Below are 57,671 nucleotides of genomic sequence, written 5' to 3'. Positions count from 1 at the left end.
ACTCAGACGCTCACGCACTTCGGCGTGGTAGGCGTTGAACCACTGCTTCTCTTCCTGCGTCAGCAAGGAAGGCTCCAGGCAGCGCGTATCGATCGGGCACAGAGTCAGCGTTTCAAACTTGAGGAATTCGCCGAATTCATTGCTGCCCGCCTCGCGATTCATCGCCAGGTTCTCGATGCGCACGCCCCAACGGCCTGGACGGTAAGTGCCCGGCTCGATCGAAGTGATCATCCCCGGTTGCATCGCCGTGTGCGGAGCCGCTGCAGCCTGATAGGCAATGACCTGCGGGCCTTCGTGAACATTGAGGAAATAGCCGACCCCATGACCGGTGCCGTGACCGTAATCCACGCTTTCGGCCCAGATCGGCGCACGAGCAATCGCGTCGAGCAGCGGCGACAGAATGCCTTTCGGGAACTGCGCCCGCGACAAGGCAATCACGCCTTTGAGTACGCGAGTGCAGTCACGCTTCTGTTCCGCCGTCGGCGTACCCACCGGCACCATCCGCGTGATGTCGGTGGTGCCGCCCAGGTACTGACCACCCGAGTCGATCAGCAGCAAACCGTCGCCCTCGATTACCGCGTGTTCTTCTCCGGTTGCATGGTAGTGCGGCATCGCGCCATTGGCGTTAAACGCGGCAATGGTGTTGAAGCTCAGCGACACGTAATCCGGACGGCGTTCGCGGGCAGCGGTGAGTTTTTCGTCGATGGTCAGTTCGGTGATGCGTTCGCGGCCCCAGGCCGATTCCAGCCAGGCGAAGAATTCGCACAGCGCCGCGCCATCCTGCTCCATGGCCTTGCGGATATGCTGCGCATCAGCCTCGCTCTTTTGCGATTTGGCGAGGGTGGTCGGGTTCAGACCCTCGACCAGTTTCACCGTGCTGTCCAGGTTATCCAGCAAACCCGTGGTTACCCGCGCCGGATCCACCAGCAGGCTCGCCCCGTTCGGCACGGCACGAAGGGCGTCGGCGACTTCGCGGTAATCGCGCAGAGTCACGCCATCCCGCTCCAGCACCGCACGCAATTGAGCATCGACCTTGCTCAAGGCCACAAACAATGTCGCTTGCTGTTGATTGATCAACGCAAAAGAGACAAACACCGGGTTGAACGACACGTCGCCGCCGCGCAGGTTGAACAGCCAGGCGATGTCATCCAGGGTGGCGATGAAGTGCCAATCGGCGCCACGTTCCTGCAGGGTCTCGCGCAACTTGGCGAGTTTTTCGCCACGGCTGACCGTCGCTTGCGGTGGCAGATGCTGATAAATCGGCGCGTTCGGCAGGCTCGGGCGATCCGTCCAGACTTCATTCAGCAGGTCGATGTCGGTGCGCAGCCGCGCGCCGCGGGCTTCGAGCTTGCTGCTCAGGGTCCGCGCCGCAGCCACGGCCATCACCGCACCGTCGACTGCAACCACACCACCTTCCGGTGTCTGCTCGGCCAGCCAGTCCAGCGGGCTCGGCTGCCCCGGTTGCAGCTTGACCAGTTCAATGCCGCTGCCCTTGAGTTCCTTGGTCGCCTGTTCCCAATAACGACTGTCGGCCCAGACTCCGGCGAAATCAGCGGTAACGATCAATGTGCCGACCGAACCATGGAAGCCCGACAGCCATTGCCGTCCCTGCCAATAACCCGGGAGGTATTCCGACAGATGCGGGTCAGCCGACGGCACCAGCAACGCATGGATGCCTTCGCGGCGCATCAGTTCACGGGTGTGCGCCAGGCGCTGGGGAACCGATCCTTCGGTCAAAGTCTGGGTACTCATCATGTCTCCTGCCAATCACTTCATCGTTATTGTTCGTAGCCGTACAAGCGGCTGGTTATAGCCCTGTCGCCCAGAATGCCGGGGCACTGGTGCAGGCACTCTTGATCAGCGCTACCGCCTGATCGATGTCGTCAGCGGTAGTGAAACGGCCAAGGCTCAGGCGAATGGTGCGACCGGCCAGCCGGGCGTCGTGCCCCAGCGCTAGCAGCACGTGAGAAGGCGTGTTGCTCGCCGAGTTACAGGCCGAGGTCGCGGAAAAGGCGATCGACTGGCTCAAGGCCGCACTGTTGAATTCACCTTCGCTGAAAGTCAGGCTCAAGGTATGCGCAATGCGCTGGCCGGCGCTGCCGTTGAGGCGCACGCCGGGCAGGCTCAGCAACTGTTCAAGCAGCCGCTCGCGCAGCGCCACGATGGACTTTTTCTCGGCATCGAATTCGGCTGCGGCCAGGGCAAATGCCGCGCCCATGCCGGCGATCTGATGGGTCGCCAGGGTCCCGGAGCGCAGCCCGCCTTCGTGGCCGCCGCCATGAATCTGCGCCTGCAACCGCTGCTGCGCGCGCGGGCCGACATACAACGCGCCGATGCCTTTGGGGCCATAGAGTTTGTGCGCCGAAAACGACATTAAGTCCACCGGCCACTGCTGCAGGTCAATCGCCACTTTGCCGGCGCCTTGAGCGGCATCGACATGGAACAACGCGCCACGGCCGCGCACGACTTCACCGATGGCCGGGATATCGTTGAGCGTGCCGAGTTCATTGTTGACCAGCATCAGCGACACCAGAAAGGTGTCGTCGCGCATCGCTTCGCTGACCGCCTGCGGGGTGATCAGGCCATCGGCGTCCGGCACCAGATAGGTCACCGCAACACCGGCGTCCTGCAATTGCCGGGCAGTATCGAGAATGGCTTTGTGTTCGATCTGGCTGGTAATGATGTGCCCACCGGCAACGCCGCGCGCCTGGGCCACGCCCTTGAGGGCGAGGTTGTTGGATTCGGTGGCACCGGAGGTCCAGACGATCTGCCCGGCCTCTGCGCCGACCAGTTCGGCGACTTGCCGACGGGCCTGCTCGACCGTGTGCCGGGCCTGCTGGCCGAAGGCGTGGGAACTGGAAGCAGGATTGCCGAAGTTACCGTGAAAACCCAGACAGTCGATCATCACCTGGATGACCCGCTCGTCCACCGGGGTGGTGGCGGCGTAATCGAAATACAACGGACGTTTATTCATAAAAGACTCGCAGAGCGTGTTCCGGGATCAGGAGGCTCGTGTCTGCAAACGGCACAGCGCAGCCTTGTGAGCTGCGCCCGGGTTCGAGAGCGTCATCAATACCTGATCGGATGCCGTTAAAGAAGAACAACTTCATTTAAAAGTGCGTAGGAACGCTCCTGAAGTCGAGCTTAACAGGCATCGGGCTGGCGGTTGAAGCAATGCGTCAGTGAAAGCTTTCGAGAAGCAGCGGGTACAGCGAAATCACCAACAGCGCCGCCATGCCCCAGTTGAATACACGCAACCAGCGCGGGTCCTTGAGCACGTTACGCAACAGCGTGCCGCACGCCGCCCAGACGCCGACGCTGGGCAGGTTGATGATGGCGAACACGGCGGCGATGACCACCACGTTGGTGAAATAACCCTGCATCGGCGTGTAGGTGCTGATGGCACCGATGGCCATGATCCAGGCCTTGGGGTTGACCCACTGAAACGCCGCGGCACCGAGATAGCTGATCGGCTTGGCCTCACCTTCGACGCCCTCGCCTACCGGGCCCGAATGCGCAATTTTCCACGCCAGGTACAACAGATACGCGGCGCCGAGATAGCGCAGCACCGTGTAGAGAATCGGGTAAGTCTGGAACACCGCGCCCAGGCCAAAGCCCACTGCGACCACCAATACGAAGAAGCCGCAGGTGATGCCGAGCATGTGAGGAATGGTGCGGTTGAAGCCGAAGTTCACCCCCGATGCCAGCAACATGGTGTTGTTCGGCCCCGGTGTGATCGAGGTGACAAGGGCAAACAGGGCAAAGCCCAACAGCAGGTCAAGCGAGAGGGTCATGGGAGCAATCCGTCGGGGGTCATTCAGGTATTGACCCTATCGCACGGCAGCGCGCAAACCCACGGACAGTTGCGCAAAAAAACGAGCAGTACAGTTTTCGATTAACTTGGACGACCGTGCAGCTGTATCGCACGCCCGGCGCTCATTTCAGCTTTCTTGTCGAATTGCGATTCGCCCAGCAGTGCCGCTTTCTTCGCGTGATATTCGTCGAACGACAAGCCGCTGCGGTTCAGCGCTTCCATCGCCAGTTCGCGGGTTTCTTCGGCGGTGTACGGCCGTTGTTCAGGGGAAACGTGGGTCGCGCAACCGGCGAGTACGGAGACGGCGAGCAGCAGCGAAACAGTCAGTAAACGATTCATGGGGAGCGTCCTGGCGAGCGGTGGTAGTCGATGGACAAAGGCTACGCCCACGCCCTTGCGGGCAAAAATCAACACGCTCAATAGTGGCTATCAGGATTTGAGCTTTAACCCCCTTATATCTCCTAACGATCTATAAATATCAATTATCGTTCTTTTACGGAATAACAGGCAGCCGCTATAAATCCCTGCACACGGCGAACAACTGTTGCTCCAGCAACTGTTGCCCAGGCAACAGCAGATCAACAAAGCCGCCTGATATCTGCACAAACGACTCACGCCAGAACACTCAGCACCAGGTAAACCGGGCCTCTCAGGAATTGGTACAGCGCTTGCTCAAGCCTTGGCACTTACTCACTGCTCGCTGAGCAACTGTTGATAAAAAGGAACTCATCATGTCGCGTCCCCTGAAAGTCGTCGCCCTCTCCGGCGGCACCTGGCGTCCGTCCCGTACGCTGGTGCTGACCCAGGCGCTGCTGGCCGAACTGGCCGGGCACTTGCCGGTCGAGAGTCACCTGATCGAGCTCGGTGATATCGCCCGTCCGCTGGGCAGCGCCCTGTCGCGTCAGGAACTCAGCGCCGAGGTCGAGGCCGAACTGCAAGCCATCGAACAAGCCGATCTGCTGATCGTCGCTGCGCCGGTGTATCGCGGTTCCTACCCGGGCCTGCTCAAGCACCTGTTCGACCTGATCGACCTCAACGCACTGATCGACACCCCGGTGCTGCTGGCCGCCACCGGTGGCAGCGAGCGCCATGCGCTGGTCCTCGATCACCAGTTGCGGCCGCTGTTCAGTTTCTTCCAGGCCGTGACCCTGCCGATCGGGGTGTACGCCACCGAGGCCGACTTCGCCGACTACCAGATCACCAGCGAGCCGCTGAAAGCGCGCATTCGCCTGGCCGCCGAACGCGCTGCGCCGCTGTTCGGCACGCAAATCAAACCGTTGCTGAAAATCGCTTGAGGAGCTGTTCATGGATGTTTTCTGGTTCCTGCCGACCCACGGCGACGGCCATTACCTGGGCACCACCCAAGGCGCGCGCCCGGTCACCCTCAATTATCTGAAACAAGTGGCGCAAGCCGCCGACAGCCTCGGCTACCACGGCGTGCTGATTCCCACCGGGCGCTCCTGCGAAGACTCGTGGGTGATCGCTTCGGCGCTGGTACCGTTGACCGAACGCCTGCGGTATCTGGTGGCGATCCGTCCGGGAATCATTTCGCCCACCGTTTCGGCGCGCATGGCAGCGACGCTCGATCGACTGTCCAACGGCCGCCTGCTGATCAACGTGGTGACCGGCGGCGATCCTGACGAAAACCGTGGCGACGGCAGCTTCCTCAGCCACAGCGAGCGCTACGAAGTCACCGACGAATTCCTCAAGATCTGGCGGCGGGTGTTGCAGGGCGAATCGGTGGACTTCGAAGGCAAACACCTGAAGGTGCAAAACGCCAAAGCCTTGTATCCGCCGGTGCAGAAACCCTATCCGCCGCTGTATTTCGGTGGCTCGTCCGACGCGGCGCATGACCTGGCCGCCGAGCAAGTCGACGTGTACCTGACCTGGGGCGAACCACCCGCCGCCGTCGCCGAAAAACTCGCCGATGTGCGTGAACGCGCCGCTCGGCATGGGCGCAAGGTGAAGTTTGGTATTCGCCTGCACGTGATCGTCCGCGAGACCGCCGAAGAAGCGTGGAAAGCCGCGGACAAACTGATCGAGCACATCAGCGACGAGACCATCGAGGCCGCGCAGAAATCCTTCTCGCGCTTCGATTCCGAAGGTCAGCGGCGCATGGCGGCGTTGCACGACGGGCGTCGCGACAACCTGGAAATCGCCCCCAACCTGTGGGCCGGCGTCGGTCTGGTGCGCGGCGGTGCCGGTACGGCGCTGGTGGGCGATCCGCAGCAAGTGGCGGCGCGGATCAAAGAGTACGCCGACCTCGGTATCGAGAGTTTTATCTTCTCCGGCTATCCGCATCTGGAAGAGGCGTACCGCTTTGCCGAACTGGTGTTCCCGCTGCTGCCCGAGCCGTACGCGAGCCTGGCCGGACGCGGCGTGACCAACCTCACCGGGCCGTTTGGCGAAATGATTGCCAACGATGTGTTGCCCACCCAGGCAAAGGCCTGAAAACGCCCTTTGTAGGAGTGAGCCTGCTCGCGAAAGCGGTGTATCTGCGACGGTGATGTCGACTGTGCTGACCACATCGCGAGCAGGCTCACTCCTACAAAGGATTGCATCGATTTTGAGGAACACCGTGTGACCGCCAAACCACAAAGCACCCTGCTCTCCCCGCTGCAGACCGCGCGCCAACTGGCCGCCGAATTTGCCCTGACCGCCGTCGAACGTGACGAACGCGGCGGCACGCCGAAGGCCGAGCGCGATGCCCTGCGCGACAGCGGCCTGCTGGCCCTGAGCATTCCCACCCGTTACGGCGGGCTCGGCGCGACATGGAGCGAAACCCTGCAGGTCGTGCGCGAGTTCGCCAAGGTCGACAGTTCCATCGCCCACGTCTTCGGCTTTCATCACCTGATGCTCGCCACCGTGCGCCTGTTCTCGCGGCCGGAACAATGGCAACCGTGGTTCGAACAGACCGCGCGGCAGAACTGGTTCTGGGGCAACGCCCTCAACCCGCTCGACACCCGTACGGTGGTCAAGGATTTCGGTGGCTGGCGCGAATTTTCCGGGAAGAAAAGTTTCTGCTCCGGCGCCAGTGATTCACAGATGCTGATCGCCTCGGCCGTCGATGAAAGTGCCGGCGGCAAATTACTGATCGCGGCGATCCCCAGCGGTCGCAGCGGCATCACCCTGCACGACGACTGGAACAACATCGGCCAGCGTCAGACCGACAGCGGCAGCGCCACGTTCGAGCGGGTGCGGGTCGAAGAGTCCGAGCTGCTGCTTGATCCCGGCCCGTTGAGCACACCGTTCGCCTGCCTGCGTCCACTGATCGCGCAGCTGACCTTCACCCATATGTTTCTCGGCATCGCCGAAGGTGCGTTTGAGGAAGCGCGGCAGTACACGCTGAGCGAAACCCGCCTCTGGCACAAATCCACAGCCCGCAATGTGCGTGAAGACCCCTACGTGCTCGCGCATTACGGCGAGTTCTGGGTCGCCCTGGAAGGCATCCGCCTGCTGGTCGAGCGGGCCGCCACGCTGCTCGACGAGGCCTGGGCCAAAGGCCCGAACCTGACCGCAGAGGAACGCGGACATCTGGCCACGGCGATTGCCACCGCCAAGGTCGCCGCCAGTCGTCAGGGGCTGGAGATTTGCAGCCGCTTGTTCGAAGTCACTGGTGCGCGTTCGACCCACGCCTCGCTACGCCTCGACCGGCACTGGCGCAACCTGCGCACGCAGACCCTGCACGACCCGCTCGATTACAAACTCCACGAGCTGGGCGACTGGGCGCTGAATCAGGCGCTGCCGGTACCGACGTTCTATTCCTGACCTTGCCTTTAATGGAGCGAGTCCATGCAACTGCTGACCCTTCCGCCCTCACCCGCCCTGGCGACGTCGATCCGCGCCACCGCGCAGGTCTTCGAAGACCCCAAGTCCCAGGCCCTGCTCGCGCATCTGCAACAGGTCGCGCCGAGCGAAGCCAGCGTGCTGATCATTGGCGAGACCGGCACCGGCAAAGAGCTGGTGGCGCGGCATATCCACAACCTGAGCCACCGCCGGCATCGGCCGTTTGTCGCGGTCAACTGCGGTGCGTTCTCCGAATCGCTGGTGGAGGCCGAGCTGTTCGGCCATGAAAAAGGCGCCTTCACTGGCGCCTTGAGTGCCAAGGCCGGCTGGTTCGAAGAGGCGGATGGCGGCACCTTGTTCCTCGACGAAATCGGCGATTTGCCGATGGCGATTCAGGTCAAGTTGCTGCGGGTGTTGCAGGAGCGCGAAGTGGTGCGCCTCGGCTCGCGCAAGAGCATCCCGATTGACGTGCGCGTGCTGGCCGCGACCAACGTGCAACTGGAGAAAGCGATCAATGCCGGCAACTTCCGCGAGGACCTGTTCTACCGATTGAACGTGGTCAATCTGGAACTCAGCCCGTTGCGCGAGCGGCCCGGTGACATCCTGCCGCTGACCCGGCATTTCATCGAGGCCTACAGCCAGCGCCTGGGTTACGGGCGGGTCAGCATCAGCCCCGGCGCCGAACAGAAACTGCGCAGTTACAGTTGGCCGGGCAACATCCGCGAACTGGAAAACGTCATCCATCACACCCTGTTGATCTGCCGCAACGGCGTGATCGAGCGCGACGATCTGCGCCTGTCGAACCTGCGCATCGAGCGCCCGGACGATCAGCAGTCGAACGCCGATGATTCACCGGAAGCGTTGCTGGAGCGGGCCTTTCAAAAGCTCTTCGAACAACAGGCCGGCGCCCTCCACGAAAAAGTCGAAGACGCCCTGCTGCGCGCCGCCTATCGCTTCTGCCATTACAACCAGGTGCATACCGCCGCGCTGCTCGGTCTGAGCCGCAACGTCACCCGCACGCGGCTGATCAAGATCGGCGAACTGGCGGTGAACAAGCGGCGACTCACGGAGAATCTGCACGGTGAACGCCTGATCCAGTTGTCGATCTAGCCGACCAGATTGCAGTGCAGCGCATCGTCATGACTGCGGGCGATGCTGCTCAACACCTGGAAGGAATTAAAGGTCACGGTTTTCGCCTGGTGGGCGCGGATCAGCTGCCAGAAATCCTGCTCGCCGCTTTCAAAACGGCTGAACGCCGCCTCCCCGGCCTCGCGGCTCTGCCATTCCAACAGGCTCAGCACCCGCCGACCGTCGTCGCTGACCTGGACGCTGGCGCTGACAAAGCCTGCATAGCGCTGCGCCAGATGTTCGCTCTGCTGCGCCAGCGCCGAAACCAACGCCGGTTGCTGGCGCGGCTCGATCTCGAATTCGATCAATTGGGTAAAGCTGCGATTTTTCGCTGAGGTTTGCATGAGAAGTCCCCACTCATCGTAAGCCGAGTCTTGCGACTCGAAGGCCTGCAGGGTAAAACCTCTAGTTAAGTCAAGGTCAAGAGTCATTTAGCCAAATGATCACCCCGGAAAACCTGCACAAGCAACTCACCGTGGGCGAAGTCGCAGCGCGCAGCGGTGTCGCGGTCACTGCCCTGCACTTTTATGAAGCCAAAGGCCTGATCAAGAGCCAGCGCAATGCCGGTAATCAGCGGCGCTATCCACGGGAAGTCTTGCGTCGGGTGGCGTTGATCAAGGTCGCGCAGCGCCTGGGCATTCCGCTGGCGGAAATCGGCGAGGCGCTGAAAATCCTCCCGGACGACCGCGCGCCGAACGCGGCGGACTGGAAAGTCCTGTCCGAACAATGGCGGCGCGAGCTGGACGAGCGGATCAATCAACTGACCTTGTTGCGCGACCGGCTCACCGGCTGCATCGGTTGCGGTTGCCTGTCGATGGAGGCCTGCCCGTTGCGTAACCAGGGCGATGTGCTCGGTGAGCAGGGGCCAGGCGCGCATTTTCCGGACTGACGGCTCGTCGGGGAAAAATGCTGGCCGCGCAGACAGTTCTATAGTGAATCTTCCACAAATCCGGTGGAGTCACACCCCGAAAACAAAGAACAGGGAGAACGTCATGAGCGTCAAACCCATTCCCGAGGGGTATCACAGCATTACCCCGTACCTCGGCATCCTCAAGGCTGCCGAAGCCATCGAGTTCTACAAGAAAGCCTTTGGCGCGACCCAGGTCATGCGCCTGGACATGCCCGACGGGCGCATCGGCCACGCCGAACTGCGCATTGGCGACAGCGCGATCATGCTCGGTACACCGTGCGATCAAGGACCGTTGAGCGGCCCGGACAATGCGGTGTCGGTCGGTCTGCATCTATATGTCACCGATGTCGACAAATCCTTTCAGCGGGCGCTGGATGCCGGGGCGAGTGCGGTGTCGGAGGTCAAGGATCAGTTTTATGGCGATCGCAGCGGCACGCTGAAGGATCCCTATGGACACCTGTGGTTTCTCGCCACGCGCAAGGAGGATCTGACGGAAGAGCAGATCAAGCAGCGGGCGATGGAGATGTTTCAGCAGGGTTGAGATTTTCAGGGTTTGGGCTGGCCTCTTCGCGGGCAAGCCCGCTCCCACAGGGATCTCTGGTGTTTATACGATTGGTGTCACACAGAAAAACACTGTGGGAGCGGGCTTGCCCGCGAAGGGGCCAGCCCTGCCGACACACATCACACTTCATGAACCACTACACCACGCTTCAACCCTTGCCCCGAATGCCGAACACTTTCAGGATGCCTGCAACCCGCACCTGAACAAGGATCAGCCCGATGTTTGCCGGATTCGTCAAAGACCAGCGCCACGTCAACGGCGTCGATATCGCCTACCGCCTCGGCGGCAGCGGCCCGGGGCTGTTGCTGTTGCACGGGCACCCGCAGACCCACGTGATCTGGCACAAGATTGCCGAGCAGCTGGCCGAGCATTTCACCGTGGTTGCCGCCGACCTGCGCGGTTATGGCGACAGCGCCCGACCGCCTGCCGATGAACTGCACCGCAACTATTCAAAACGCGAAATGGCCAGGGACAACCTCGAGTTGATGCAGGCCCTGGGCTTCGAACAGTTCGCCGTTCTGGCTCACGACCGTGGCGCGCGGGTCGCCCATCGTCTGGCCCTCGATCACCGCGCTGCGGTGCAGCGAATGATGCTGCTGGACATCGCCCCGACTCTGGCGATGTACACGCAGACCAACGAAGCGTTCGCCCGCGCCTATTGGCACTGGTTCTTCCTGATCCGCCCGGCGCCGTTGCCGGAAACCCTGCTCGAGGCCGATCCCGAGGCCTATCTGCGCAGCGTGATGGGCAGCCGCAGCGCCGGACTGGCGCCGTTCACCGAGCACGCGTTCGGCGAATACCTGCGCTGCCTGCAACGTCCCGGCAGCGCCCGGGGCATCTGCGAGGACTACCGCGCCAGCGCCAGCATCGACCTGGAACATGATCGTGCCGACCTCGCTGCCGGCAATCAGCTTGACCTGCCACTGCGGATACTCTGGGGCGCGGAAGGCACGGTCGGGCGCTGCTTCGATCCGCTCAAGGAATGGCAGCAAGTGGCGACCGACGTCACTGGCAAACCCCTGCCCGCCGGGCATTATCTGGCCGAAGAAGTGCCGGAACTGTTGCTCGCCGAAGCCCTGGATTTCCTGCGCTGAACCGAGCCCTGCGCGCCCGATGCTATGCTGGCGGCCTGTGCCGCCAGTGCTCATTCCAACATGTCCCAGAACAAACACCCCTTGCCCCTGCCCGAAGACCTGCGCGTGCTGCTGACCGTGATCCGCAAGAACGGTTTCGCCGCCGCCGCCGATGAACTGGGCCTGTCCCCGGCCTACGTCAGCAAACGCATCCAGATTCTCGAATCGACCCTCGGCACCCGCCTGCTGCACCGCACCAGTCGCCGCGTGTCGCTGACCGAGGACGGCGAGCGCGTGCAGCGCTGGGCCTTGCGCATTCTCGATGATTTCCAGCAACTGCACGACGATCTGGCCGACGCCCACGACAGCCCGCGCGGGCGTTTGCACATCTGCAGCAGTTTCGGTTTTGGCCGCAACCACGTAGCGCCTGCGATCTCGCTGCTGGCGGAACGGCACCCGCAATTGCAGATTCGCCTGGACCTGTTCGACCGCGCGGTGGATATCGTCAACGAGGGCTTCGATCTGGAAATCCGCGTCGGCGACGACCTGCCCGGCCAGCACATCGGCCGGCAACTGGTGAGCAATCGCCGGGTACTGTGTGCTGCGCCTGAGTACCTTGAACGCCGAGGCACACCGCAAACCCTGGAGGATCTGCAGCAACACGACTGCCTAGTGATCAAGGAGCGCGACAACGCCTTCGGCGTCTGGCATCTGGATTGTGACGGTACGCAGGCAAGCGTGCGGGTCAGTGGGCCGCTGTCTTCCAACAACGGCGAGATCGTCCTGCAATGGGCGCTCGACGGACGCGGCGTGTTACTGCGTTCATTGTGGGATGTGAAACCGTTGCTGGAACAGGGCCGACTGGTGCCGGTGCTGGCCGATTACAGCCAGAGCGCCAACGTCTGGGCGGTGTACCCGACGCGGCTGGCCAACTCCGGCAAGCTGCGGGCGTGTGTGGAGTTTTTGCAGGGGCATTTCAAGGATCTTTCTCTCTAGCCCAAACACTACAAAACCCTGTGGGAGCTGGCTTGCCAGCGAAGGCGTCAGCTCAGCCAATAGAAATGTCGGATGTGCTGGCCTCATCGCTGGCAAGCCAGCTCCCACAGGGTCAAAGGGGTGTCAGGTCAGCCATGGGTTGGCGGCCAGGTGTTCGCGCTCGAACGCCTCAATCTGCTCACGCCGCTGCAAGGTACTGCCAATCGCATCCAGTCCCAGCAACAGTGCAGTCTTGCGCAGGCCATCAATCTGGAAATCCAGCACCTCACCATCCGCCAGTCGGATCTGCTGCGCCTTAAGATCAACACTGATCTGCGCCGTGTCAGGCTGGCTGACCAACCGGCCAATGCGCTGCACCTGCGCCTCATCCAGAGTAATCAGCAACACCCCGTTGCGCTGGCAGTTGTCGTAGAAAATTCCGGCAAAGCTGCTGCCGATCAGCGCGCGAATGCCCATTTGTTGCAGCCCCCACACCGCGTGTTCGCGACTGGAACCGCAACCGAAATTCGCCCCGACCACCAGGAAACTCGCGCCCTGCCAGGCCGGTTGGTTCAACACGAATTCAGGGTTGGGCGTGCCGTCGGCGAGAAAGCGCAGATCGAAAAACAGCCCACGGTCCAGGCCCAGACGGTCGATGCCCTTGAGAAACTGCTTGGGCATGATCACGTCGGTATCGACGTTGGCCGCGAGCAGCGGTGCGGCCTGGCCGCTGACTTGAGTGAAGGGTTGCAGACTCATGGGCGCTTTCCAAAGTGGCGGATGTCAGTCAAATGGCCGCTGATCGCCGCGGCGGCAACCATCGCCGGGCTCATCAGGTGCGTGCGCGCGCCGGCGCCCTGCCGGCCTTCGAAATTGCGGTTGGTGCTGGAGGCGCAACGGTCGCCGGGCGCGAGCACGTCATCGTTCATCGCCAGGCACATCGAGCAGCCGGACTGGCGCCATTCAAACCCGGCGTCGATGAAAATCTGCGCCAGCCCTTCGGCTTCGGCCTGCGCACGGACCTCGCTGGAGCCAGGCACAATCATCGCCCGCACATGCCCGGCCACCCGCCGCCCGCGCACGACGCTGGCGGCGTCGCGCAAATCTTCGATCCGCGCGTTGGTGCAGGAACCGATAAAAGCGTGGCTGATGACGATATCGCGCAGCGCCATTCCCGCTTCCAGGCCCATGTATTGAAGGGCGCGGCGCATGTCCTGGCGCAGGATCGGATCGTCGATACTTTGCGGATCCGGCACCTGCGCGCCGATTGGCGCCACCTGATCCGGGCTGGTGCCCCAGGTCACCATCGGTTCCAGCAGGCTGGCGTCGAGGTGCACTTCGCGGTCGAACACGGCGCCGGGATCGCTGCGCAATTCACGCCATTTTTCCACGCCGTGCGCCCACCGTTCGCCTTGCGGTGCGCGGGGCTTGCCGTTGAGGTAGGCAAAGACTTTTTCGTCCGGCGCCATGAAGGCGCCCCGTGCGCCCGCCTCTACGGCCATGTTGCAAATGGTCATCCGCGCTTCGACGCTCAGCGCATCAATGGTCGAGCCGCAGAACTCGATCGCGTAGCCAGTGGCACCCGACGCACCGATGCGGCCGATCAGCGCCATGATCACGTCCTTGGACGTCAGCCCCGGTGCCAACTCGCCATCCACCGTCACGCGCATACTTTTCAGGCGCTTGTAGACCAGCGTCTGCGAGGCCAGCAGATGCTCGATTTCCGAGGTGCCAATGCCGAAGCCGAACGCCCCCAACGCCCCGTAAGTGGTGGTGTGGCTGTCGCCGGCGGCGATGACCATGCCCGGCAGGATGAAGCCCTGTTCCGGGGCGATCACATGTTCGATGCCCTGGCGCTTGTCGAGAATATCCAGCAGTTCGATGCCGAAGTCCCGGCAGTTTTCCGCCAGATACGACACCTGCCGCGCACCGCCCGCATCAGGCATCGCCGCCACCCGTTGCGGCGTGGTCGGATTGACGTGATCGACCACCGCCAGCGCCGTACCCGGCCGCCAGACCTTGCGCCCGGCGGCGCGCAGACCGCTGAACGCCTGAGGGCTGGTGTATTCGTTGATCACCTGGCGATCGATATACAACAGCACATGGCCCTGGTCGTCGAGGCGACACACGGTGTGCGAGTCGATATGTTTGTCATAGAGGGTTCTGGGGCTCATCAAGGCGCTCACTCAGGGAAATCCGGTGGTTTCCATCATAGGGAGCGCCGACCGGCCATCAATTGCCTGACAGTGAGAGCGGCATTCATGAATCGTGTTTGATCGGCTGATCCCCCCCTGTGGGAGCGGGCTTGCTCGCGAATGCGGTGGTTCAGTCAAAAAGGATGTCGACTGAGAGGACGCTTTCGCGAGCAAGCCCGCTCCCACAAGGGGTTGGTGGTGATTGGGGGAAGTGCGAAACATTTACTTTCATATAAGCCATCGGGATTTGCCCTGCTCATCCGTCCTATAGAGATGCAGGCCGTTCGCACAGGCAACAGCCACGACCGCGCCTTTCAGGCACACCCGCGCTGCGAAGCCCGTAGCCGCGTGCCCATTCATCGAATCAAGACGCGCAATCATGTCGAAGAAATCCCGTTCCAAACTGTGGTTCCTGGTGCATAGCTGGCTCGCGCTGCCGATCTGGTTTTTTGTCCTGATCGTCTGCGTCACCGGGACGCTGGCGGTGGTCAGCCAGGAAATCGTCTGGCTGGCCAACCCGCAGATGCGCGCCAGTCCGCCGGCGGACGATGCGCCGTTGCTCAGTTACGATCAGGTGCTGGCCGCGATCAAACAGGCCGAACCGCAGACGCTGGTGGAAAGCATCAGCCGCCCCGACGAGTCGCACTTCGCGCTGGATGTAGAGGTCAGCTACCCCGATGGCCGCTCGCAAACCGTCTACGTCAACCCCTACACCGGCGTGATTCAAGGCCCGGCGCCGGACTTCAACTTCAAGGCGTTCACCCGCGCACTTCACGGCTGGTGGCTGGTGCCGTTCACCAACGGCTACAGTTGGGGCTGGTATTTGGTGTCGTTCCTCGGCCTGCCAATGCTCGCTTCGCTGGTGACCGGGCTGGTGGTCTACAAGCGCTTCTGGAAAGGCTTCTTCAACCCCACCCTGCGCTTGCGCCACGGTGCGCGGATTTTCTGGGGCGACTTCCATCGACTGAGCGGCATCTGGTCGATCTGGTTCATCGCGGTGATTTCCATCACCGCCACCTGGTTTCTGATCCAGGCCTTTCTGTTCGATAACCAGGTGTCCATCACCACCGAGCCGATCATTCCGGCGATGGCCCGCGAGGACGTGCCGATGTCGGCCGACGCCGGCCCGCCGCCACGGATCAGCCTGGATCGCGCAGTGCAGATCGCCGAGCAGCAAATCCCCGGGCTGGAAGTCAGCTTCATCAGCCTGCCGGGCAATGCCTACAGCCACATGAGCGTCGGCGGGCGCGGCTGGTATCCGCTGATGTTCCAGACCGCCACGCTCAACCCGTACAACGGCGACATGGCGGCCTCGCGGCTGATTTCCGACCGCTCCTCACTGGAGTTCGTCACCGAGTCGATGCGCCCGTTGCACACCGGTGATTTCGGCGGGCTGTGGATCAAGCTGATCTGGTTCTTCTTCGGCCTGTTGCTGAGCATGATGGTCCTCAGCGGTCTGTTGATCTGGACCAAGCGCACCGCGCTGGCCACCGCCAACGCACTCAAGCGCGAAACCAAGAAGGCCCGCAGCAGCAACGTCAGCCGTGAACCGGCGGAGGTCAGCCTGTGAGCGCGTCGACCCGCACTTCCCAACCCTCGGCGCTCCAGCGGTTCTGGCTTAAGTGGCGCTTTCATCTGAATGTTTTGCTGCTGCTGATTCCGCTGGGCTTCATGCCCAAGTATTTCGCCGATGCCGCGCTGTTTCGCGGTGACGTCGGCCTTGGCGAGCACGAGATAGGCGAAATCCAGGTCGGCCCCTGGAGCTTGCGCCTGGCCGAGTTGCGCAACGAAGCGCCGCATCCCGATGGCCCCGCCGGTTACATGAAGGACTTCAACGCCGCCCTGTGCGACGCCTGCGTCGGCCAGGTCAAGGCCACGTACCTGCGCATCGGCAAGCCGCGCAGCCTGCGCGCCGCCGGAGTGATTTTCTTCGGTACCCCGTACCGCATGGGCGCGCAGTTGCCGGTGGCGGAGAAGACCAAGGCCGACGCCGAACTGTGGATCACCATGGAAGGCTGGGACGGCAGCCTGCACCAGGCCTCGATTCCCCTGAGCCAGGCCTCCCCCGCCACCATCGCCTGGCTGAACCAACAAGGAGCCAAACCATGAACCGCGCTCAACACCCTTCCCGCCTGCGGTTGCGCGCCGCATTGCTGCTGCTGTGCAGCGGCTTCAGCGCCGGCGCCCTGGCCCACAACCCGATGTGCGAATGCAAGGCTGTCGATGCCGAGCAGATCAAGTGCACCGGCGGCTTCTCCGACGGCAGTGGCGCGCCGGGGGTGACCCTGGATGTGATCGGTTACGACGAAACCATTCTGGTGCCGGGCAAGCTCGGCGCTGATTCGAGCCTGACGTTCAAGAAACCCGCGGCCGAGTTCTATGTGCTGTTCGACGCCGGCCCCGGCCACGTCGTGGAAATCGACCAAGCCGACATCGAGGCCCCATGAGCACGCCCACCACCCAAGTCGTACGTCCGGCCGGCGCCGGGCATGAAACCCTCAATGTGCTGCTGTTGTGTTTGCTGATCCTCGCGGTCGCCGGCTCTGTGGTGGCGTGGCGCGGGGTGTCCCATGAACCGGAGCCGGTCGCCAGCCATCAGCTCGATGCACGGCGCGACCTGAGTGCCGCCGAGCAAGGCATCTATGCCGACCTGCGGGTGACCCTCGACGAAATCCGCCTGCTGCGTGAAGAACAGCAAAGCCTGCCGACCCCGCAAACCCTGGCGGAAGAGGGTTTCGCCCCATTCGCGCAGGACGCCAGTTCGGTCAGCCGTGGCGGTCATGCCTGGCAACTGCTGGCGGACACAGCCTATTTCGGCCACAGCCAGTCGCCCGCCGTCGCCGGTTCGTTCGTGATGTTGCTGAGCGCCGACGCCACTGCCGCGCCGGACATCTGGCTCAACCGCAGCGCCGATCTGCAGACGCCCGCCGAGCTGAGCGACGCCGCGCTGTCCGCCGCTGGTTGGAAACAGATCGTCGCGCAGTTCGATGCCGGCGTGACCCGCGAGCATCGCCACTGAACCTTCGCCTTCACCCGAGAGAAGACCGCTTGCCCATGCTTATTTTCCTGACTCGCCGTCCCCTCCTGCGCACCCTGCTGTTAGGCCTGTGCGCGTGCCTGCTGAGCCCGCTGGCCAGCGCCGATCCGGGCAAACGCCTGCGCATCGGCATCACCCTGCATCCGTATTACAGCTATGTGGCGAACATCGTCGGCGACAAGGCCGATGTGGTGCCGCTGATTCCCGCCGGTTTCAACCCGCACGCCTACGAGCCGCGTGCCGAAGACATCAAGCGCATCAGCGGGCTGGACGTGATCGTGCTCAATGGCGTCGGCCATGACGACTTCGCCGACCGGATGATCGCCGCCAGCGAAACGCCGAACATCAAGACCATCGAAGCCAACGAAAACGTGCCGCTGCTGGCGGCCACCGGTACCGCGGCGCGCGGCGCCGGCAAAGTGGTCAACCCGCACACGTTCCTGTCGATCAGCGCCTCGATCGCTCAGGTCAACAACATTGCCCGCGAGCTGGGCAAACTCGACCCGGACAACGCCAAGACCTACACCCAGAACGCCCGCGCCTACGGCAAACGCCTGCGGCAGATGCGCGCCGATGCGCTGGCCAAACTGACTCAGGCACCGAACGCCGAACTGCGCGTGGCCACGGTGCATGCGGCCTACGACTATCTGTTGCGCGAATTCGGCCTGGAAGTGACCGCCGTGGTCGAGCCGGCCCACGGCATCGAACCGAGCCCGAGCCAGTTGAAAAAGACCATCGACCAACTGCGCGAACTTGACGTGAAGGTGATCTTCTCCGAGATGGACTTTCCTTCCACCTACGTCGAGACCATCCAGCGCGAGTCAGGGGTGAAGCTGTACCCGCTGTCGCACATTTCCTATGGCGAATACACCGCCGACAAGTATGAAAAGGAAATGACCGGCAACCTCAACACCGTGGTGCGGGCGATTCAGGAGTCCGGGGCATGACAGCAAAAGAAACCCTTTCTGACACCCATCAATCCCCTGTGGGAGCGGGCTTGCTCGCGAAGGCGTCCTGTCCGTCAGCATCATTATTGAATGAACCATCGCATTCGCGAGCAAGCCCGCTCCCACAAGTGACCGGCAACCTCAACACCGTGGTGCGGGCGATTCAGGAGTCCGGGGCATGACAGCAAAAGAAACCCTCTCTGACACTCATCAATCCCCTGTGGGAGCGGGCTTGCTCGCGAAGGCGTCCTGTCCGTCAGCATCATTATTGAATGAACCACCGCATTCGCGAGCAAGCCCGCTCCCACAAGGGGTAAATGGGCCGACTGTGGATTTTGCGCAAGTCTCTCTGACCCTCGGGCGCACCACGATCCTCGACAAGGTCACCTTCCAGGTCCAGCCCGGCCACGTGCACGCACTGGTCGGCCCCAACGGCGGCGGCAAGAGTTCGCTGATCAAGACCCTGCTCGGGCAGATGCCGCATCAGGGTCAACTGAGCCTGCACTGGCCCGGCCAACCCGGCGTCATCGGCTACGTGCCGCAGGCGCTGGAGTTCGATCGCGGCCTGCCGATGACCGTCGACGATTTCATGGCCGCCATGTGCCAGCGCCGCCCGGCGTTTCTCGGCTTGAGCAAGCATTACGCCAAGGCCATCGGCGAGGCGCTGGAACGGGTCGGCATGCAGGACAAACGCAAACGGCGCATGGGCGCGTTGTCCGGTGGCGAGCGTCAGCGTGTACTACTCGCCCAAGGCCTGATCCCGGCCCCGCAATTGCTGGTGCTGGATGAGCCGATGTCGGCCCTCGACGACGCCGGGATCCAGGTGTTCGAACGCCTGCTCGGCGACTGGCGCGCCGCCGGTATCACCGTACTGTGGATCGAGCACGATCTGGAAGCGGTCAAGCGCCTGGCCGACCGGGTCACCGGTCTCAACCGCCGCGTGCTGTTCGACGCCACGCCACAACAGGCGCTGACTCCGGAACGCCTGTTGAGTCTGTTTTCCACCCATCCACGGAGCGCGGTCTGATGAGTTACGAAGCCTTTCGTTTGATGGTTCAGGGCTGGGCGTCGTCGGGTTACCTGCCCGAGGCGCTGGCCTACGGATTTGTGGTCAACGCGCTGCTTGCCGGCCTGTTGATCGGCCCGGTGCTCGGCGGCCTCGGTACGCTGGTGGTGGTCAAGCGCTTTGCGTTTTTCTCCGAAGCGGTCGGGCACGCGGCGCTGACCGGCGTGGCCATCGGCATTCTGCTCGGCGAACCCTACACCGGGCCGTACGGCAGCCTGTTCGGCTACTGCCTGTTGTTCGGCATCCTGCTCAACTATCTGCGTAACCGCACCGGCCTGGCGCCGGACACCCTGATCGGCGTGTTCCTCTCGGTGTCGCTGGCCCTCGGCGCGAGCCTGCTGCTGATTCTGGCCGGCAAGATCAACGTGCACATTCTGGAGAACGTGCTGTTCGGTTCGGTGCTGACGGTCAACGGCAACGACTTGCTGGTGCTGGCCATCGTCGGTTCGCTGGTCATGGCGCTGGCGCTGCCGTTGTACAACCGGATCATGCTGGCCAGTTTCAACCCGCAACTGGCGGCGGTGCGCGGCGTCGCGGTGAAGACCCTGGATTACCTGTTCGTGATTCTGGTGACGCTGATCACCGTCGCGGCGGTGAAGGTCATCGGCGCGATCCTGGTCGGTGCACTGCTGGTGATTCCGGCGGCGGCCGCGCGTTTGCTCAGCCAGTCGCTCAAGGGCTTCTTCTGGTGCTCGGTGCTGATTGCCACTGTCAGCACCCTGTGCGGAATTCTCGCGCCGATCGTGTTCGATCTGCCGATCCCGTCCGGCGCCGCGATCATCCTGGTCGCCGGCATTGCCTTCGCCCTCGCCGCCATTGCGCGCGGGGTTGTCCCGAGTCTGAAAGGGAACCTTGGATAAATGACTTTCTCACTGCGAACACTGACCTTGGCCATGGCCCTGTGCGGCGTGGTCGGCAGCCCGTTGCTGGCGGCTGAAAACCCTCAACCGTTGCGCGTGCTGGCCTCGTTGCCCATCACTTACGGCCTCGGCGAAGTGCTGCTCAAAGGCACCGACGTCAGCCTCGAGCGCGCGGCCCCGGCAAATCTGCCAGGCAGTCGTCAGACTGCGTACTTCACTGGTCGCGGCGCTCCGGCGCTGGGCAAACTGGCGAGCAATGCCGACGCGGTGATCGGCGTGCGTTCGCTGTGGGCGGATGATCCGCTGTACCCGATCGCGCGGCGCAGCAACATTCGCATCGTTGAAGTCGATGCGGCGCGCCCGGTCGATGGCGCCCTGCCGGGGATTGCCGTGCAGCCGGGGCTGAAGGTCGATGGCTTGAACAGTCAGCCATGGCTGGCGAGCAATAACATGGGTCGGATGGCCGACGTGATGGCGGCGGATCTGGTGCGTCTGGCGCCGTCGGCCAAACCGAAAATCGAGGCCAATCTGGCGGCGCTGAAACAGCGCCTGCTCAAGCTCAGCGCCGACAGCGAAGCGCGCCTGGCCGAGGCTGACAACCTGAGCGTGATGAGCCTGAGCGATCACTTCGGTTACCTGATCGGCAGTCTGAACCTGGAGCTGATCGGCCAGGACCCACGGCCTGATGCCGAATGGACAGCCGAGGATCTGAAGAAACTCACGGCGACGCTCAAGGACAACGACGTGGCGCTGGTGCTGCATCATCGCCAGCCGTCGGAAGCGGTGAAGGCGGCGATTGCCGAATCAGGAAGTCGCCTGCTGGTGTTGAGCACCGATGCGGCAGATCCGGTGGCGGAGCTGGAGGGGAATGTGGATTTGCTGCTCAAGGGGTTGAGCGGCGGGCCTTCGGCCTAAGGTCAAAAGATCGCAGCCTTCGGCAGCTCCTACACGGGAATATCTACACCCTGTAGGAGCTGCCGCAGGCTGCGATCTGTTGAAGACCATGAAAAAACCCGCTGCCTGTCACCAGTCCAGCGGGTTTGTTTTTGGCCGATAACTTACTGAGCCGCCGCCTGCCCTTCCATCTTCTGGCGCAGGCTGAGCGGGCGCATGTCGGTCCAGACTTCTTCGATGTAGGCCAGACATTCCTTCTTCAGGCCGCTCTTGCCCACGGTGCGCCAGCCTTCCGGCACGGCTTTGTAATCCGGCCAGATCGAATATTGCTCTTCGTGGTTGACCACGACCTGAAAGAGGATGTCCTCGCGGTCGAATACTGACGTCATGCTGTTTCTCCATCGTTGTAAGGGTGGGCTGCACCCGGAATGCAGCCGGGTATGTAGAAAGAACGTTCGGCGCGGCGAAAAATTTACTCGGCGGCGGTGGCAGCGGCCAAGGCCCGGCCAAAGATCTCGGCAACGCGGTCGATTTCGGCGGCGCTGATCACCAGCGGCGGCAGGAAGCGCACGACCGCGCCATGCCGACCACCCAGTTCCAGAATCAGCCCACGCTTGAGGCATTCACGCTGCACCAGAGGGGCCAGACGGGCAAAGGCCGGCGGATGACCGAGCGCATCCGGCGTACCGTTCGGGTCAACCAGCTCAACACCGAGCATCAGGCCACGCCCGCGAATGTCGCCCAGTTGCGGGAAGTCGCGTTGCAGGATGCGCAGGTGTTCGCTCAGGCGTTCGCCCATGGCCGCAGCGTGTTCGCAGACCTTGTGTTCAAGCAGATAACGCATCACCGCGGAACCGGCGGCCATCGCCATCTGATTACCGCGGAACGTACCGGCGTGGGCGCCAGGTTGCCAGGTGTCGAGCCAGTCGCGATAGACCACCACCGCCAGCGGCAGGCTGCCGCCGATGGCTTTGGACAACACCACCACGTCCGGGACGATGCCGGCGTGTTCGAAGGCAAACATCTTGCCGGTACGGGCGAAACCGCTCTGGATCTCGTCGACGATCAGTGCCACGCCTGCCTTCTCGGTGATTCGGCGCAAGCCGCGCAGCCACTCGATGTCGGCCGGGATCACCCCGCCCTCGCCCTGCACCGCTTCGACAATCACCGCTGCCGGCAACTGCACGCCGGCTTCGGGATCGTTGAGCAGGTTTTCCAGATAACTCAGGTTGGCTTTCACCCCGGCCGCGCCGCCGAGGCCGAACGGGCAACGGTAGTCATAAGGGAACGGCATGAATTGCACACCGTTGCTGAGCAAGGCACCCAACGGCTTTTTCGGCCCCAGGCTACCCATCAGGCTCAACGCGCCCTGGCTCATGCCGTGATAACCGCCGGAGAACGACAGCACGGTGCTGCGCCCGGTGACGGTGCGCACCAGCTTCAACGCGGCCTCCACCGCATCGGTGCCGGTCGGGCCGCAGAACTGGATTTTCGCCTCGGCCGCCAATGCCGGCGGCAGCAAACCGAACAGGTCCTGGACGAACTGATCCTTGACTGGCGTGGTCAGGTCGAGGGTGTGCAGCGGCAGCTCATCGGCGAGCACTTGCTGGATCGCCTCGATCACCACCGGGTGGTTATGCCCCAGCGCCAGGGTGCCGGCACCGGCCAGGCAGTCGATGAAGGTCCGGCCTTCGACATCCTCGACGTACAGGCCCTTGGCGCGCTTGAGGGCCAGCGGAATGCGCCGCGGATAACTGCGGGCGTTGGATTCCTGCTGGCTCTGCCGGGCCAGCAGTGGCGATTCGTTGAACTGATACAGGGTTTCGGCCGGCGCGGAGGCGATCCGGGCCGACGACTCTTCGATAAGGCTGGTGGCGACTGACATCTCTCGACCCCTCAATACGCTATGGATAGTGACCAAAACAGCACACCGCACAGGTGCGCGTTCCGGTCGCGGGGCGCACATGCAGGTTTTCCTGTTCTGGAAACGCTTAAGCGCGGCGAGGATTTAGACCCTTGATCGAGTTGTCAGTCGGGCACCGCCAATGGCTTGTGCAGCGCAACCCGTCGCAGGCCTTGATTGGTGCAGGCTGGCGCCAACTCGCGGTAGCCCAGATGCCGGTAAAAAGCCGCGCCGATACCGGTGCTGGCGACGCTCGCCTGCGCCACACCACGAATTCGCAACCAGCCTTCGAGGTCCGCCATCAGGGCGCGCCCTGCACCCCGGCGAAACCATTCCGGCTGCACGTGGCAAAACCAGACGTCACCGCTGTCCGCCGCCATACCGACGCCCACCGGCTTGCCCTGTAACAAGGCGGTGTTCAGATAGAAATGCGGGTCGGCAAGCTGTGCGCTGATGACGTCGACGGATTGCCGGTCAAGCCAGCGCCTGACCCGTTGCGGATCGTTGCGGTGTTCGAGCGCACAACCGACGCGTATCGAGCGCTCGATGATGCGGCTGATAAGGCCGGCGTCGGCCGGTCTGGCCGGGCAAATACAGATCGGTGCTTCCATGGCGCGTTCCCTCAATCCATTGAGTCAGAGCAGTCCCGACCTTAACGCCGGGGCTGGCGAATCACCAATGCAGAGAAGTTACATTTGATGTGCCACATCCCAAACCCCTGTAGGAGCTGCCGCAGGCTGCGATCTTTTGATTTTTTTTTCAAGATCAAGATCAAAAGATCGCAGCCTGCGGCAGCTCCTACAGGGGAGGGTCAGACGGGTTGCAGCGGCATGGTCAGTTCGACGCGCAGCCCATCCGCGCGGCTGTCGAAATGCAGGCTGCAGGCGCAGCGTTGGACGATGGCTTGCACGATGGCCAGGCCGAGGCCGCAGCCGGTGCTCTGGCCGTTGCGCCAGAAGCGTTGGGTCAGGTGCTGCAGATCTTCTGCCGCAATTCCGGGCCCATGGTCGCGCACCACAAAACGCGCGCGCTGGCCGACGGTTTCCAGGCTCAATTCCACGCTGGCGTCGGCCGGGGTATGGCGCAGGGCGTTGTCGAGCAGATTGCGCAACGCGGCAATCGACAGCACCGCCGGCATTTGCACCGGCGCATTGGAGAGCTGCCTGGGCAATTGCAGCTTGATGCGCTGACGCTCGCCGCCGGCCGCATCCTGCATCGCCAGTTTCGCCACCTGCTCGGCGCTGCACTGCACGCCGTCATCGAACGACAGACTGCCCTCGACCCGCGCCAGCAACAGCAATTGCTCCAGGGTGCGGTGCATGCGGTCGGCGCCCTCCTCGGCCCGCGCCAACGACTGATCGCGGGCACTGCCTTCGGTCATGCGCGCCACTTGCAGGTGGGTCTTGATCGCCGTCAGCGGGCTGCGCAGTTCGTGGGCGGCGTCACCGGTCAGGCGGCGTTCACGCTCGATGGTCTTGCCGATGCGCTGGAACAGCTGGTTTTGGGTATCGAGCAGGGGTTTGAGTTCGCTGGGAAACGACTGCAACTGCAACGGCTCAAGCGAGTCGGCATTGCGCCGCATCAAGGCTTCGCGCAGTCGATTGAGCGGCGCCAGGCCCTGACCGATGCCCAGCCACAACAGGCACAGGCAGCCGAGCAGTGCCACGCCGACCGGCACCGAGGCCGCCAGCAGGATCGACATGTTCAGGGCTTCGCGCTCGATCTGCCGATCCGCCGTGGTGATCCGCACATCGCCTCGGGCCAGGGTAAAACTGCGCCACGGCGCGCCGTCGATCATCTGGTCATGGAAGCCCATCTTTTCCGCTTCCAGGGTCTGCTCGGGGCTGCTGTGGCTACGGGCCAGAATCTCCCCACGCAGCGAACTGACCTGACAGGCCATGCCACCGGGAATGTTCAGTTGTTCGGCACTGAAATGAGTGCCCTCGCCCTTGCTCGGCAGCGCCGGCAGTTGCTCCAGCAGCCCGGCGACCATGCGCGCCGACGCCACCAGTCGCTGGTCGAGGGAAAACATCATCTGATTGCGCAAGTCGCTGAGCATCCACGCCGCGGCCAGCGCCCAGATCAGGGCGAACGCGGCGCCGAGGGTCAGACTCAGGCGCAGACGCAGACTCATCACTTCTGTTGTTCTCCACCATCGGCCGGCCCGAGGCGATAACCCAGACCACGTACGGTTTCGACGATGCCCTTGCCCAGCTTGCTGCGCAGGTGATGGATATGCACGTTCAGCGCGTTGCTCTCCAACTCGTCATTGAAACCGTAGACGCTGTCCTTCAACTGCTCGGTGGACAACACCCGGCCACGGTTGTGCAGCAGGGCCTGCAACAACGATTGCTCGCGGCGCGACAGGTCCACCGGTTGCCCGGCCAGGGTGGTTTCGCGGCTGCTTGGATCGTAGGTCAGCGCGCCATGTTCGATCAGGTTGACGCTGCGTCCGGCAACCCGGCGTAGCAGGGTTTGCAGACGGGCGAACAATTCACGCAGATCGAACGGTTTGAGCAGGTAATCGTCAGCCCCGGCTTGCAAGCCATCGACCCGGTCGGTCACCGAGTCGCGCGCGGTCAGGATCAGCACCGGAATCTCCAGGCCCTGCTGACGCAGTTGTTGCAGCAACTTGAGGCCATCTTCGTCGGGCAGGCCGAGATCGAGCACCATCACGTCGAATTCGGCAACCTTGAGCATCGCCCGCGCTTTCGAGGCGGTGTTGACGTGCTCGACCGTCAGGCCCTGCGCCGTGAGACCGGCAACGATACCGCTGGCGATCAGTTCATCGTCTTCGCAAACCAGTACGTGCATGATCAGTCCCGTAGAAAAAAGCCGATTAGGCCGTTGGCCGATTAAGCTGACATTATGGCGCCCAACGCCACAGCGACAAGGGCGTGACGGTTAATCATCGGTTAATCGCCATCCACCATTGTGCCCACACTTGCACAGGGACAAGGCTCCTCCATGCGTCATTTTTTTCTTTTGTTTGCACTGCTGATCTCCGGCCTGGCCCAGGCGGGGAATAATCCATTCGAGACCAAGCCGGATTTCCTGCCGGTCGACAAAGCCTTCGTGCTCACCTCCGAACGCCTTGAGTCCGGGGAAACCCAGCTGTTCTGGCAGATCACCGACGGCTATTACCTGTACCAGAAACGTCTGAAATTCGACGGTTTGACGGCCGAGCAACAGCCGACGTTGCCCGAGGGCGAGTCGCACAGTGACGAGTTCTTCGGTGAACAACCGGTGTATCGCCAGGGGCTGGAAGTGAAAGTCCCGGCCTCGGCCAGCGGTCAGATCAAGGTCAGTTACCAAGGCTGCGCCGATGCCGGTCTGTGTTATCCGCCGCAAACCCGGGTGATCGACCTGGGCGGCAAAGCAACGCCAACGGCCAGTACTGAAGCACCGGACCAGGCCCTGGCCAGCAGCCTGCAACAACGGGCGCTGGGCTGGAGCCTGCTGGTGTTCTTCGGCCTCGGCCTGTTGCTGGCGTTTACCCCGTGTTCGTTGCCGATGCTGCCGATTCTGGCGGGCATGATTGTCGGTAGCGGCGCCACCCCACGCCGTGGTTTCGCCCTGGCCAGCAGCTATGTGATCTGCATGGCGCTGGTGTATGCGGCCATGGGGGTAATCGCCGCGCTGGTCGGCGCCAACCTGCAAGCGTGGCTGCAAAATCCATGGCTGCTCGGCGCGTTTGCGGCGGTGTTCGTGGTGCTGGCGTTGCCGATGTTCGGCTTCTTTGAATTGCAGTTGCCGGTGGCCTTGCGAGATCGCCTTGAGCACGCCTCGCGCAGTCGCAGCGGTGGCAGCCTGATCGGTGCCGGGGTGCTCGGTGCGTTGTCCGGTCTGCTCGTCGGTCCGTGCATGACCGCGCCGCTGGCCGGCGCCTTGTTGTACATCGCCCAAAGCGGCAATGCGCTGCACGGTGGCTTGATTCTGTTCGCACTGGGCATCGGTATCGGTGTGCCACTGTTGCTGCTGGTGACCGTGGGCAATCGCTTCCTGCCCAAACCCGGCGCGTGGATGAATCTGCTCAAGGGCATCTTCGGTTTCCTGTTCCTCGCCACCGCACTGCTGATGTTGCGCCCGGTGCTGGACGCCTCGTTGTGGCTGGGCCTGTGCGGCGCGCTGCTGCTGATCGCCGCGTTCTGTGCCTGGAAGCAATCTGAGGGTTTCGGCCGGGTCGCCCAGGTGTTCGGCGCCAGTTCGTTGCTGCTCGGTCTGTGGGGCAGCCTGCTGCTGATCGGTGCTGCCGGTGGCAGTGACGATCCGTATCAGCCATTGCAGGTCTACAGCGCCGGCCGGGTCGCCAGCGCCACGCCGAGCGGGCATGAGGCGTTCACCACGATCAAGGATCCCGCAGCCCTGCAGCGCGAACTGGATAGCGCCAAGGCTCAGGGCCAGTGGGTGCTGCTCGATTACTACGCCGACTGGTGCGTGTCATGCAAAGTCATGGAGAAACAGGTGTTCGGCAAGGACAAGGTCATGCAGGCGCTGAGCGATGTGCGCCTGCTGCGCCTCGACGTCACTGCCGACAATGCCGCCAGCCGCGAGTTGCTTGGCCGCTACAAAGTCCCGGGGCCACCGAGTTTTGTCTGGATCGGCACTGATGGCGAAGAGCGGCGCAGCCAGCGCATCACCGGTGAGGTCGATGCCGAGACGTTCCTGCAACGCTGGACCACCACTCGAGACGCCAACTAATGCTGACGTTCACCCTCGGCACCTTCGCCATCGCGCTTAACCACCTGCTGCTGATCAGTGCCTTGGCGCTGGCGACCTTTGTCGGCTGGCGGGTGGCCAAGCGTGGCGGTGATAACCCCGAGTCAGCGCTGTTCAGCCTGTTCCTGTTGGGCATGCTTGCGGCGCGCGTGGCGTTTGTCGCCCTGTATTGGGGGCACTATCGCAACGACCCGTGGCAGATCATCGACCTGCGCGACGGCGGTTTCCTCGCCTGGCCGGGGGTGATCGTGCTGCTGCTCGCTGCGCTCTATCGCGGCTGGCGTCGCCCCGGCCTGCGTCGGCCACTGGGTTTTGGTGTGGCCAGCGGTGTGCTGTTCTGGTTGTTGGCGACCCTGTCACTGAACATCTACGAACAAGGTACGCGCCTGCCGGAGATCACCCTGCGCAACGCCGCCGGGGAGACCATCCAGCTCAGCGACTATCAGGGCGGTCCGTTGGTGATCAACCTGTGGGCAACCTGGTGCCCGCCGTGCCGACGCGAAATGCCGGTGCTGGAAAACGCTCAACAACAACGCCCGGACCTGACCTTTCTGTTCGTCAATCAGGCCGAAAGCATGCAAAGCGTGGCGACCTTTCTCGAAACCCAAGGCCTGAGCCTGAACAACGTGCTGTTCGACCGCAGCGGGCGACTGGGTCAGGCCGTGGGTTCCATGGCGTTGCCGACTACGCTGTTCTATAGCCCTGACGGTCGCTTGCTGAGCAGCCACCTGGGCGAACTGTCGAACGCCAGCCTGGCCCGCGCCCTGGAAAACTTCGACATCCCGAATCCAACCGCCGCACCGGCCACCTCTGCAAGGAAACTGCCATGCCCCGCCTCCGCCACCTGCTGACGCTGACTCTGGGCACTGCCCTGCTGCACCTGCCGTCGGTTCAGGCCGCCGAAGAATTGCCCGCCGCGATCAAGCAGATCGAAGCCAAGGGCGCGAAAATCGTCGGCCAGTTCGACGCGCCGGACGGCTTGCGCGGTTATGCAGCGCAGTACCAGAACCGTGGCATGGCGCTGTACCTGACGCCGGACGGTCAGCACGTGCTGCTGGGCAATCTGTACGACGCCGACGGCAAGGACCTGAGCAGCGAGCCGCTGCAGAAACTGGTTTACGCGCCGATGTCCAAGGAAATCTGGGGCAAGTTCGAAGCCAGCAACTGGATTCAGGACGGCAACAAGGATGCACCGCGCACCGTGTACCTGTTCAGCGATCCGAACTGCCCCTACTGCAACATGTTCTGGGAACAGGCGCGGCCATGGGTCAAGGCCGGCAAGGTGCAGTTGCGGCACATCATGGTCGGGATCATTCGCGAAGACAGCCCGGCAAAATCCGCGGCGCTGCTGGCGGCGAAAGATCCGGCCAAGGCCCTGGAAGATCACGAGAAAGCCGGCAAGGCCAGCACGCTCAAGCCATTGAAAGACATTCCGGCGGCGGTCCAGGCCAAACTGGCGGCGAACACGCAGTTGATGGAAGACCTGGAATTGCAGGCGACACCGGCGATTTTCTACATGGATGACAAGGGTGAACTGCAACAGCAGCAAGGGGCGCCTTCACCGGAGAAACTGGCGAAGATTCTCGGGCCAAAGTGAGTCCGGCTTCTTTATTGCCTGATCGGGCCTCTTCGCGAGCAAGCCCGCTCCCACAGGGATCACCGCGGTCACTGTGGGAGCGGGCTTGCTCGCGAAAAGAACGATGACACGGTTTAACGGTTGCGCTCAGCCAAAAAGGTAAACAACACCTCGCTCACAAACTGCGGGTTCTCCAGACTGGAGATATGCCCCGCCTCCGGCACCAGCACCCACGGGCAGCCGATCAGCTCGGCCATTTCCTTGGCTTCCGACGGCGGTCGCGGTTTGTCCTGATCGCCGCACAGCACCAGGGTGGTTGCGGCATTCAATTCGCCCAGACGTGGTAACAGATCATCCCGGCTGAAGGTGATACGCCCCATCGGCACAATGCTTTCGCGCAGGCGATCCGCGGTGTACGCCGCCAGTTTGGCGCGGAAGTCCTGATACAGCGCCGACTGTGGATCAATGCCCGGGCGGAAGAAGATCGGCACCACGATGTCGAGCAACTGTGGCGCAATCTCGCCGCTTTCCTCGATTTGCTTGAACAGCGAGAAATAGTATTGACGGGTAGGCTCAGGCTCGACGCCGAGGTAGGTGTCGAGCAGCACCAGACCGTTGATCCGCTGCGGTGCCGACAAGGCCAGCCGCGCGCCCCACATGCCGCCGACCGACAGCGCCGCCAGCGTGATCCGTTCGATCTGCAGATGATCGAGCAAGGCCTCGACCTGTCGCGCAATGTCATCCAGCGACGTGGTGCCTGCCGGCAAACGCCCGGACTCGCCGTGGCCCCACAGGTCCAGGGCGATCACCCGGTAGTGCGGCGACAGCGCAGCGATCTGCGGCGCCCACATCGCCGTGTCCCACAGATAACTGCCGGCCAGCAACACGGCCGGGCCGGTGCCTTGATCAATGTAGTGCAGCGCTTGTCCGTCAACTGTGAAGAAAGGCATCGACCACCCTCGCGACAAAAAAGAGAACCGGCAGACTGAGCTGCCGGTTGTTGATCGTCAACCCTGGATATGTACGTGAATATGCCGGTTTATTTGTGTTGAATTCACTGACGCTTTCGCGAGCAAGCCCGCTCCCACAGGTTCTACGGTGAACACAAAACATGTGGACACATTGATCACTGTGGGAGCTGGCTTGCCAGCGAAGGGGCCGTAACAGACGCTGAAGATTACAAACCTTCCAGCTCCGCCATCAGATCATTCAAGCGATCCACCTTCTCCTCGGTCATGTCACTCGCCGCCAGGCCTTCGATGTACTCGGCCAGTTCCTGCACCGTGCTGCACTCGAACATCGCCCGCAGCGGCACATCGCGTTGCAGGGTTTTCTGCACCCGCGAGGCGATCTGCGTGGCCAGCAACGAATGCCCGCCCAGTTCGAAGAAGTTGTCACGCACGCCGACCTTGTCGACCTTGAGCACTTCTGCCCAGATATCGGCCAGGGTCTGCTCCAGTTCGTTGCGCGGGGCCAGGTAGTCCTGGCTCTGCAACTGACCGATCTCCAGCGCCGGCAAGGCCTTGCGGTCGAGTTTGCCGTTGGCGTTGTGCGGCAACTGATCCAGCCACAACCAGTGCAGCGGCACCATGTATTCCGGCAGTTCGCTGCGCAGGCGTTGCTTGATCCGCTCCAGACGTTCGCTCGGGTTGAGCGCCGAATCCGCCGCCACCAGATAGCCGACCAAGTGCTTGCCATTCACACCTTCCTGCACGCCGACCGCCGCATCGCGGACTTCCGGTTGTTCGTGCAGACGCGCTTCGATTTCACCCAGTTCAATGCGGTAACCGCGAATCTTCACCTGATGATCGACCCGGCCGACGTACTCCAGCACCCCGTCACTGCGCCGCCGCGCGAGGTCACCGGTGCGATACAGACGCTCGCCCGGCGCGCCGAACGGGTTCGGCACAAATACCGGCGCGGTGCGCAGCGGATCGCTGACGTAACCGCGACCGACACCGGTCCCGGCAACGCACAACTCACCCACCGCGCCCAACGGCACCAGTTCCAGCGCGCCATCGACCAGGTACAGCAAGTTGTTGTCGGTCGGCGTACCGATCGGCAAGTAACTGCCGCGAGTCGAGGCCAGATCGACGCGGAAGAACGCCACGTCATCGGAGCATTCCGCCGGGCCGTAAGCGTTGACCAGTCCGATGTCCGGGTAACGCAGCAGCCACTGGTGCGCCAGTTCCGGTGGCATCGCTTCACCGGTCGGCAGCATCCAGCGCAGGCCGTCGAGGCTCAGGCGATCAGAAGCGAGCATGCCCTGAATCAGCGACGGCACGCTCTCGAGCACGGTGATGCCCTGCGCCTGTACATGCACCAGCAAGCCTTGCGGATCATGGGCGATGGTATTCGGCACGATGTCTACCCGCGCACCGAACAAAGGCGCGGCGAGGAACTGCCAGACCGAAATGTCGAAGCTTTGCGAGGCGGTCTGCGCGATCACGTCGGCATCCGTCAGTTTCAGGTACGGCACCTTGCTCAACTGGTTGTTGAGCATGCCGCGCTGCTCGACCATCACGCCTTTCGGCAACCCGGTCGAACCCGAGGTGTAGATCACGTACGCCAGGTTGTCCGGACCGCTGTGGATACCGAGGTTTTCCGCGCTAGTCGCAGCAGCCTGAATCTCCTCCCAGACCAACAGCCGTGGACGGTTGGCGCAGCTGAATTCATCGAGCAAGGTCTGTGCCTGTTCGCGGCAGGCTTCGCTGCACACCAGCACCGGCGTGCGGCTCAGCTCGATGATGCGTTGCAGGCGCTGGCTCGGCAGGCCCGGATCCAGCGGCAGGTAGCCGGCACCGGCCTTGAAGCTGCCGATGATCATGCCCAGCAGGTCGAGATTACGCTCGGCCAGCAATGCCACCGGTTGATCCATCTGCACCCCGGCCGCAACCAGTGCATGACCGAGGCGGTTGGCGTTGTGGTTGAGCGCGGCATAGCTCAGTCGCTGATCGAGGCACGTGGCGGCGATGCGCTGCGGATGCGCCGCGACCTGCGCTTCGAACAGCGCCACGTAGCTCTGCTCCAGCGGATAATCGTGGGCGCTCTGATTGCAGCCGTGCAGCAGGAAGTCCTGTTCTTCGGCACCCAAAAGCGGCAGGTCAGCCATGTCGCCGTGGAAACCCTCGACCAGCGCCAGCAGCAAGCGCTTGAACTCGCCGAGCATACGTTCGATGGTCGACTCGTCGAAGTAACGCTGGTCATACGACAGGTGCAGACCGAGGTCATCGCCCGGGTAGCACACCGCCGTCAGCGGGAAGTTGGTATGGGTTCGACCCGAATCCGAAGTCGCATTGAGGCTCTGCGCACGGTCCAGCACCGAGACTTCCACCGGGGCGTTTTCGAACACGAACAGGCTGTCGAACAGCGGCTGGCCTTTCGGCAGTTCGCTCTGCTCCTGGATGTTCACCAGCGGCAGGTATTCGTATTCGCGCAGTTGCATGTTGCTGTCGAGCAGAGCGCTCAGCCACTGCCGCACAGTGGCGCGCTGATCGTCCTCAGGCATTTTCACCCGCAGCGCGATGCTGTTGATGAACAGGCCGACGGTGCGTTGCATCTCCGGCATTTCCACCGGACGCCCGGCCACGGTCACGCCGAACAGCACGTCGCGATCACCGCTCAGGCGGCGCAACACCAAGGCCCACGCGGCTTGCGCAAAGGTGTTGATGGTCAGTTGATGGGCCTGGGCCAGCTCACGCAGACGGGCGCCATCTTCAACATTGAGCCGGGTGTAGCGGTCACCGACGATCATGCCGCCGCTTTCGCCAGCGTGTTCGCGCAGGAACGGTCGGTCGCTCGGGATCGGCGTGGTGCGCTCGAAACCTTGCAGGTTCTGCTGCCACCACTGCCGCGCCTCGGCCAGGCTCTGGCGTTGCAGCCAGCCGATGTAGTCGCGGTAACGCGGCGGCACCGACAACTGTGCTTCGCGACCTTCACCGAGGGCGGTGTAGATCTCGAAGAAATCGTTCATCAGCAGCGAACGGCACCAGGCATCGATGAGGATGTGGTGGTTGCTCATCATGAACCAGTAGCGCGCCGCGCCGACCTTGATCAGGCGCAGGTGGAACGGTGCCTGATTGAGCAGATCGAACCCGGCCTCACGCTCGCTTTTCAGCAGCGCTTGCAGCTTCGGTTCTTGTTCGGCATCGCTGATGGCGCTCCAGTCCAGGTACTCGATCGGCGTGCGCCCCGGGGTGTGGATCACTTGCAGCATGTCTTCGCCGACGTTCCAGCAGAACGACGCACGCAGCGCTTCATGACGGGCGACCACCGCTTGCCAGGCCTGGGCGAAACGCTCGGGATCGAGTTCGCTGTTGATGCGGTAGCGATCCTGCATGTAGTACAGACCGGTGCCCGGTTCGAGCAAGGTATGCAGGAGCATGCCTTCTTGCATCGGCGTCAGCGGGTAGACGTCTTCGATGTGCGCCGCCGGCACCGGCAATGCATCGAGCTGCACCTGAGTCAGATTCGCCAGCGGGAAGTCCGACGGCGTCAGTCCGCCAGCGTCGTCCTGCAGACAATGTGCGATCAGGCTTTGCAGTTCGCCGAGGTAGGCGTCGGCCAGATCGTTGATGGTTTGCGCCTCGTAACGCTCGGCGCTGAAGGTCCAGCGCAGCAGCAGTTCGCCGCCGTACACCTGACTGTCGATGCTCAACTCGTTGGGCAACGGCGCCTGCGGATCGTGGGCCGCACCGACTGGCTCGTCCAACGGACGGAACAGCGCATCGCTGGCGAAACTCTGGTCGAACTGGCCGAGGTAGTTGAAGGTCACCGGGGCATTCGGCAACGCCGCCATGCTGCGCTGGCTGAGGTCATCGGCCAGATAACGCAGCACGCCATAACCGAGGCCTTTGTGCGGTACCGCGCGCAGTTGCTCCTTGATCGCCTTGATCGAAGCGCCCTGCCCGGCGGCCTCTTCGATGTGGTGCGGGGTCAGGCGCAGCGGATAAGCGCTGGTGAACCAGCCGACAGTGCGGGTCAGGTCGATCTCGTCGAACAGGGTTTCGCGGCCGTGGCCTTCCAGTTGAATCAATGCCGACGGCTGCCCGCTCCAACGGCACAGCACACGGGCCAGCGCGGTCAGCAGCAGGTCGTTGACCTGCGTGCGGTAGGCGCGTGGCGTTTGTTGCAGCAGTTGTTGGGTACGCTCGGCATCCAGGCGCACGCTGACGGTTTGCGCGTGACGATTCTGCTGTCCGCCCTGTGGGTTTTCGCACGGCAGCTCAGCGTTCGGCCCGGCCAGTTGCGTTTGCCACCAGTTCAATTCTTCACGCAGCGATTCGCTGCCGGCATAGGCCTGCAAACGTGCGGCCCAGTCTTTGAAGGCGCTGGTTTTCGCCGGCAGTTTCACCGACTGCCCGGCATCGAGTTGGCGGTACACGGTTTGCAGATCGTCGAGCAAGACGCGCCACGACACACCGTCGACTACCAGGTGATGAATCGCAATGAACAGCCGTTGCTGACCCTGCGGACCATCCACCAGCAAGGCACGCAGCAACGGGCCGTTTTCCAGATCAAGACTGCGCTGGGCATCGGCGAACAGCGCGGCGCACTTGTCCATCGCTGCCACCCGCACTTGCCACAAAACGGCGGCGTCGGACACCGGTTGATGCGTTGCCTGCCACTGACCGTCAGCCTGGGTGAAGCGCAGACGCAGGGCGTCATGCTGCTCGATCACCGCCAGCAGCGCTTGCTCCAGACGATGCGGCTCCAGCGCCACGCTCGGCTCCAGCAGCAGTGCCTGGTTCCAGTGCTGACGCTCAGGGATTTCAGTGTCGAAGAACCAGTGCTGGATCGGCGTCATGGCCGACGCACCGACCACCAGCCCCTGCTCGGCGGTGACTTGCTCGCTGCGGCTGGCGACAGCCGCAAGGGTCTGCACCGTCTGATGCTGGAACAGATCCCGCGGGCTGAAATGAATGCCCTGCTGCCGCGCCCGGCTGACCACTTGAATCGACAGGATCGAGTCGCCACCGAGTTCGAAGAAGTTGTCGTTGAGGCCGACCTGTTCGACGTTAAGCACCTCACACCAGATCTGCGCCAGGGTCTGCTCCAGCTCATTGCTCGGGGCAACGTAGTCCTGACGGTTCAACTCCGGATCCGGTGCCGGCAAGGCGCGGCGGTCGAGTTTGCCGTTGGCGGTCAACGGCATGCTCGCCAGCAGGATCAGGTGCGTCGGCACCATGTAATCCGGCAGTTGTGTCTTGAGGTGCGACTTCAGAGCTTCACGCAGTTCGGCCCGTTGCGCTTCGCCTTGCTCGGCGACCTCGCTGACCAGGTAGCCCACCAGTTGCTTGCCGCTCGGCGCGTCCAGCGCCAGCACCACCGCCTCGCGGATCGATTCGTGATCGAGCAGACGGGTTTCGATTTCGCCGAGTTCGATGCGGAAACCGCGAATTTTCACCTGATGGTCGATCCGTCCCAGATACTCCACCAGCCCATCGGCACGCTGGCGCACCAGATCGCCGGTGCGGTACATGCGTCCGCCATCGGCGGCAAACGGGTCGGCCACGAAACGCTCGGCGCTGATCCCCGGACGGTCGTGATAGCCCTGCGCAAGACCGGCACCGCCGACGAACAATTCACCGGTCGCGCCTTGCGGCACCAACGCCAGATCGGCGTCGAGAATGTACGCCACGCGGTCACCGATCACGCTGCCGATCGGCACGCTGCCGGCACCCTCTTCCAGCACCTCTGGCGCCAGACTGGCCAGTGGCATGACCACGGTTTCGGTCGGGCCGTAGGCGTTGAAGAACAGGCTCGGTTTGAACGCGGCGCGAATCCGTTGCAGGTGCTCGCCGGTCAGCGCTTCGCCGCCGGTGATGATCATCCGCACCGGCAGAACCTGATTTTGCGTGGCGAGGAACTGCGCCAACTGGCTGCCATAACTTGGGGTGAAGCCGAGCACATTGATCCGATGGATGCGGATCAACCCGCAGATTTCTTCCGCGTCCCACTGCCCTTGTGCACGCAGCACCACTTGCGCGCCGCTGAGCAGCGGCACCAGCAGACGCTCGGTAGCAGCGTCGAAGTTGATTGAATAGAAGTGCAGTTCGCAGTCGTCCGGGCGCATGCCAAAGCGCTCGATCACCGCCTGGCAATGCATGGCGATTTCACCGTGGGACACCACCACGCCTTTCGGCTTGCCGGTCGAGCCCGAGGTGTAGATCAGGTACGCCTGATGCTGCGGCAGGCTGATGAAGGGCAGCTCAGTGGCCGGGTAATCCGCCAGCGCCGCACTGTCGTCTTCCAGGCACCAGCGGGCCACGCTCGACGGCAAATCGCCCAGCGCGTTGAACATCGCGCGGTCGCTCAGCAGCAGACCGATGCGGCTGTCTTCGATCATGTAATGCAGGCGGTCGAGCGGGTATTCCGGGTCCAGCGGCACGTAAGCGCCGCCCGCCTTGAGGATTGCCAGCAGGCCGACGACCATGTCCAGCGAACGCTCCAGCGCCAGACCGACCCGCACCTGCGGACCGACCCCACGCTCACGCAGGGCCCAGGCCAGACGATTGGCGCGGGCGTCAAGTTCGGCGTAGCTCAGGGTCTGGCCGGCGAAGGTCAGGGCCGGGGCATCTTTGCGCGCCAGCGCCTGTTCGGCGAACAGGTGATGGATGCATTGATCGAGACGACGTTCCCCCGCTTCAACGCCGAGGCTGTCGAGCAACTGCTGTTGCTCAGTCGGGTCGAGCAGCGGCAAATGGCTCAGACGCTGTTGCGGATCGGTGATCAGCGCTTCCAGCAGGTTGCGCCAATGCTTGGCCATGCGCGCAATGGTCGGCTCGTCGAACAGATCGGTGCTATAGGTCAGGCAGCAACCGAGGCGATGGTCGAGGTCGGTGACTTCCAGGTTGAGGTCGAACTTGGTCGCTCGCGCATCGTTGGCCAGGTACTCGACGGTCATCCCGGCGAGCATGCGGCTCTGCTGGAACTCCCAGCGCTGCACGTTGCACATCACCTGGAACAGCGGGTTGTACGCCGCACTGCGCGGTGGTTGCAGCGCTTCAACCAGATGATCGAACGGCAGATCCTGATGCGACTGGCCTTCGATCACGGTGTGGCGTACCTGCTCGAACAATTCGCCGACCGACATCTGCCCGTCGAGCTGGCAACGCAGCACTTGGGTGTTGAGGAACGCGCCGATCAGCCCTTCGCTTTCCGGGCGGATCCGGTTGGCCACCGGCGCGCCGATGCGCAGGTCGGTCTGGCCGCTGTAGCGGTAGAGCAAGGTGGCGAGCGCGGCGGTCATGGTCATGAACAGGGTCAGACCGTTTTGCGCATTGAACGCTCGGACGCGGGCGGCGAGATCGGCGCTCAGGTCGAAACGGAACAGCTCGCCCTGGTGGCTTTGCACCGGCGGACGCGGACGGTCGCCGGGCAATTCCAGCAACGGATGTTCGCGACCGAGTTGCGCGGTCCAGTAGTCGAGTTGGCGCTGACGTTCACCGGACTCCAGCCACTGCCGTTGCCAGACGCTGTAGTCGAGGTACTGCACCGGCAACGCTTCGAGCGGCGAATCGCGCTCATCGACGAACGCTTCGTACAGCGCGCTGAGTTCGCGGGCAAAAATGTCCATCGCCCAGCCTTCGGTGACGATGTGGTGCAGGGTCAGCACAAAGTAGTGTTCGTGCTCGGCGGTCTTCACCAGACAGGCGCGCAGCAGCGGGCCGCTTTCCAGGTCGAACGGCAGATGCGCTTCTGCGTCGGCCAGTTGCTGGACCTGCTGCTCACGCTGCTCGGCCGGCAGTGTCGAGAAGTCCTTCCAACCCATGCGCACGCCAGTCTCGGCATGCACCTGTTGGCGGGCCACGCCATCGACGCTCGGGAACGTGGTGCGCAAGGTTTCGTGGCGCAGGATCAACGCCTGCAGAGCGGCTTCGAAATGTTCGACGTGCAACACGCCGCGCAGGCGCGCCATGCCGCCGACGTTGTACGCCGGGCTGTCCGGCTCCATCTGCCAGAGGAACCACATGCGTTGCTGCGAATAGGACAGCGGCACGGCCTGGCGGCGGTCGACTTTGGCAATCGGCGGCTGTTTGTTGGTCTGGCCGCTGGCCTGGATCAGGCGGATCTGTTCGGCGAAATCACCGAGTTCGCTGTGCTCGAACAAGGCGCGCAACGGCAGCTCGACGTCACAGGCCTGGCGGCTGCGCGAGATGATTTGCGTGGCCAGCAACGAGTGTCCGCCGAGGGCGAAGAAGTCGTCACGCAGACCGACTTGAGGCAGACCCAACACTTCACGCCAGATCGCGGCGATCCGCTGCTCCAGCTCGGTGACCGGTTCAACGTGTTCGCGCACTTGCCACTGCGGCTCAGGCAAGGCACGGCGGTCGAGTTTGCCGCTCGGGCTCAAGGGCATTGCGTCCAGACGCATCAGTTGCGCCGGGACCATGTATTCCGGCAACTCGGCGGCCAGCGCAGTTTTCAGGCGGTCGATCTGCACGTGCTGATCTTCGCTGGCATCGACAGCGGTGAAGTAGCCGATCAGTTGCGCGCCGGCCGCAGTTTCGCGCACCAGCACCACGGCCTGGGCGACGCCGTTTTGCGCCAGCAACCGCGCTTCAATTTCTTCCGGTTCAACGCGGAAGCCGCGCAGTTTGACCTGCTGATCGAGACGCCCGAGGTATTCGATCACGCCGTCAGCGCTCCAGCGCGCCCGGTCACCGGTGCGATACAGGCGTGCGCCCTGCTCGCCCAGTGGATCGACCACAAAGCGCTCGGCCGTCAGCGCCGGGCGACCGAGGTAACCCCGGGCCAGACCGATGCCGCTGATGCACAGTTCACCCGGCACACCGGCCGGCACCGGATTGAGATCGACGTCGAGCACGCGGCAGATCACGTTGCCCAGCGGCCGGCCAATCGGCGAGCGCTCACCATCGGCGCGGGTGCAGTGCCAGTGGGTGACGTTGATCGCGGTTTCGGTCGGGCCGTAACGGTTGTGCAGTTGCACCGCCGGCAGTTGCGCCAGCACGCGGTTGCGCAGCTCCGCCGGCAGCGCTTCACCGCCGGAGAACACTCGGCGCAGGCTGGTGCATTCGGCGCTCAGTGGCTCGTCGATGAACAGCGAAAGCAATGGCGGCACAAAGTGCAGCGTGGTCACGCCATATTCCTGAACCAGTTGGGCGATGCGATGCGGATCGCGGTGTTCACCGGGGCCGGCGATCAGCAGACGCGCGCCAGTGATCAGCGGCCAGAAGCACTCCCACACCGACACGTCGAAACTGATCGGCGCCTTTTGCATCAGCACGTCGGTTTCGTTCAGGCGGTAGCTGTGCTGCATCCACTGCAACCGTTCGGCCAATGCAGCATGGGTGTTGCCGACGCCTTTCGGTTGGCCGGTGGAGCCGGAGGTGTAAATCACGTAGGCGAGGTTGTCACCGTGCAAGTGCAGACCCGGTGCCTGGCTCGGCCAGTTTTCCAGGTGCAGCGCGTCCATGGCGATCACGCTGACGCCGGCGCTGGCCGGCAGCCGGTCGAGCAAGGCGGTCTGAGTCAGCAGCAATTCGACGCCGCTGTCGCTGAGCATGTAGGCCAGACGTTCGGCCGGGTAATCCGGGTCCAGCGGCACGTACGCGCCACCCGCCTTGATGATCGCCAGCAGGCCGATCAGCAGTTGCGGCGAACGCTCGGCAGCAATTGCCACGCACACATCCGGGCCGACGCCCTTGTCGCGCAGATAGTGCGCGAGGCGGTTGGCCTGGGCGTGCAATTCGGCGAAGTCGAGACTGCCGCCGTCCCACACCAGCGCGGTGCGTTCCGGGGTCTGCCGCGCCTGTTCGTTGAGCAGTTCCGGCAGCCATTGTTGAGCCGGGGTGCACGGGGCGATGCTCCATGCCTGCTGCTGTTCGTGCTCGCACGGAGTCAACATTGGCAGGTCGCCGATCGCCTGTTGCGGCTGTTCGCACACGGCGCGCAGCAGATTACTGAAGTGTTCGGCCAGACGCTCGATGGTCGCTGCGTCGAACAGCTCATCGGTGTAGTCGAAGGACAAGGTCAGGCGTCCGTTGCGATCTTCTTCGCTGTGCAGTTGCAGGTCGAACTTGGCTTCGCGGCTGTGCCACGGCAACTCTTCGGCGAGCAGACCCGGCAGGCGCTTGAGCGCACTCAAGTCGCGCTGCTGATGGTTGAACATGACTTGGAACAGACCCTGCTCGCGGGCCTGCGGGAAGGCTTCGAGCATCTGTTCGAACGGCAGATCCTGATGGCCCTGCGCACCCAGTGCAGCCTCGCGGGTCTGCGCCAGCAAGTCGACAAATGACAGCCGCGAATCAACCTCGGCACGCAGCACCTGAGTGTTGATGAAGAAGCCGATCAGGCCCTGGGTTTCCAGGCGCGGACGGTTGGCGTTGGGGATGCCGATGCGGATATCGCGCTGACCACTGTAGCGGTGCAGCAGGCTCTGGAAGGCCGAGAGCAACAGCATGAACGGCGTCGATTGATGCGCCTGCGCAGTCTGCTTGATCGCCTCGCTGAGGCTGACGCCGAGGCGTACGCTGTGGCGCGCGGCGCTGTGCAATTGCTTGGCCGAGCGCGGATGATCAGTGGCCAGTTCCAGCACCGGATGCTCGTCGCCCAGTCGGGCTTTCCAGTACGCCAGTTGCCGCTCGCCCTCACCCTGCGCCAGCCATTGGCGCTGCCAGCTGCCGTAGTCGGCGTATTGAGTCGGCAGTGGCGCGAGTTCGGCGCGCTGGCCTTGAGAGGCGGCGGCGTACAGGCGCGAGAACTCGTCGATCAGCACGTTCAGCGACCAGCCGTCGGCAATGATGTGGTGCAGCGTCACCAGAAGCTGATGATCTTCGTCGTCGAGACGCACCAGCGTCACCCACAGCAGCGGGCCTTTTTCCAGGTCGAACTGGGTGCGCGCTTCGTCCTCGCGGATCTGTTGCGCGCGGGCTTCACGTTCGTGCGCCGGCAGGTCGCTGATGTCGATCAGTTGCAGGTTGAACTCGGGCGCGACGTCGACTTGTTGCAGCGCGACGCCGTCGCGTTCGAAGAAGCGCGTGCGCAGCGATTCGTGGCGTTCGATCAGTTGCTGGAAGCTCGCACGCAATGCGTCTTCGTCCAGCTCGCCGCGCAGACGCAAGGCGCCGGGAATGTTGTAGGCGCTGCTTTGCGGGTCGAGTTGCCAGGTGATCCACAGACGGTTCTGTGCCAGCGATTGCGGCAGTGCTTCGCTGCGCGACAAGGTGTTGATTTCGCCTTGAGCGCTACCGCCGTCCTGTTGCTGCTGCGCCACGGCGGCGGCGAAGGCGGACAGGGTCGGCGCTTCGAACAACAGGCGCAGGTTCAGCTCCAGCGCCAGTTCTTCACGCACTCGAGCGATCACTTGGGTGGCGGCAATCGAGTTGCCACCGAGTAGGAAGAAGTGGTCGTCGGCACCGACCTGTTTGACGTTGAGCTGTTCGGCCCAGATCTTGCCGATCAGCGCTTCCAGTTCGGAAGCTGCCAGGGTCGATGCGGTACTTTGCACCTCGGCAGACGGGAATACCGCGTAGCTGTCGAGGCTGCCATCGGCCAGACGATTGCGGCACGCCGAGCGTTGCAGCTTGCCGCTGGACGTCTTCGGCAACGCGCCGGGGTTGAGCAGCACCACCACGCTTGGCGCTTCCTGACAGGCCTCGGCCACCGCTTGGCGAATGGCTTTGATCAGCGCTTGCGGCGGCAGGATTTTTTGCACGCTGCGGCTGATTTCCGCCGCAATGCCAATGCCTTCTTCACCGTCCTGAGTGACCGCAAATGCCGCGACGCGACCTTTGCGCACCACTTCCACTTCACGCTCGACGGTTTGCTCGATGTCCTGCGGATACAGGTTGTGGCCACGCACGATCAGCATGTCTTTCAGGCGCCCGGTGATGAACAGTTCACCGTCGCGGATGAAGCCCAAGTCGCCAGTGCGCAACCAGGTGCGGCCGGCGTGCTGGACAAAAGTCTTGGCACTGGCCTCGGGATTGCGCCAGTAGCCGTGGGCGATGCTCGGGCCAGCGGCCCAGACTTCACCGACGAGGTTGTCAGCCAGTTCGTTTAGCGTTACCGGATCGACGATCAGCACCGCATGTTCCGGCTGGCTGATGCCGCAACTCATGATCGGACTGCCGGCGCCCGGCTCGGCGCGATTTTGCGCCAGCGCCTGATCATCGACGCGCAGCGCAGGAATGCCGGTGCCACGCGGTGTGCCGGCAACAAACAGGGTCGCCTCGGCCAGACCATAGGAGGCCATGAAGCTGTCTTCACTGAAACCGCACGGGGTGAACTTCTCGGCGAAGCGTTCAAGGGTGTCGAGACGGATCGGTTCGGAGCCCGAATAGGCCACGCGCCAGCGGCTCAGGTCGAGGCGTTCCAGTGCCGATTCGCTGACCCGTTCACTGCACAGGCGGTAGGCGAAATCCGGCCCGCCACTGATGGTGCCGCCGTATTGGCTGATCGCCTCGAGCCAGCGCAACGGGCGACCGAGGAAGTACGCCGGTGACATCAGGATGCACGGCACGCCGCTGAAAATCGGCTGCAGTAATCCGCCGATCAGACCCATATCGTGGTACAGCGGCAGCCAGCTGACGATCACGTCGTCGGGGTTCACGTCGATGCCGAAACCGTGGCGGATCAGCAGCTCGTTGGCCACCAGATTGCCGTGGCTGACCTGCACGCCTTTGGGCAGTGCGGTAGAGCCGGAGGTGTATTGCAGGAAGGCGATGTGGTCTTGCGGCAGGGCCGGTTCAATCCAGTTCTCGGCCATTGCGCTGTCGAGCGTATCGACGCACAGCAACGGCGGCGCGCCTTCGATTTGCTGCAACGCGTCGCGCAGATCGGCACTGGTCAGCAGCAGACGCGGTTCGGCGTCGGCAATGATCGACAGCAGGCGTTCCTGGTGATGACGGCGGGCGGACTCCGGCGGATAGGCCGGCACCGCGATCACCCCGGCATACAGGCAGCCGAAGAATGCCGCGACGTAATCCGCACCGCTGGGAAACAGCAGCACCGCGCGGTCGCCGAATTCAGCCTGGGCCTGCAACGCGGCAGCAATGGTGCGCGCGCGCTGATCGAGTTCGCGATAACTGAGCACCACGCCCTGCTCCTCGGTTTCTGCGAGAAAACGCAGGGCCAACTGATCCGGCGTCAGGGCCGCGCGGCGCTGGAGGGCTTGGACCAGGGTGCTGGGGAGTTCGAACGCGTCGGTCATGAGGTTTCCTGCCTGAATTCGGCTTGCTAGTGGAATCGGGTTGCTGCGTTACGCCGGTCGAGGGCGTACAGGGCGTGGTCTGTGCCGACCGCGCAAGGCTTGGGAATGCTGTCTGGCCGGGGTCATGCACCCGGAACCATTCACCAATGAGAACGGATGACCTCTGGAAATAATTAGTCGGCAGGCCGGAACGCCAACAGGAGCAAGGGTGTGGCGGTGTGTCGCAGTTCTCGCTACGCACCTTTACGGAGCATTACTTCTCTTTCTCAATTGACAATCATTATCATTCAACATAATTTGTCGCTCGATGTGTAGGACGGCCCCGTCCCCCAGGCGTCCCACTAACCTATTGGCAGCAAGGTGATTTCCATGACGGAACAAGTATCCACAAGCAGGTGCGATTCACCGCTACTTCAGGCCTTTGTCGACAATCGACTGATTCTGGTGAAGATTGCAGCCCGCATTACCGGCTGCCGTTCGCGCGCCGAAGACGTGGTCCAGGATGCATTCTTCCGCCTGCAGTCGGCCCCACCGATCACGTCGTCGATCAAGGCGCAATTGAGCTACCTGTTTCAGATCGTGCGTAACCTGGCCATCGACCACTACCGCAAACAGGCGCTGGAGCAGAAATACTCAGGCCCCGAAGAGGAAGGGTTGAATGTGGTCATTCAGGGCGCTTCGCCGGAAACTTCGCACATCAATTTCTCGACGCTGGAACATATCGCCGACGCGCTGACCGAACTGCCCAGCCGCACCCGCTATGCCTTCGAGATGTACCGTCTGCACGGCGTGCCGCAAAAGGACATCGCCAAGGAACTCGGCGTCTCGCCGACCCTGGTCAACTTCATGATTCGTGATGCGCTGGTGCACTGCCGCAAGGTGTCGGGCAGTCGTGGGGATGCGGCGTCGATGGGTCGTCGCTAAGCCCTGAATTCGGCGTCAAGCCATTCGCGAGCAAGCCCGCTCCCACATTTGACCGGCGTACACAGGTCGATGTGGGAGCGGGCTTGCTCGCGAAGGCAGACTTGAGACCGCAATAGATCCCAGGCCTTGTCACCTCAGGCCAACTTGCACCGATCAAAAAACCGCTCACGCCCCAGAATCATCAACGCCGCACGCTTATGCGGGAAGTCGAATTCCTTCTCGCAGTGGAAGCACTGATTCTGCATGTGGCCAATCATCTTCGCGTTATCGGCACGCGGTTCGGCAACCACGCGCTGAGTGCGTGGATCATCCAGAAACAGGTAGTGCACCAGGGCCGACAACCAGCTCGCGACCTTGTGCGGGCCACGGTGATTTTCCTCTCCCACCAGCATGTGAATGCCACGGTCGTAATTGTCGGCATCGTAGAACGGCGCGATACGATCTTCCTTGGCCCAGTAGGCTTCGAAGTAGGCGAACGGCTGATCGTCGAAACACCCGATCAGCGTCAGGGTATGCGGATCGGCGTCGAGCTTGCTCAGGTATTCGCGATGCTGCTCAAGGCTGCCCTCCTCCTGCCAGAAACTGGCGACTCGCGGGCTGTTCTGCCAGCGATTGAAGCGCGCCAGATCCTCCTCGATTTCCACCGTGCGCAAGGAAATCCACGCCCCCAGACGCGCATCGAAACGCCGATAGACTTCACCGCGCGGTTTCACCGGGCGCAGCGGGTGGCGCTTGCCGTTGCTGATCACCATCTGCTGCGGGTAGCTGCCGCTCAGCGATGTACCGAGCCATGGCTGCGGCAGTTGCCAGAACAGGGTGCGCTCGCAACGGTATTCGCCGGCCACTTCGGTGCTGACCAGCAGACCGCTGAGCAAGGCTGCGGTGGGTGGCTGATCCAGTTGCCAGCGCAATTGCTGGCGCGCCGGGTCACGGGCGAACAGCCAATAACAGGCGGCCCACAGCGCCGGGCCGGGCGGTAAAGCGAAACGTTCGTCGAGCTGGATCGGACCGTTGCCGTCACGATCCAGACGCAGGCGAATCAGCGGTTGCCCGTCCAGGCTCAGGCTCAGACGGCTTTCAGTTGCATCGGCTACCAGTTGGCTGCCCGAAGGCAAGGCCAGGGCAGTCAGGTCATTCAGATTGGACATGGGTCGGGCTCACGATAATCGTCGACAGTTCAACGATGGGACGTGAGCCGAAAGAGGAAATTTAGCCACCGGGGTGAAATCAGTGTTGCGGTACCGGTACCAGAGCGATCTTGTACGGTTCGAAAATCTTCAGCATCTGCCCGTTGTCCCGCAGCCCCTGCAACAATTTGCCAAACGCCTCGCCGGTGATCGGCGCGGCCGGGCGCAGAATGGAGTAGTGGTGATAAACCTGATCGATGCGCTGCGACACCAGCAACTTGTCGGCCACCTTTTCGTTGCGTTTCAGGTAGTCGAACAGGTAGGAGCGCGTGACCAAGGCAATGTCGGCGCGCCCACGCAGGACCATCAGCAGGTTGCTGTCATGGGAATAGGTCAACGTGGCGTTGAACGTATCCGCAAGGAACTTGGGGTCGGCGTTGAAATTGGCGAACTCGTAGTGGTAACCGCTGTACAGCGCCAGTCGCTTGCCCTTGAGGTCCGAGAAGTAATCCTGCTGGCGACCCTCTTCGCGTTGCGCGACGAAAATCTCGGCATCCTCCAGGCCCATATCGACCGTGGTGTGTGGAATGTCCTTCCAGCCCCAGTCCGGGTTCTCGAAAATCGCCATGTCGGTGCGCCCTTCCTTCAGGTCACCGAATCGCCGAGGAATGGAGGTCGGAACAAGTTCAAACTGATAGTCGCTCTGCAGGCTGTTCAACGCAGCGACCAGTTCCGGCAACAGCCCGGTGTCAGCACCGTTTTCCGGACGTATGGTGTAAGGCGGAAAATGCGCCGCGCCCACCCGAACCAGTTGCGCTGCCTGCGCGGGCAACACCGAAAATACCGCCAGCGCTACGAGCAAAAGCCCCGCGGTCGTCCGAATTGGCGAAGACTTCAAAACACCCCACTCCCCGAAAAAATACCGATCAATGCATTCAAGCTAGGCGGTTTCGCCCAGTTAGCCAGTTTCCCGGCCGGTTAGACAGTGGGTTACCGCTCTTCGAGCACCAGAATCAGCGCTTCATCGGCCAACTGATCGAGGCTCAGACTGCCGCCGGCACGGAACCAGGTGGTGGTCCAGGACAGCGCGCCGGTGAGAAAACGTCGGGTAACGAATACATCGCCACGAATGAACCCGGCGTCCTTGGCTTCGCCCAGGACCTGCAGCCAGATTTCTTCGTAGACATCGCGCAGGGCCAGCACCTGGGCCTGCCCCTCTTCGGACAACGAGCGCCATTCGTAGACCAGCACCGCCATGGCTTCGCCGCTGCCGCCCATGATCGACTGCAACTCGCAGCGGATCAGCGCCAGCACCCGCTCGCGCACATTGGTGGCTTCGGCCAGCGCGGCGCGCATCAGCGCGGTGTTGTAGCGGATGGTCTCTTCCATCACCGCCCGGAGGATTTCATCCTTGCTTTTGAAGTGATGAAAAATGCTCCCGGACTGAATCCCCACCGCCCCGGCCAGATCGCGCACGGTGGTGCGCTCATAACCTTTGTTGCGGAACAGGTGAGCCGCCACTTGCAGCAGTTTGCCGCGGGCGCTGTCAGGGTCGGTCAACTGGCCCTGGTCGACCAGTTCGCGCATGACCCTCAGGGCTTTTTGCTCGTCCACCCGTTCTCTCCTACAGTCGATCAGTCTGTTGCCCCCTGAACACGCAGGGTTGCGCGCAATTTAAGCCGCGGACCGCGACCAAGCAAGCGCTTGGGCAGAAGATATTTCAGCTGTTTACAAACCAAGCGCTTGCTTGGTAGCCTCCAGACACTTCTGTCGCAGGTTCCTGAGTCGGAGATAAAAATGCCAACCACCGTCCGTATTGGATGCGCCAGCGCATTCTGGGGAGACACCTCGACCGCCGCCGCACAACTTGTGGCCGGCGGGCAGCTGGATTATCTGGTGTTCGATTACCTCGCCGAGATCACCCTGTCGATCATGGCCGGCGCCCGCATGAAGGACCCGCAGGCCGGGTTCGCCGGGGACTTCGTCGAAGTGCTCGCCCCGCTGCTGCCGCAACTGGCTGAGCAGAAGATCCGCGTGATCAGCAATGCCGGCGGGATCAATCCGAAAGCCTGTGCCGCCGCCCTGCAAGCCGCCTGCGACAAGGCCGGGATCAGTCTGAAAATCGCCGTGCTGCTCGGCGATGACCTGCAACCGCAATTCAAACAACTCGCCACCCAGGGCATCCACGAAATGTTCAACGGCGCGCCGCTGCCGCCGATGTGCGTGTCGACCAACGCCTACCTCGGCGCCCCGGGCATCGTCGAGGCTCTGCGTCTGGGCGCCGACATCGTCATCACCGGGCGCGTGGTCGACAGCGCGGTGGTCAGCGCGGCGCTGGTGCATGAATTCGGTTGGGCGTGGCACGACTACGACAAACTGGCCCAGGCCGCGCTGGCCGGGCACATCATCGAATGCGGCGCGCAATGCACCGGCGGCAATTTCACCGACTGGCGCGACGTGCCGGACTACGAACACATCGGCTTCCCCATCGTTGAAGTCAGCGCAGACGGCCAGTTCATCGTCAGCAAACCCGAAGGCTCCGGCGGGCTGGTGACACCGCTGACCGTTGGCGAGCAGATGCTCTATGAAATCGGTGATCCGCAGGCCTATCTGTTGCCGGATGTGGTCTGCGATTTCACTCAAGTCAAACTGCAGCAACAGGGCAAAAACGCTGTGCATGTCCACGGTGCCAAAGGCCTGCCGCCCAGCGATAAATACAAGGTCAGTGCGACCTGGCCAGACGGCTTCCGCTGCACCGCCAGTTGCCTGATCGCCGGCATCGATGCAGTGGACAAGGCGCGACGTGTCAGTCAGGCGATCATCGCCAAGACCTCGGAAATGTTCAGCCAACGCGGCTGGCCAGCGTACAGCGAAGTCGACATCGAACTGCTCGGCAGCGAAGCCACCTACGGCCCGCACGGCCAGCGTCGTGACAGCCGCGAGGTGGTGATCAAACTCGCGGTGCGCCATCCGCTGAAACCGGCGCTGATCCTGTTCTCCCGGGAAATCGCCCAGGCCGCCACCGGCATGGCGCCGGGGCTGACCGGCATCGTCGGCGGACGGCCGACGGTGTACCCGCTGATCCGTCTGTTCTCGTTTCTGATTGAAAAAACTGCCTGCAACCTGCAAGTCGACATGGCCGGTGAACAGCACCCGTGCGCCCTGCCCGCACAGACGCCACTCGACAGCCACGACCTGCCAACCCCCGACCAGCCACCGAAACCCCAGGGCCGCGCCGACGCCAGCGTACCGTTGGTAAAACTGGCGGTGGCGCGCTCCGGTGACAAGGGCAACCACAGCAACATCGGCGTGCTGCCGCGTCGACCGGAATACCTGCCGTGGATCGCCGAAGCGCTGACCCCGGCGGTGATTGTCGACTGGATGAGTCACGTGCTCGACCCGATCCATGGCCGGGTCGAACGCTGGTACCTGCCCGGCACCCACAGCCTGAACTTCCTGCTGGAAAACGCCCTCGGTGGTGGCGGTGTCGCCAGCCTGCGCATCGACCCACAGGGCAAGGCGTTCGCCCAGCAGTTGCTGGAAATCCAGATCCCGGTGCCGCAGAGCATCGCCGAACAGCTCGACTAGAGGATTCGCGTCATGGCTTATGAGTCAATTTTTCGTGCCGACCTGTTCAGCGGCCAGACCATCATCGTCACCGGTGGCGGTAGCGGCATCGGCCGTTGCACCGCGCATGAACTGGCGGCGCTCGGGGCCAATGTGCTGCTGGTCGGGCGCAAGCCGGAAAAACTGCAAAAGGTCGCCGCTGAAATCACCGAAGACGGTGGCCGCGCGCATTGGAAAGCCTGCGACATCCGTGACGAGGACGCGGTGAAACAACTGATCACCGAGTTGATCGCCGAACACGGGCCGATTCACGGTCTGGTCAACAATGCCGGCGGCCAGTACCCGTCGCCACTGGCCTCGATCAATCAGAAAGGCTTCGAAACCGTACTGCGGACCAATCTGGTCGGCGGCTTTCTGATGGCCCGGGAAGTGTTCAACCAGTCGATGAGCAAGCACGGCGGCAACATCGTCAACATGCTCGCCGACATGTGGGGCGGCATGCCCGGCATGGGCCACTCCGGCGCCGCACGTTCGGGGATGGACAACTTCACCAAGACCGCCGCGTTCGAATGGGGTTACGCCGGGGTGCGGGTCAATGCGGTGGCGCCGGGCTGGATCGCGTCCAGCGGCATGGACACTTATGAAGGCGCGTTCAAAGCGGTGATCCCGACCCTGCGCGAACACGTACCGCTCAAGCGTATCGGCACCGAATCGGAGGTCAGCGCGGCGATCGTTTTTCTGCTCAGCCCGGCGGCGGCGTTCATCAGCGGCAGCACCTTGAAAATCGACGGTGCGGCCAGCCTCGGCAACCGCGCGTGGCCGCTGCACAAGGCGAGTCACAGTGAATCGTTCAACGGTTTCCATCGGGCGTACCTGCCCGACGTCCTCAAGGACAAGGAGTAAGCCATGCCGCAGATCCAGTCCCAGCTCGACCCGCGCAGTGAGACCTTCGCCCGCAATCAGACGGCGATGCTCACGGCCATCGAGCACGTCCAGCAACTGGAACAGAACCTGTTGAACAAGGCTGACGAAGCCAAGACCAAATTCGACAAGCGTGGACAACTGCTTCCCCGTGAACGCCTGAACCTGTTGCTCGACCCCGGCGCGCCGTTCCTCGAACTGGCGAGTCTGGCCGGCTACAAATTGCACGACGACAAGGATGGCAGCGCCGCCGGCGGTGGGCTGATCGCCGGCATCGGTTACGTGTCCGGCATACGGGCGATGGTGGTGGCCAACAACAGCGCGATCAAGGGCGGCACCATTTCCCCCACCGGCCTGAAAAAATCCCTGCGCCTGCAACAGATCGCCCAGGAAAACAAACTGCCGGTGATCACTCTGGCCGAAAGCGGCGGCGCCAACCTCAACTATGCCGCGGAGATTTTCGTCGAGGGTGCGCGCAGTTTTGCCAATCAGGCGCGGATGTCAGCCATGGGCCTGCCGCAGATCACCGTGGTGCACGGCTCGGCCACCGCGGGTGGCGCCTATCAACCGGGGCTGTCGGATTACGTGGTGGTGGTGCGCGGCAAGGCCAAGCTGTTTCTTGCCGGGCCGCCGCTGCTCAAAGCCGCGACGGGCGAGGTCGCCACCGATGAAGAACTGGGCGGCGCCGAGATGCACGCACAGGTTGCCGGCACCGCCGAGTACCTGGCCGAGAACGATGCCGATGGCGTGCGCCTGGTGCGCGAGATCCTGCGCATGCTGCCGTGGAACGAACAACTGCCGTGGCTGCCGGAGCCACAATACAAGGCGCCGCTGTACCCGATCGACGAACTGCTCGGACTGATCCCCGACGACCCGAAAAAGCCCTACGACGTGCGCGAAATCATCGCGCGAATTGCCGATGAATCGGAGTTCCTTGAATTCAAGGGCGAGTTCGACCAGCAGACCGTTTGCGGCCAGTTGAAAATCCACGGTCGCGCCTGCGGTTTGATTGGCAACAACGGCCCGATCACCCCCGCCGGGGCGAGCAAGGCCGCGCAGTTCATTCAGCTGTGCGACCAGAGTCAGACGCCGCTGCTGTTTTTCCATAACACCACCGGGTTCATGGTCGGCACCGAATCCGAGCAGCAAGGCGTGATCAAACACGGTTCGAAACTGATTCAAGCGGTGGCCAATGCGCGAGTGCCTAAACTGACGATTGTCGTCGGTGGCTCCTACGGTGCCGGCAATTATGCGATGTGCGGGCGGGGTCTCGATCCACGCTTCATTTTCGCCTGGCCCAACAGCCGCACCGCGGTGATGGGCGGCGCGCAGGCCGGCAAGGTATTGCGCATCGTCACCGAGGCCAAACAGCTCAAGGATGGCTTGGTGCCGGATCCGAAAATGCTCGACATGCTCGAACAGGTCACCGCGCAGAAGCTCGACAGCCAGTCCACCGCGCTCTACGGCAGCGCCAACCTGTGGGACGACGGCCTGATCGACCCACGCGATACCCGCACCCTGCTCGGTTACCTGCTGGATATCTGCCACGAAGCCGACATCCGCACGCTGCAACCCAACAGCTTCGGCGTCAGCCGCTTCTGACCGCCACGGATCCCAAGGAGAACAATAACAATGATCTTCACCCCGGAACACGAAGCACTGCGCCGCACCGTGCGCCAATTCGTCGAGCACGAGATCAACCCGCACGTCGATGAATGGGAAAAGGCCGGGCGCTTTCCGATCCACGAGATTTTCCGCAAGGCCGGCGACCTCGGTCTGCTGGGGATTTCCAAACCGGAAAAATTCGGTGGCATGGGCCTCGATTACAGTTATTCGATTGTCGCTGCCGAAGAGTTTGGCACCATCCACTGCGGCGGCATTCCGATGTCGATCGGCGTGCAGACCGACATGTGTACCCCGGCGCTGGCCCGCTTCGGCTCCGATGAATTGCGCGACGAATTCCTCCGCCCGGCGATTAGCGGCGAGCAGGTCGGTTGCATCGGGGTCTCGGAAGTCGGTGCCGGCTCCGACGTCGCCGGGCTCAAGACCAGCGCGCGCAAGGACGGCGACGATTACGTGATCAACGGCAGCAAGATGTGGATCACCAATTCGCCGAGCGCCGACTTCATCTGCCTGCTGGCCAACACCTCGGACGACAAGCCGCACATCAACAAGTCGCTGATCATGGTGCCGATGAACACCCCGGGCATCAGTCTCAGCTCGCACCTGGACAAGCTCGGCATGCGCAGTTCGGAAACCGCCCAGGTGTTTTTCGACAACGTGCGTGTGCCGCAGCGCAACCGCATCGGCCACGAAGGTGCCGGCTTCATGATGCAGATGCTGCAGTTCCAGGAAGAACGCCTGTTCGGCGCGGCAAACATGATCAAGGGCCTGGAATATTGCGTCGATAGCACCATCGAGTACTGCAAGGAGCGCAAGACCTTTGGCAACGCGCTGATCGACAATCAGGTGATCCACTTCCGCCTCGCCGAATTGCAGACCGAAATCGAATGCCTGCGGGCGCTGGTCTATCAGGCCACCGAGCAGTATGTAAAAGGCCAGGACGTCACGCGTCTGGCGTCGATGGCCAAGCTCAAGGCCGGACGCCTCGGCCGCGAAGTCAGCGACAGCTGCCTGCAATATTGGGGCGGCATGGGCTTCATGTGGGACAACCCGGTGGCGCGCGCCTATCGCGATGTGCGGCTGGTGTCGATTGGCGGCGGCGCCGACGAAATCATGCTGGGGATCATCTGCAAACTGATGGGCATCCTGCCGGGGAAAAAGAAATGAGCCCCCTGCCCGACTGCCAGACTCTGCTGCTGGAACAGCACGGCGGCGTGCTGCACATCACCCTCAATCGCCCGGAAAGCCGCAATGCGATGAGCCTGCAAATGGTCGCCGAACTGCGGGCGGTGCTGGCGGCGGTGCGCGATGAGCGTAATGTCCGCGCCCTGGTGCTCAGTGGTGCTGGCGGGCATTTCTCCGCTGGCGGCGACATCAAGGACATGGCCAACGCCCGCGCTCAGGGCGCCGATGCCTACCGCAATCTGAACCGAGCTTTCGGCGCACTGTTGCAAGAAGCGCAGCACGCACCGCAGGTGCTGATCAGCGTGTTGCAGGGTGCGGTGCTGGGTGGCGGGTTGGGTTTGGCCTGTGTCAGCGACATCGCGATGGCCGATCATCAGGCGCAGTTCGGTCTGCCGGAAACCAGCCTTGGCTTGCTGCCGGCGCAGATCGCCCCGTTCGTGGTGCAGCGCATCGGCCTGACCGAAACCCGCCGTCTGGCACTGACCGCCGCACGCTTCGACGGCCATCAGGCGCGGCGGCTGGGGCTGGTGCATTTTGTCGAGCAGGATCCGCAGGCGCTGGCCGAACGCCTTGATGAAGTGATCGACCATGTTCTGTGCTGCGCGCCCGAAGCGAACGCGGCGACCAAAAAGCTGCTGCTGGCCAGTGCAGGGCAGCCTTCGAATGAATTGCTGGATGAAGCAGCGCTGAGGTTCAGCGAAGCGGTGACCGGGGCCGAAGGGATCGAGGGCACGATGGCTTTCGTGCAAAAACGTAAACCGCGATGGGCCACCTGAAAGCTTCGCGAGCAGGCTCGCTCCCACAGGTTTTGTGAACGATGCAAATTCCTTGTGGGAGCGAGCCTGCTCGCGAAGAGGCCAGCCAACCCACCGCAAAATACTCAGGAAGATCAACATGCCCGCCATCCACAAAATCCTGATCGCCAACCGCGGTGAAATCGCCTGCCGCATCCAGCGCACCGCCCAGGCCCTCGGCTATCGAACCGTCGCCGTATTCAGCGATGCCGACGCCGATGCCCCGCACGTGCAGATGGCCGATCAAGCCGTGAACATCGGCGCCGCACCGGTGCAGCAGTCCTACCTGAACACCGCGGCGATCCTTGACGCCGCGCGCCGCAGCGGTGCCGACGCGATCCATCCCGGCTATGGCTTCCTCTCGGAAAATGCCGGGTTCGCCCGCGCCTGCGCCGAGGCCGGCCTGACCTTTATCGGCCCCAGCGCCGACGCCATCGAGTTGATGGGCAGCAAGCGTCTGTCGAAAATCGCCATGCTCGAAGCCGGCGTACCGTGCATCGCCGGCTATCAAGGTGCCGCGCAGGACGATGCTACCTTGCTGCGCGAAGCCGAGCGCATCGGCTATCCGCTGATGATCAAGGCCAGCGCTGGCGGCGGTGGACGCGGTATGCGCCTGGTGCACAGCAGCGAGGAGTTACCAGCACAATTGCGCACCGCCCGCTCCGAGGCGCTGAACGGTTTCGGCAGTGACGAACTGATCCTCGAGCAGGCGCTGATCGAACCGCGACACGTCGAAGTACAACTGTTCGGCGACTGCCACGGCAACCTGATTTATCTGGGCGAACGCGATTGCTCGGTGCAGCGCCGCCATCAGAAAGTCATCGAGGAAGCACCCTGCCCGGTGATGACCGGCGAGTTGCGCCAGGCCATGGGCGAAGCGGCATTGAAGGCTGGCCGAGCGGTGAATTACGTCGGGGCCGGCACCGTCGAGTTTCTGCTCGATGCCCGTGGGCAGTTCTACTTCCTGGAAATGAACACCCGTCTGCAGGTCGAGCATCCGGTGACCGAGTTGATCACCGGGCAGGATCTGGTCGCCTGGCAATTGGCGGTCGCCGAAGGCCAGCCGCTGCCGCTGACACAGGAACAGGTCACGCTGAACGGCCACGCCATGGAAGTGCGTTTGTATGCCGAAGATCCGACGCAGAATTTCTTGCCGCAGACCGGTCGTGTCCAGGCCTGGGAACCGGCAGTGAGTCCGGGCGCGCGGATCGATCATGGCTTGCGCGAAGGCCAGGCGATCAGCCCGTTCTACGATCCGATGCTGGGCAAACTGATCGCCCACGGCGCCACCCGCGAAGAGGCACGCCGCAAGCTGTTGCGCGCAGTGCAGGACAGCGTGCTGCTCGGGGTGCAGAGCAACCAGCGTTTGCTGGTCAGCCTGCTGCAACATCCGCAGTTCGTGAGCGGCGAGTTCAGCACCGCGTTCATTGCCCAGCACTTCACCGACCATCCGTGCCTGCATGCTTACGCTCCCACGGCCGAGGAACTGGCCATCGCCGCCGTGCTGTTTTATCAGTCTGGCGCGCAGGCACATCGGGCGCCGCTCAAGGGCTGGCGCAACAACGCCGGGGTGCCGCTCAATTACCGCCTCGGACTTGAACAGCAGGACTGGAGCTTGCAACTGCTTGCGGACGGCGACGGCCGATTCACCGTGAACGTGATGCAGCGCGCGCTGACGCTGACTGTCATCGCTTGCGACGAGCGCGCGCTGACGCTGGAGGTTGACGGTCTGCGCCAGCGTCATGCCTATCGGATAGTTGGCGAAGCACTCTGGCTGTTCACCCACCCCGGCAACCTGCGCCTGGAGGATCGAACTCATGCGCTGATCAGCAGTCAGACCAGCGTCAGCTCCGGCACCCTCAGGGCGCCGATGGACGGCGCCATCGTCGAGGTGCTGGTCAGCGAAGGCAGCCCGGTCAGCAAGGGGCAGTTGCTGGTGGTGCTGGAGGCAATGAAAATGGAGCATCCGCTCAAGGCCGGCATCGACGGCGTACTCAAGCGGGTGCAGGTCAAGGTCGGCGATCAGGTAAAAAATCGTCAGGTTCTGTTGCAGGTCGAGTGAGTCGCCAGGCGCAAACGCAAGGTTTGACTACGCTCTGATCTATCAGGACGCGTAAATCAGGAAACCTGCGATGCCCCATTGGCTGGTCATTGATCTGGAAGCCACCACAGATGAAGGTGGCTGGCCGGTTACGGAAATGGAAATCATCGAAATCGGCGCGACGCTGGTCGATCGTGCCGGTCGCGAGCAGGATCACTTTCAGCGGTTCGTCAAACCGACCCGACGGCCGTTGCTGACGCCGTTCTGCCGTGAACTCACGCACATCACCCAGGCCAACATCGACGCCGCACAGCCGTTGAGCGAGGTCTGGCCGGCGTTCGAGCGCTGGCTCGGACAGCACCAGACGCGCCTCGAGGGCTGGGTCAGTTGGGGCGATTACGACCGCAAGCAGTTGCTCCAGGAATGGCAGCGCCTGCAACTCGACAGCTTGCTCGGCCGGGTGCCGCACATGAACCTCAAACAGCGCTTTGCCAAGGCCCGGCGCCTCGAGCGGCCGCTGGGCCTGAACGGTGCGCTGCAACTGGCCGGCATGCAGTTCAGCGGGCAACAGCATCGGGCGCTGGAAGATGCGCGCAACACCGCGCGTTTACTGCCGCTGGTCTTGCCACTCTAGGGTCAGGGCGGGAACTCGCCGGACACGCTGCGGGCAGGTGACGGCGCCAGGAGCGTTGTGCATACTGGCCAGCCTTTTTTAACCCTTTTTTGCCCTTTTCGAGAGGAATCGCCCATGTTCAAAGTCAACGAGTACTTCGACGGCACCGTCAAGTCGATCGCTTTTGGCACCGCTGAAGGTCCGGCGACCATCGGCGTCATGGCCCCGGGCGAATACGAATTCGGCACCGCTCAGCGGGAAATCATGCACGTGGTTTCCGGCGCGCTGACCGTCAAACTGCCGGACAGCAGCGACTGGGAAACCTTCGCCGCCGGCAGCCAGTTCAATGTACCGGCCAACAGCAAGTTCCAGCTGAAAGTCGCGGTTGATACCGCTTACCTGTGCGAATACCGCGGCTAAAGCAACGGCTTTTCCCAGCGCAAAAAAATGCCCGTGTCCATGGACACGGGCATTTTCATTTGCGGCATCGGTTATTCGAGGATTTCCACCGGCATCCCGACTTCCAGACGCCCATTGCTGTCATTGACCAGGTTCTGCCCGAACATCGCGCCGTCGGCCTGAGCCCGGTACTTCTGCAAGGTCGCCAGCGGTTCGCGATCGGCACTGCGTTCACCGGTCTGAGGATCGATCGTGGTCAGGATGCAGCGCGAGCAAGGCTTGACCACCCGGAACTCGACATCGCCGATGCGAATGCGCTTCCAGTCATCTTCGGCGAACGCCGCGCTGCCTTCGATCACCAGATTCGGCCGGAAACGCAACATCTCCAGCGGCCGCCCGACCTTTTGCACCAGATCCTGCAGCGACGCCTCACCGATCAACAGCAGCGGGAAACCGTCGGCAAAAGCGACCTGATCGTCCTCGCGGCCGTAACCGGCCTGCGTCATGCGCGCGCGATCAAGTGGCACCTGCACCAGACGGGTCGGCTTGCCGATGAAATCGCTGACCCAACGGGCCGCCTCATCACCGGCATCCGGTACGCGCAGGGTGTCACGCCAGATTGTCACACCGCGCAAATCGGCATCGTCCTCGGGCAACGGGATATCCAGTGGCGCATGGTCGGGCGCACTGAGGGTCAGACCGCCCTGCGCATTCCACAGCGCCGACAGCTGGCTCATCTTCGCTTCGGCCCGCTGGGTCAGGAAGCGCCCGCTGGCTTCGTCCACCAACATCCAGCGTCGGTCACCTTCAAGGCCGAGTTTGTCCAGGCCAATCGACTGCAGAATCTCGGGCTTGC

46 protein-coding genes (2 of these 46 only partly in view) are annotated in these 57,671 nt (G+C 62.9%); 28 read left to right on the top strand and 18 right to left on the bottom strand.

The features are described from left to right. The 4 genes from ACIOUG_RS08245 to ACIOUG_RS08230 all read right to left on the bottom strand — a co-directional run. Positions 1–1,752, bottom strand: partial view of an aminopeptidase P family protein gene (locus ACIOUG_RS08245; RefSeq protein ID WP_401064203.1) — the 5' portion only. It extends 57 nt beyond the left edge of the window; the window shows 1,752 of its 1,809 coding nt (coding positions 1–1,752); it begins with the start codon at positions 1,750–1,752; its stop codon lies beyond the left edge, outside the window. Between the two features lie 55 nt (positions 1,753–1,807). After that, on the bottom strand, positions 1,808–2,974 hold the full coding sequence (locus tag ACIOUG_RS08240; protein WP_401064201.1) for an aminotransferase class V-fold PLP-dependent enzyme: 1,167 nt from the start codon (positions 2,972–2,974) through the stop codon (positions 1,808–1,810). Positions 2,975–3,179: 205 nt separating this feature from the next. Beyond that, positions 3,180–3,794: a LysE family translocator gene (locus ACIOUG_RS08235; RefSeq protein ID WP_003226640.1), complete on the bottom strand. Its 615-nt coding sequence runs from the start codon at positions 3,792–3,794 to the stop codon at positions 3,180–3,182. Between the two features lie 101 nt (positions 3,795–3,895). Continuing rightward, a complete protein-coding gene (locus tag ACIOUG_RS08230; protein WP_041069780.1) occupies positions 3,896–4,153 on the bottom strand; it encodes a hypothetical protein in 258 nt (85 codons plus the stop codon). A gap of 392 nt (positions 4,154–4,545) precedes the next feature. On the opposite strand from ACIOUG_RS08230, the gene msuE reads away from it, so the two are divergent. From msuE to ACIOUG_RS08210, 4 genes are all read left to right on the top strand, one after another. Beyond that, the gene (msuE, locus tag ACIOUG_RS08225; protein WP_201136976.1) at positions 4,546–5,109 is read left to right on the top strand and encodes an FMN reductase; all 564 of its coding nucleotides are present in this window, start codon (positions 4,546–4,548) and stop codon (positions 5,107–5,109) included. A 10-nt stretch (positions 5,110–5,119) separates the two neighbouring features. Next, entirely contained in the window at positions 5,120–6,265 is a 1,146-nt protein-coding gene (ssuD, locus tag ACIOUG_RS08220) for an FMNH2-dependent alkanesulfonate monooxygenase (protein WP_095137367.1), read from the top strand. Between the two features lie 129 nt (positions 6,266–6,394). Further along, complete coding sequence (locus ACIOUG_RS08215) at positions 6,395–7,582, top strand: acyl-CoA dehydrogenase family protein (protein ID WP_401064197.1); 1,188 nt, start codon at positions 6,395–6,397, stop codon at positions 7,580–7,582. 24 nt (positions 7,583–7,606) lie between these two features. After that, entirely contained in the window at positions 7,607–8,710 is a 1,104-nt protein-coding gene (locus ACIOUG_RS08210) for a sigma-54-dependent Fis family transcriptional regulator (protein WP_003226649.1), read from the top strand. Here the strand turns inward: ACIOUG_RS08210 and ACIOUG_RS08205 are convergent. Next, positions 8,707–9,072, bottom strand: a complete 366-nt coding sequence (locus tag ACIOUG_RS08205) for an antibiotic biosynthesis monooxygenase (protein WP_401064196.1) — start codon at positions 9,070–9,072, stop codon at positions 8,707–8,709. The genes ACIOUG_RS08210 and ACIOUG_RS08205 overlap by 4 nt on opposite strands. A gap of 95 nt (positions 9,073–9,167) precedes the next feature. Between ACIOUG_RS08205 and soxR the strand changes: the two genes are divergently transcribed. The 4 genes from soxR (at position 9,168) to ACIOUG_RS08185 (ending at position 12,269) form a co-directional block, all read left to right on the top strand. Further along, the gene (gene soxR / locus ACIOUG_RS08200) at positions 9,168–9,617 is read left to right on the top strand and encodes a redox-sensitive transcriptional activator SoxR (RefSeq protein WP_401064193.1); all 450 of its coding nucleotides are present in this window, start codon (positions 9,168–9,170) and stop codon (positions 9,615–9,617) included. A 103-nt stretch (positions 9,618–9,720) separates the two neighbouring features. Then, positions 9,721–10,179 carry a VOC family protein gene (locus ACIOUG_RS08195; protein ID WP_115989267.1) on the top strand — a complete coding sequence of 153 codons (459 nt, stop codon included), beginning with the start codon at positions 9,721–9,723 and terminating at the stop codon, positions 10,177–10,179. 239 nt (positions 10,180–10,418) lie between these two features. Further along, entirely contained in the window at positions 10,419–11,294 is an 876-nt protein-coding gene (locus tag ACIOUG_RS08190) for an alpha/beta fold hydrolase (RefSeq protein WP_401064191.1), read from the top strand. A 24-nt stretch (positions 11,295–11,318) separates the two neighbouring features. Next, positions 11,319–12,269: a LysR substrate-binding domain-containing protein gene (locus ACIOUG_RS08185; protein WP_401064189.1), complete on the top strand. Its 951-nt coding sequence runs from the start codon at positions 11,319–11,321 to the stop codon at positions 12,267–12,269. Positions 12,270–12,392: 123 nt separating this feature from the next. Here the strand turns inward: ACIOUG_RS08185 and leuD are convergent, their stop codons facing one another. Further along, on the bottom strand, positions 12,393–13,007 hold the full coding sequence (gene leuD / locus ACIOUG_RS08180; RefSeq protein WP_401064188.1) for a 3-isopropylmalate dehydratase small subunit: 615 nt from the start codon (positions 13,005–13,007) through the stop codon (positions 12,393–12,395). Further along, on the bottom strand, positions 13,004–14,422 hold the full coding sequence (gene leuC / locus ACIOUG_RS08175) for a 3-isopropylmalate dehydratase large subunit (RefSeq protein ID WP_401064185.1): 1,419 nt from the start codon (positions 14,420–14,422) through the stop codon (positions 13,004–13,006). Before leuC ends, leuD begins: the two co-directional genes overlap by 4 nt. Positions 14,423–14,822: 400 nt before the next feature. On the opposite strand from leuC, the gene ACIOUG_RS08170 reads away from it, so the two are divergent. The 8 genes from ACIOUG_RS08170 (at position 14,823) to ACIOUG_RS08135 (ending at position 21,268) form a co-directional block, all read left to right on the top strand. Beyond that, positions 14,823–16,013 (top strand): PepSY-associated TM helix domain-containing protein, encoded by a 1,191-nt coding sequence (locus tag ACIOUG_RS08170; RefSeq protein ID WP_401064183.1) that lies wholly within the window; start codon positions 14,823–14,825, stop codon positions 16,011–16,013. Further along, positions 16,010–16,552, top strand: coding sequence for a thiamine pyrophosphate-binding protein (locus ACIOUG_RS08165; protein ID WP_401064181.1), 543 nt, complete (start codon positions 16,010–16,012; stop codon positions 16,550–16,552). The genes ACIOUG_RS08170 and ACIOUG_RS08165 overlap by 4 nt, the downstream gene beginning before the upstream one ends. After that, positions 16,549–16,890, top strand: a complete 342-nt coding sequence (locus tag ACIOUG_RS08160; protein WP_338802584.1) for a hypothetical protein — start codon at positions 16,549–16,551, stop codon at positions 16,888–16,890. Before ACIOUG_RS08165 ends, ACIOUG_RS08160 begins: the two co-directional genes overlap by 4 nt. Next, positions 16,887–17,462, top strand: coding sequence for a DUF6162 family protein (locus ACIOUG_RS08155; RefSeq protein ID WP_401064178.1), 576 nt, complete (start codon positions 16,887–16,889; stop codon positions 17,460–17,462). The genes ACIOUG_RS08160 and ACIOUG_RS08155 overlap by 4 nt, the downstream gene beginning before the upstream one ends. 35 nt (positions 17,463–17,497) lie before the next feature. Then, a complete protein-coding gene (locus ACIOUG_RS08150; protein WP_401064175.1) occupies positions 17,498–18,427 on the top strand; it encodes a metal ABC transporter substrate-binding protein in 930 nt (309 codons plus the stop codon). Positions 18,428–18,605: 178 nt separating this feature from the next. Further along, entirely contained in the window at positions 18,606–19,454 is an 849-nt protein-coding gene (locus tag ACIOUG_RS08145) for a metal ABC transporter ATP-binding protein (protein ID WP_401064172.1), read from the top strand. Next, positions 19,454–20,353, top strand: a complete 900-nt coding sequence (locus tag ACIOUG_RS08140; protein WP_003226663.1) for a metal ABC transporter permease — start codon at positions 19,454–19,456, stop codon at positions 20,351–20,353. Before ACIOUG_RS08145 ends, ACIOUG_RS08140 begins: the two co-directional genes overlap by 1 nt. Further along, positions 20,354–21,268, top strand: coding sequence for a metal ABC transporter substrate-binding protein (locus ACIOUG_RS08135; RefSeq protein ID WP_401064170.1), 915 nt, complete (start codon positions 20,354–20,356; stop codon positions 21,266–21,268). 143 nt (positions 21,269–21,411) lie between these two features. On the opposite strand, the gene ACIOUG_RS08130 is transcribed toward ACIOUG_RS08135, so the two are convergent. From ACIOUG_RS08130 to ACIOUG_RS08110, 5 genes are all read right to left on the bottom strand, one after another. Further along, on the bottom strand, positions 21,412–21,636 hold the full coding sequence (locus ACIOUG_RS08130; RefSeq protein ID WP_003226665.1) for an MbtH family protein: 225 nt from the start codon (positions 21,634–21,636) through the stop codon (positions 21,412–21,414). Between the two features lie 83 nt (positions 21,637–21,719). Next, complete coding sequence (locus tag ACIOUG_RS08125) at positions 21,720–23,132, bottom strand: aspartate aminotransferase family protein (RefSeq protein WP_401064168.1); 1,413 nt, start codon at positions 23,130–23,132, stop codon at positions 21,720–21,722. 143 nt (positions 23,133–23,275) lie between these two features. Continuing rightward, the gene (locus ACIOUG_RS08120) at positions 23,276–23,761 is read right to left on the bottom strand and encodes a GNAT family N-acetyltransferase (RefSeq protein ID WP_401064166.1); all 486 of its coding nucleotides are present in this window, start codon (positions 23,759–23,761) and stop codon (positions 23,276–23,278) included. Between the two features lie 200 nt (positions 23,762–23,961). Then, entirely contained in the window at positions 23,962–25,284 is a 1,323-nt protein-coding gene (locus ACIOUG_RS08115) for an ATP-binding protein (protein WP_401064164.1), read from the bottom strand. Further along, positions 25,284–25,964, bottom strand: a complete 681-nt coding sequence (locus ACIOUG_RS08110; RefSeq protein ID WP_007969056.1) for a response regulator — start codon at positions 25,962–25,964, stop codon at positions 25,284–25,286. Before ACIOUG_RS08110 ends, ACIOUG_RS08115 begins: the two co-directional genes overlap by 1 nt. 153 nt (positions 25,965–26,117) lie before the next feature. On the opposite strand from ACIOUG_RS08110, the gene dsbD reads away from it, so the two are divergent. From dsbD to dsbG, 3 genes are read left to right on the top strand one after another with little or no spacing between them, the layout of a single operon-like run. Next, a complete protein-coding gene (dsbD, locus tag ACIOUG_RS08105; protein WP_401064161.1) occupies positions 26,118–27,851 on the top strand; it encodes a protein-disulfide reductase DsbD in 1,734 nt (577 codons plus the stop codon). Continuing rightward, positions 27,851–28,720, top strand: a complete 870-nt coding sequence (locus ACIOUG_RS08100) for a TlpA disulfide reductase family protein (protein WP_003226672.1) — start codon at positions 27,851–27,853, stop codon at positions 28,718–28,720. Before dsbD ends, ACIOUG_RS08100 begins: the two co-directional genes overlap by 1 nt. Beyond that, positions 28,696–29,466 carry a thiol:disulfide interchange protein DsbG gene (gene dsbG, locus ACIOUG_RS08095; protein WP_401064159.1) on the top strand — a complete coding sequence of 257 codons (771 nt, stop codon included), beginning with the start codon at positions 28,696–28,698 and terminating at the stop codon, positions 29,464–29,466. Before ACIOUG_RS08100 ends, dsbG begins: the two co-directional genes overlap by 25 nt. A gap of 113 nt (positions 29,467–29,579) precedes the next feature. Here the strand turns inward: dsbG and ACIOUG_RS08090 are convergent, their stop codons facing one another. Next, positions 29,580–30,395: an alpha/beta fold hydrolase gene (locus ACIOUG_RS08090; protein ID WP_401064157.1), complete on the bottom strand. Its 816-nt coding sequence runs from the start codon at positions 30,393–30,395 to the stop codon at positions 29,580–29,582. Positions 30,396–30,622: 227 nt separating this feature from the next. Next, positions 30,623–43,621, bottom strand: coding sequence for a non-ribosomal peptide synthetase (locus ACIOUG_RS08085; protein WP_401064156.1), 12,999 nt, complete (start codon positions 43,619–43,621; stop codon positions 30,623–30,625). Positions 43,622–43,990: 369 nt separating this feature from the next. Here ACIOUG_RS08085 and ACIOUG_RS08080 point away from each other — a divergent pair, with 369 nt between their 5' ends. Continuing rightward, positions 43,991–44,545 (top strand): RNA polymerase factor sigma-70, encoded by a 555-nt coding sequence (locus tag ACIOUG_RS08080; protein WP_027613402.1) that lies wholly within the window; start codon positions 43,991–43,993, stop codon positions 44,543–44,545. A gap of 134 nt (positions 44,546–44,679) precedes the next feature. Here ACIOUG_RS08080 and ACIOUG_RS08075 read toward each other — a convergent pair whose 3' ends face one another. The 3 genes from ACIOUG_RS08075 to ACIOUG_RS08065 form a co-directional block, all read right to left on the bottom strand. Then, positions 44,680–45,693: a GNAT family N-acetyltransferase gene (locus tag ACIOUG_RS08075; protein ID WP_401064153.1), complete on the bottom strand. Its 1,014-nt coding sequence runs from the start codon at positions 45,691–45,693 to the stop codon at positions 44,680–44,682. A 79-nt stretch (positions 45,694–45,772) separates the two neighbouring features. Then, positions 45,773–46,570: a substrate-binding periplasmic protein gene (locus ACIOUG_RS08070; RefSeq protein ID WP_401064150.1), complete on the bottom strand. Its 798-nt coding sequence runs from the start codon at positions 46,568–46,570 to the stop codon at positions 45,773–45,775. Positions 46,571–46,662: 92 nt separating this feature from the next. After that, positions 46,663–47,286: a TetR/AcrR family transcriptional regulator gene (locus ACIOUG_RS08065; RefSeq protein WP_401064148.1), complete on the bottom strand. Its 624-nt coding sequence runs from the start codon at positions 47,284–47,286 to the stop codon at positions 46,663–46,665. A gap of 183 nt (positions 47,287–47,469) precedes the next feature. Here ACIOUG_RS08065 and ACIOUG_RS08060 point away from each other — a divergent pair, with 183 nt between their 5' ends. The 8 genes from ACIOUG_RS08060 (at position 47,470) to ACIOUG_RS08025 (ending at position 56,836) form a co-directional block, all read left to right on the top strand. Beyond that, positions 47,470–49,260, top strand: coding sequence for an acyclic terpene utilization AtuA family protein (locus tag ACIOUG_RS08060; RefSeq protein WP_401064145.1), 1,791 nt, complete (start codon positions 47,470–47,472; stop codon positions 49,258–49,260). Positions 49,261–49,272: 12 nt separating this feature from the next. Beyond that, complete coding sequence (locus ACIOUG_RS08055; protein ID WP_401064143.1) at positions 49,273–50,142, top strand: SDR family oxidoreductase; 870 nt, start codon at positions 49,273–49,275, stop codon at positions 50,140–50,142. Between the two features lie 3 nt (positions 50,143–50,145). Next, on the top strand, positions 50,146–51,762 hold the full coding sequence (gene atuC / locus ACIOUG_RS08050; protein ID WP_401064141.1) for a geranyl-CoA carboxylase subunit beta: 1,617 nt from the start codon (positions 50,146–50,148) through the stop codon (positions 51,760–51,762). Positions 51,763–51,792: 30 nt separating this feature from the next. Further along, positions 51,793–52,950 carry a citronellyl-CoA dehydrogenase gene (gene atuD, locus ACIOUG_RS08045; RefSeq protein ID WP_401064138.1) on the top strand — a complete coding sequence of 386 codons (1,158 nt, stop codon included), beginning with the start codon at positions 51,793–51,795 and terminating at the stop codon, positions 52,948–52,950. Beyond that, entirely contained in the window at positions 52,947–53,744 is a 798-nt protein-coding gene (locus tag ACIOUG_RS08040) for an enoyl-CoA hydratase/isomerase family protein (RefSeq protein ID WP_401064136.1), read from the top strand. Before atuD ends, ACIOUG_RS08040 begins: the two co-directional genes overlap by 4 nt. Before the next feature lie 118 nt (positions 53,745–53,862). Further along, on the top strand, positions 53,863–55,824 hold the full coding sequence (locus ACIOUG_RS08035; RefSeq protein WP_401064133.1) for an acetyl/propionyl/methylcrotonyl-CoA carboxylase subunit alpha: 1,962 nt from the start codon (positions 53,863–53,865) through the stop codon (positions 55,822–55,824). 70 nt (positions 55,825–55,894) lie between these two features. Then, complete coding sequence (locus tag ACIOUG_RS08030; RefSeq protein ID WP_401064131.1) at positions 55,895–56,437, top strand: exonuclease domain-containing protein; 543 nt, start codon at positions 55,895–55,897, stop codon at positions 56,435–56,437. 114 nt (positions 56,438–56,551) lie between these two features. After that, entirely contained in the window at positions 56,552–56,836 is a 285-nt protein-coding gene (locus tag ACIOUG_RS08025; RefSeq protein WP_003226701.1) for a pyrimidine/purine nucleoside phosphorylase, read from the top strand. Between the two features lie 71 nt (positions 56,837–56,907). On the opposite strand, the gene ACIOUG_RS08020 is transcribed toward ACIOUG_RS08025, so the two are convergent. Further along, positions 56,908–57,671, bottom strand: partial view of an MOSC domain-containing protein gene (locus tag ACIOUG_RS08020; protein WP_401064129.1) — the 3' portion only. Its footprint extends 43 nt past the window's final position; only the last 764 of its 807 coding nucleotides appear in the window; its start codon lies off the right edge, out of view — the gene reads right to left on this strand; it ends in the stop codon at positions 56,908–56,910.

The organism is Pseudomonas sp. NPDC087803, assembly GCF_044742995.1.
Classification (GTDB): Bacteria; Pseudomonadota; Gammaproteobacteria; order Pseudomonadales; family Pseudomonadaceae; genus Aquipseudomonas.
Note: the sequence above shows the minus strand (reverse complement) of the source record. Positions and strands in the feature narration are given on the sequence as shown.

Coding starts and splice junctions, on each gene's coding strand:
- ACIOUG_RS08100 (WP_003226672.1), top strand. CDS start 27,851: ATGCTGACGTTCACCCTCGGCACCTTCGCCATCGCGCTTAACCACCTG.
- ACIOUG_RS08235 (WP_003226640.1), bottom strand. CDS start 3,794: ATGACCCTCTCGCTTGACCTGCTGTTGGGCTTTGCCCTGTTTGCCCTT.
- msuE (WP_201136976.1), top strand. CDS start 4,546: ATGTCGCGTCCCCTGAAAGTCGTCGCCCTCTCCGGCGGCACCTGGCGT.
- ACIOUG_RS08115 (WP_401064164.1), bottom strand. CDS start 25,284: ATGAGTCTGCGTCTGCGCCTGAGTCTGACCCTCGGCGCCGCGTTCGCC.
- ACIOUG_RS08185 (WP_401064189.1), top strand. CDS start 11,319: ATGCTGGCGGCCTGTGCCGCCAGTGCTCATTCCAACATGTCCCAGAAC.
- ACIOUG_RS08075 (WP_401064153.1), bottom strand. CDS start 45,693: ATGTCCAATCTGAATGACCTGACTGCCCTGGCCTTGCCTTCGGGCAGC.
- ACIOUG_RS08085 (WP_401064156.1), bottom strand. CDS start 43,621: ATGACCGACGCGTTCGAACTCCCCAGCACCCTGGTCCAAGCCCTCCAG.
- ACIOUG_RS08080 (WP_027613402.1), top strand. CDS start 43,991: ATGACGGAACAAGTATCCACAAGCAGGTGCGATTCACCGCTACTTCAG.
- ACIOUG_RS08145 (WP_401064172.1), top strand. CDS start 18,606: ATGACAGCAAAAGAAACCCTCTCTGACACTCATCAATCCCCTGTGGGA.
- ACIOUG_RS08150 (WP_401064175.1), top strand. CDS start 17,498: ATGCTTATTTTCCTGACTCGCCGTCCCCTCCTGCGCACCCTGCTGTTA.
- ACIOUG_RS08030 (WP_401064131.1), top strand. CDS start 55,895: ATGCCCCATTGGCTGGTCATTGATCTGGAAGCCACCACAGATGAAGGT.
- dsbD (WP_401064161.1), top strand. CDS start 26,118: ATGCGTCATTTTTTTCTTTTGTTTGCACTGCTGATCTCCGGCCTGGCC.
- ACIOUG_RS08120 (WP_401064166.1), bottom strand. CDS start 23,761: ATGGAAGCACCGATCTGTATTTGCCCGGCCAGACCGGCCGACGCCGGC.
- ACIOUG_RS08135 (WP_401064170.1), top strand. CDS start 20,354: ATGACTTTCTCACTGCGAACACTGACCTTGGCCATGGCCCTGTGCGGC.
- leuD (WP_401064188.1), bottom strand. CDS start 13,007: ATGAGTCTGCAACCCTTCACTCAAGTCAGCGGCCAGGCCGCACCGCTG.
- ACIOUG_RS08055 (WP_401064143.1), top strand. CDS start 49,273: ATGGCTTATGAGTCAATTTTTCGTGCCGACCTGTTCAGCGGCCAGACC.
- atuD (WP_401064138.1), top strand. CDS start 51,793: ATGATCTTCACCCCGGAACACGAAGCACTGCGCCGCACCGTGCGCCAA.
- ACIOUG_RS08025 (WP_003226701.1), top strand. CDS start 56,552: ATGTTCAAAGTCAACGAGTACTTCGACGGCACCGTCAAGTCGATCGCT.
- dsbG (WP_401064159.1), top strand. CDS start 28,696: ATGCCCCGCCTCCGCCACCTGCTGACGCTGACTCTGGGCACTGCCCTG.
- ACIOUG_RS08190 (WP_401064191.1), top strand. CDS start 10,419: ATGTTTGCCGGATTCGTCAAAGACCAGCGCCACGTCAACGGCGTCGAT.
- ACIOUG_RS08125 (WP_401064168.1), bottom strand. CDS start 23,132: ATGTCAGTCGCCACCAGCCTTATCGAAGAGTCGTCGGCCCGGATCGCC.
- leuC (WP_401064185.1), bottom strand. CDS start 14,422: ATGAGCCCCAGAACCCTCTATGACAAACATATCGACTCGCACACCGTG.
- ACIOUG_RS08035 (WP_401064133.1), top strand. CDS start 53,863: ATGCCCGCCATCCACAAAATCCTGATCGCCAACCGCGGTGAAATCGCC.
- ACIOUG_RS08090 (WP_401064157.1), bottom strand. CDS start 30,395: ATGCCTTTCTTCACAGTTGACGGACAAGCGCTGCACTACATTGATCAA.
- ACIOUG_RS08060 (WP_401064145.1), top strand. CDS start 47,470: ATGCCAACCACCGTCCGTATTGGATGCGCCAGCGCATTCTGGGGAGAC.
- ssuD (WP_095137367.1), top strand. CDS start 5,120: ATGGATGTTTTCTGGTTCCTGCCGACCCACGGCGACGGCCATTACCTG.
- ACIOUG_RS08195 (WP_115989267.1), top strand. CDS start 9,721: ATGAGCGTCAAACCCATTCCCGAGGGGTATCACAGCATTACCCCGTAC.
- ACIOUG_RS08205 (WP_401064196.1), bottom strand. CDS start 9,072: ATGCAAACCTCAGCGAAAAATCGCAGCTTTACCCAATTGATCGAATTC.
- ACIOUG_RS08140 (WP_003226663.1), top strand. CDS start 19,454: ATGAGTTACGAAGCCTTTCGTTTGATGGTTCAGGGCTGGGCGTCGTCG.
- ACIOUG_RS08240 (WP_401064201.1), bottom strand. CDS start 2,974: ATGAATAAACGTCCGTTGTATTTCGATTACGCCGCCACCACCCCGGTG.
- soxR (WP_401064193.1), top strand. CDS start 9,168: ATGATCACCCCGGAAAACCTGCACAAGCAACTCACCGTGGGCGAAGTC.
- ACIOUG_RS08155 (WP_401064178.1), top strand. CDS start 16,887: ATGAGCACGCCCACCACCCAAGTCGTACGTCCGGCCGGCGCCGGGCAT.
- ACIOUG_RS08040 (WP_401064136.1), top strand. CDS start 52,947: ATGAGCCCCCTGCCCGACTGCCAGACTCTGCTGCTGGAACAGCACGGC.
- ACIOUG_RS08230 (WP_041069780.1), bottom strand. CDS start 4,153: ATGAATCGTTTACTGACTGTTTCGCTGCTGCTCGCCGTCTCCGTACTC.
- ACIOUG_RS08210 (WP_003226649.1), top strand. CDS start 7,607: ATGCAACTGCTGACCCTTCCGCCCTCACCCGCCCTGGCGACGTCGATC.
- ACIOUG_RS08130 (WP_003226665.1), bottom strand. CDS start 21,636: ATGACGTCAGTATTCGACCGCGAGGACATCCTCTTTCAGGTCGTGGTC.
- ACIOUG_RS08110 (WP_007969056.1), bottom strand. CDS start 25,964: ATGCACGTACTGGTTTGCGAAGACGATGAACTGATCGCCAGCGGTATC.
- ACIOUG_RS08160 (WP_338802584.1), top strand. CDS start 16,549: ATGAACCGCGCTCAACACCCTTCCCGCCTGCGGTTGCGCGCCGCATTG.
- atuC (WP_401064141.1), top strand. CDS start 50,146: ATGCCGCAGATCCAGTCCCAGCTCGACCCGCGCAGTGAGACCTTCGCC.
- ACIOUG_RS08170 (WP_401064183.1), top strand. CDS start 14,823: ATGTCGAAGAAATCCCGTTCCAAACTGTGGTTCCTGGTGCATAGCTGG.